The following is a 55,931-nucleotide window of genomic DNA, read 5'->3' as shown; positions in this document are numbered from 1 at the left end:
GTCGCCGGGCACGGTGTTGATCCCGAGCATCTCGAGCCCGGTCTCGTCGAGCGCGGCGCGCACCTCGCGCGCCGGGGTCTCATAGGGAAAATGACACTCCACCGCGCCAAAGCCGTGGCGTTTGGCCGCGCGGATCGCGTCGGGGAGCGCGCGGTCGGTGAACAGGAACCCGAGGTTGGCCGAAAACATCAATCCCACTCCACATCGAAGGTCGTCACCACATCACGGATCTGCGCCTCGCTCAGCATGCGGGGGTTGGCCCCGCGCAGCAACATGGCGAGCTTCGCGGTCTCCTCCAGCTCTTCCATCGCATAAACCGCCGCCTCCAGATCCTTGGCCGCCACCACGGGGCCGTGGTTGGCCAGCACCACCGCGCTCCGCCGCCCCGCCAGCCCGCGCACCGCGTCGCCCATCGCCGGATCGCCGGGGCGATAGTAGGGCAGCAGCTTCACCTTGCCCAAGCGCATGATCGAATAGGCGGTGAGCGGCGGCAGCATGTTGTCGGGGTCGGTCTCCGGCAGCATCGACAGCGCCACCGAATGCGTCGAGTGCAGGTGCACCACCGCCCCCGCCGTCCCCCGCGTCTCGTAAAAGGCCGCGTGCAGCGGCATCTCCTTGGTCGGCTTGTCACCCGAGACCTGCCGCCCGGCCGCGTCGAACTTTGCCAGCCGCGCAGGATCGAGCGCGCCAAAGCTCGCCCCCGTGGGCGAGACTAGTAGCCCGCCATCCTCGCAGCGCGCCGAGATGTTGCCCGAGGCCCCTCCGGTCAATCCGCGCGCGAAGATCGACGCGGCATGCGCACAGATCGCCTCGCGCAGCCTCGTGTCGCTCATGCCCCGCGCCCCAGCAGCGCGTCGGCCTCGGCAAAGAACCCCGGCCCGCCGAAGTTGCCGGATTTCAGCGCCAGCACGAGGTCCGCTCCGGCCCGCAGGCAAGGCACGCCCGGCGCGATCTCCGGCCCGATCTCAAGCGCCCCCGGCGCCAGCGCCTCGACCACAGCACCGGAGGTTTCGCCCCCCGCCGTGATCAGCCGCGTCACGCCGCCCGCGACCAGCGCCCGCGCCGTCTCGGCAAAGAACGCCTCGATCCGGCCCGCCACCGCCTCGCGCCCGAACCGCGCCTGCGCCGCGCGCACCACATCCGGGTCGGCCGAGGAATAGACCAGCGGCAGGCCGTCTTGCGCCAGCGCCCAATCGGTCACCTCTTGGGGTGTCACCTCGCCCGCCATCAACGCCTCGGCCGTGACCTCGCGCCGAGGCCCATCGTGCCGCGCCACCTGCTCGCGCGTGGCGGTCGAACACGAACCCGACAGCACCGCCGCGCGGCCCCCCTGCCCGCGCCATGCCCCCGCAGTTTCCGACAATTGGCCTTGGGCGCGAAAATTCTCGGGCAGGCCCATCGCGATGCCCGAACCGCCGGTGACGAGCCTCAGCCCCGCCGCCGCCGTCCCGAGCGCCATCAGATCCGCGTCGCGGATCGCGTCGCATACGATGAGCCGCGCGTCCGACGCGTCGAGCCGCGCCCGGATCGCCGCGGCGCCTTTGAGCACCACCTCCGAGGGCACGTGTCCGACCGCGCCGCTGACCTGCCGCGCCAGCCAACGCCGCAGATCCGGGTCGGTCATCGGCGTCAGCGGGTGGTTCTCCATGCCGCTCTCGCTCAGAAGCCGATCGGCCACGAAGAGATGCCCCTGATAGACCGTGCGCCCCGCGCCCGGAAATGCCGGGCAGACGATGACCCGATCCGCGCCGAGCCTCTCGGCCAGCGCCTCGGCCACCGGGCCGATGTTGCCCTCGGGCGTCGAATCGAAAGTCGAGCAATACTTGAACAGGATCTGCTCGCAGCCCTGCGCCAGCAGCCAGTCGAGCGCAGCAAGCGAGGCCCGCACCGCCTCCTCCACCGGCACCGAGCGCGATTTGAGCGCGACGACACCGGCCTCGACGCCCGCCTCGGCAGGGCCATCGGGCACGCCGACATATTGCACCGTGCGCATTCCCGCCTTGGTGAGCGTGTTGCCCAGATCGCTCGACCCGGTAAAGTCGTCGCCGATACAGCCCAGCAGCATCACGCCTCTCCCGGCAGCTTGAGACCGGCGGCGCGGGTATAGACCCGTGTGACGGCGGCGTCGTCCTCGGCGCCCCAGCCCGCCTCGACCGCCTGTTCGAACTGGCCCAAAGCCGCGCGGGTGAGCGGCACCGGAAGCCCGGCCCCCGTTGCAATGCCCGACACGATCCCGAGGTCCTTGGGCCAGATCGTCACCGCCGAGCGGGGCGCGTAATCGGCCTCGACCACATGCGGCGCGCGGTTTTCGAACATCCACGAATTGCCCGCCGAGGCGCGGATCACCTCGACCGCGCGGCCAAGATCTAGACCTTGGCTCGCCGCCAAAGCCAGCGCTTCGCCCATCGCGGCGATATGCACGCCGGCGAGAAGCTGGTTCACCGCCTTCATTGCCGATCCGGCGCCCGCGTCTCGGCCCAGATCATGCACCGTCTCGGCCATGGCATCGAGCGCCGGGCGCGCCGCTTTGAGCGCCGCCTCCGTGCCGGAGGCCATGATCGACAGCTTGCCCTGCGCCGCCTTGGCCGCCCCGCCCGAGATCGGCGCGTCGAGGTAATGCAGCCCAAGCGCCTCGGCCCGTGCAGCCATGTCGCGCGCAATGCTCGGGTCCACCGTGGCGCAAGAGAGGATCACGCCCCCCGCCCGCATCGCTGGCGCGCAACCCTCGTCGCCGAACAGCACCGCTTCGGTCTGCGCCGCGTTCAAAACGACGCTGACCACGATATCGCTCTCGGCGGCGGCCTTTGCGGGATGCCCGGCCTCGCCGCCCTCGGCGATCAGCGGATCCGCCGCGCCGTCGCGCAGGTCGCAGCCGATCACCCGGTGCCCCGCCCGCCTGAGCGACAACGCCATGCCAAGACCCATCGATCCCAGACCGATCACCGTGATCACCGCCATGCCCGCTGCCCCCTCCGGATTTTGGTATACCATTTGCTCCCACGGATCGCCCGGCCTGTCAATCGGTGGGCGAAGGGGAAAAAGACAATGGGCGCCGCAACCCTGTCCGGTCACGACGCCCTGCCCGCACCTCGCGCGCGCCTCAACCGCCGAAGCGCTCGCGCAGCAGGTTCTTCTGGACCTTGCCCATCGTATTGCGGGGCAATTCGTCCAGTATCTCGAGGCGGCGCGGCTGCTTGAACCGCGCAAGGCTGCCCTGCAGTGCCGCCATCACCGCATCCCGGTCGATCTCCGCTCCCGGTCGCGGCACCAGAACGCCGACCACGCTCTCGCCGAAATCGGCGTCCTTCACGCCGATCACCGCGCTTTCCAGCACACCGGGCTGCTCGTCGAGCACCAGCTCGATTTCCTTGGGATAGATGTTGTAGCCGCCCGAAATGATCAGATCCTTGTCACGGCCAACGATGCTGACATAGCCGTCCGCGTCGATCCGCCCCAGATCCCCGGTGAGAAAGAACCCGTCCTCGCGCAGCTCCGCCTTGGTCTTCTCGGGCATCTGCCAATAGCCCTTGAACACGTTGGGCCCGCGCACCTCGATCAGCCCGACCTCGCCTTGTGGCACCTCTTCGCCGGTCTCGCGATCGGTGATCTTTAACTCGACCCCCGGCAGCGGAAAGCCCACCGTGCCCGCCCGCCGCTCGCCCTCATAGGGGTTGGAGGTGTTCATGTTGGTCTCGGTCATGCCGTAGCGCTCGAGGATGCGGTGCCCGGTGCGCTTTTCGAACTCGACATGCGTCTCGGCCAGAAGCGGCGCGGAGCCCGAGATGAACAGCCGCATCCCCGCGGTCAGCTGCTTGGTGAACCTCTCCTCGCCCAAGAGCCGCGTGTAGAAGGTCGGCACCCCCATCAATGCCGTGGCTTTCGGCATCAGGTCGATCAGCGCGCCCACGTCGAACTTGGGCAGAAAAATCATTGCCGCCCCCGACACCGCCGTCACGTTGGTCGCAACGAACAGCCCGTGGGTGTGAAAGATCGGCAACGCGTGCAGCAGCACGTCGTCTTGGGTAAAGCGCCAATGCTCGGCCAGCGTCACCGCGTTGGAGATCAGGTTGTCCTGGGTCAGCATCGCCCCCTTGGAGCGTCCCGTGGTGCCCGAGGTATAAAGAAACGCCGCGAGGTCGGAGCCCTCCCGCGCCACGGTCTCGAACCGATCCTCGTGCCGCGCCGCCTGCGCCATCAGCCCGCCGTGCCCATCGGCCCCGAGGGTCAGGATCTGCGCGCCGAGCCGGTCGCACAGCGGCGTCAGCCCCGCCTCTCCGACGGGATCGCAGATCACCATCCGCGCGCCGCTGTCCTCGATGAAATACGACAGCTCGTCGACGGTGTAGGCGGTGTTGAGCGGCAGGAACACGAGGCCCGCCTGCGCGCAGGCCGCATAGAGCGCCAGCGCCTCGGGCGATTTCTCGACCTGTGCGGCGACCCGGTCGCCGGGCTTGAGACCCGCATCGGTAAGCGCGTGGGCAATGCGCGCGGCGCGGCCCAGAAAATCGGCGTGGGTGATCTTCGCGCCGTCGCGCAGCATCAGAAAGGGTGTGTCCTTGCCGTCGTGGCGACCGAACAGCGTGTCGTAAAGCGGGTTGGCCATTCTCATGCCCCTTCCTTGCGGGCCCGCCCGTTGCGACCGAGGAGCGCGCGCACGGCATCTGACGCCGCGACCTCCTGCCGCTTGGCAAAGCCTTCGTGGTTCTGCGTTATCTTGCCCAGATCATAGAGGTAGTTGACCATCGCGCCGCAGCTTTCGGCGCGGCCCTTGGCCGAGATGTCGGCATTGGCGTGGATCGCATGCAGCTGCGCGCCGTTGCCGAGGTGAAACCGCGCCACCGGGTCTAGCGGCATGCCGCCATCGCGCTTGGCCGTCAGCAGATAGGTCGCCGCCGTCTTCCTGAGCGCCTCGTCGTCGAGCCGCGTCGGATCGATCTTTTCCGCGTCCATCCAGCGCCGCAGGCCGGGGATCGGCGACAGCGTTACGAAGGTCTTGAGCCCCGGAAGCTCCGCCGAAAGATCCGCCACCACCTGCTTGATGAGCGAGTTGCCGAACGAGATCCCAGCCAGCCCCTCCTGGCAGTTGGAGATCGAGTAGAACACCGCCGTGTCGGCCAGCGCCGCCTCGCCCTCCTCGCGCCCCTCGGCCAGAAGCCCCTGAACCGAGCCGGGGATGCCGCGCGTCAGCGCCACCTCGACGAAGATCACCGGCTCGTCCGGCATCGCCGGGTGGAAAAACGCGAAACAGCGGCGGTCCGTCGGCTCCACCCTGCGCCGCAGATCCTCCCAGCTGTCGATCGCATGCACCGCCTCATAGGCGATGATCTTCTCGAGGATCTGCGCCGGGCTTTCCCAGCTCACCGGACGCAGCACCAGAAAGCCGCGGTTGAACCAGCTCTGGAACAGGTGGCGAAAATCCTGATCGAGTGCAGCGCGCGGGTCGTCGCGTTTCAAAAGCCGCAGCAGATCCTCGCGCATCGACACCAGCTTGGCCGTAGCGCCCGGCACGCGGTTGAGCCGGCGCACCAACTCCTGACGCGGCGGCTCGGCCGCCTCCAGAAAGGCGCGGTAGGTCTTCGGCCCCGGCTCGACCTCATAGGCGTCGAGAGCGCCGCGCACCGCCTCGGGGTCGATGTCGAGCTTTTCGGCGAGATAGGCAAAGAAGGCGATCTTGCCCGCCGCGTCCTTGGCGGCAAAGCGGTCGAGCAGCTCGCGCGCCGAGGTCAGCCCCGACACCTCGCCCGCGTTCGACAAAAGGTCCGCGATCAATGCCTCGTCCGAGCGATGGTCGGCCTCGCGGCCCGGCTGCCACGGGTAGCGGCGCTCGAGGATCGTCGAGAGAACGTCCGACAGGATGCTCATATCGCCGTCCCCATCACCGCGTCGGGCAGCCATGTCGCCAAGCCCGGAAACAGCGACAGCAGGACGATCGCCGCGATCATGCAGCCGACGAAGGGCATAGAGCCGAACAGCACCTTCTTGAGCGAGATGTCCGGCGCGATGCCGTTGATGACATAGAGGTTGAGGCCGACCGGCGGCGTGATCAGGCCGATCTCCATGTTGATGGTGACGATCACCGCGAACCAGTAGGGATCAAAACCGGCGGCGGTGATGATCGGAAGCAGGATCGGCGCCGACATCAGGATGACGGCCACCGGCGGCAGGAAGAAGCCCGCGACCAGCAGGAACAGGTTGACGATCGCCATCAGCACCCAGCGGTTCACGTCCAGATCGCCGATCCATGCCGCCACCGACTGGGTGATGAACAGCGACGACAGCATGAACGAAAACACCCCCGCCGCGCCGATGATGAACAGGATCATAACGCTCTCGCGGGTGCTGTCGCGCAGGATCGCCCAGAGGGCCTTCGGCTGGACCATCTTGTAGATGATCATCACCACGACGATGCACAAAAGCGCGCCGACGGCGGCCGTCTCCGACGGCGTCGCAATGCCGCCGTAGAGCGCATAGAGCACACCGACGATGATCGCGAGGAAGGGCAGCACGCGCGGCAGGATCTCGAACTTCTGGCGCCAGGAATACTTGATCCCCGAGAGCGCGACGCCAGCCGCACCGCGCCGCCAGGTGTCGAAGATCGCCCAGGCGATGAACAGAAGCGTCAGCAGCAGGCCCGGGATCACACCGGCGAGGAACAGCCGCCCGATCGAGGTCTCGGTTGCGATGCCGTAGACGATCATGGTGACCGAGGGCGGGATCAGGATGCCCAGCGTACCGCCCGCGGCGATGGAGCCCGCCGCCACCTCGTCGGGATAGCCGCGCTTGCGCATCTCGGGGATGCCCATCTTGCCGATTGCGGCGCAGGTGGCGGGGCTTGAGCCCGACATCGCGGCGAAGAGCGCGCAGGCTCCGAGGTTCGACACCAGAAGGCCGCCCGGCACCCGGGTCAGCCAGCGCTCCAGCGCCTCGTAGAGGTCAGGCCCCGCACGGGACGACGAGATCGCGGCGCCCATTATGATGAACATCGGGATCGACAGCAGCGCAAAGCTGTTGAGCTCGCCGAAGAACAGCTCCGGCAGCGCCTCGAGCGAACGCGCGCCGTCGACGAAGAACAAAAAGCCCGTGGCGACGACCAGAAGGCCCGCGCCGACCGAGATGCCTGAGAACAGCACGAGGACAGTGAACAGCGCGACCAGCGCGCCGAGGGTGAGCGGCTCCATCAGTGTCTCCGGTCTTCGGGGGCGACGTCGGGGTTGACGTCGTCATGGCCGGTCGCGACGGCCCAAAGGTCGGCCACGAGCTGCAGTGCGAACAGCGCAAAGCCCAGCGGCACGGCGAGATAGGGGATCCAGAGCTTGATGCCCCAGACGGATTCCGAGCGCCAGTTGCGCTCCCAGGCGAGGTGGAACATCTCCCAGCCATAGCCCAGCATCAGCGCGATCATGAATATGGTGGCAAGCAATACGCCGACGGCCAGCATCTTGCGCGCGCCCGCCGGCAGCATCCCCGGCACCAGATCGACGCCGACATGGCCGCGCAGCTTTTGCACATAGGGCAGGCCGATCAGCGTCGCTCCGATCATCAGGTAGATCACCGCTTCGGTCTGCCAGACCGTCGATTGCCCCATCACCGCGCGCAGAAAGATCATCTGGCAGGTGATCAGCACGGAGGCGAAGATCATGAAGGCGGCCACGACCCCGCACAGGGTCGAGACATGGCCGATCGCACGGATCGCGGCGGGATCGTCCCGCCGGGTCAGCTCGGTCATTGGATGTCCTCGGAGATGAAAATTGGCCCCCGCGCCGTGCACGGGGGCCTATGCGCGGTCACTCGACGGCAAGCGCCTTGTCGAGCAGCTCCTGGCCGTTCGGTGTCTCTTCGACGAACACCTTGAACGCGGTCTCCATCGCCAGCTCGCGCCAGGCGTTGAAGTCCTCTTCGGTCATTTCCGCGATCTCGACGCCGGCCTGCTCGAAGGTCTCTCGCGCCACGTCGTCGCCTTTCTTGCCTTCGGTGAGGTAGTATTCCTCGGCCTTGGCGGCGGCATCGGTGAGGACCTTCTGCTGCTCTTCCGTCAGCTCTTCGAAGGTCGTCTTGTTCATGATCATCGGCTGATACATGAACCAAAGCGCCGTATCGCCCGCGGGCGTATAGCACTTGAGCTGCTCATGGAGCCGGTAGCTCACGAAGCTCTCGGACGAGGTGTTGGCCGCATCGAGCACCCCGGTCTGCAGCGCCGGGTAGATCTCGGACGAGGCCATAGAGGCGATCGAGGCCCCTGCCCCGGCCAGCATTTCCTCGAAGCTCTTGCCTGCCGCGCGAATCGACACGCCCTTCACGTCGTCAGGATTGGTGATGCAGCCCTTGTTCGAGCCGAAGCCCCCGGCGAGATAGCCGTCGACCAGCACCATCACATCGTCTTCGGCCATGGTCTCGCGGATCGCATCGCCGAACTCGGACTTCGACAGACGGTTGCCGTGCTCGAGGTTGCGGATGAGGCCCGGCATGAGCGTGAGGTTATAGGCGGGCTGCTGGCCGCCCGCATAGCTCAGCGGCAGCACCGTCATGTCGAGCTGGCCGCGCGACAGAGGCGTGTACTGCTCGCGCGCCTTGAACAGGGTCTGGTTCGGAAAGATCTGGATTTCCAGATCCACATCGGCGGCCTTCACCTCGTCGGCCACCATCTGCGCGACCTGATGGCGCACGTCGCCCTCGGCCCATTGATGCGACAGGCGCAGCGTCTCGGCCTGTGCAGCCAACGGCGCGAGCAGCGCGGTCGACGCCGCGAGCAGGGTCATCTTGTTCATTCTCGTCCTCCCAAACGACGCGCCGCGATGCTCCCCCACCCGACGCTCCGCCACGCTGCGCGGGATTGTATTTCGAGTCAAGCTTTCGTATACAAGAACTGAGTTTCTGCATATGCAAAGGGATCGGCGCCATGAGCCGCAGCCGCAGCGACCTGATCGCCGAGACCCTCGAGGACGAGATCCTGCGCGGCCGGTTTTCCCCCGGCACCCGGCTCGACGAAACCCGCCTCGCCGAGGAGCACGGCGTCTCGCGCACGCCGCTGCGCGAAGCGTTCCAGAAGCTCGCCGCCGCCGGCCTGATCGAACAGCAGCCGCGCCGTGGCGTCTTCGTGCGCGAGGTCGGCGCGGTCGAGCTTCTCGAGATGTTCGAGGTGATGGCCGAGACCGAGGCCTCCTGCGGTCGTCTCGCGGCGCAGCGGATCACCGACGCGGCGCTGGCCGAGCTCGACGCCGCCAACGACCGCTGCCGCGCCGCCATGGAGGCGGGCGAAAGCGACAGCTACTACCGCGAGAACGAGGTGTTCCATCACCTGATCTACGAACAGTCCGGCAACCGGTTTCTTGCAGCCGAAGCCGGGCGGCTGCACCGCAGGCTCAAGCCGTTCCGCCGGATGCAGTTGCACCTGCGCGGCCGCATGGCGCAATCGATGACCGAACATCTGGAGATCGTGGAGGCCCTGCGCGCGGGCGAGGCCGATCGTTGCGCCGCGTTGCTGCGCACCCATGTCGCCGTGCAGGGCGAGAAGTTCCACCACCTGATGGCCGGGCTGCGCGCCGCGCAATAGGGTCTATTCCGGGGGAAGCTCGGGCAATCCCTCAAACAGCCCCGGCTGCATCTCCTCCCAAAAGCCGAAGATCGCGCGGGCGTTCAACGCGCTCTCCCAGCCGTTGCGGCGAAAGTCCTCGCGCTCCAGCTCGCCGTCAAGCTGGCTCAGCATCAACCGCCGGTCGGCGTCGCGCTGGGTCGGGTTGCGGCGGCGCGCGGCCTCGGCCACCGCGCCGAACCGCGCCACCCGCGCCGCCCGCCGCGCCGCGCGGCTGTCGATCTCGGCCTCTTCTTCGGCTTTTTGCGCCGCGCGCGCTTCGGCGGCGGCGCGCGCCTCGGCCGATGGCTCCGATGCGGGTACGGCTTTAGGCGCGGCCCCCTCCCCCGCCGCGTCCCAGCCCTTGTCGAGCGCCGCGCGCAGGAACCCGACCGGGCTGCGCACGCCTTCCTTGGTCGCGACCCAATCGAGCTTGGCCGTCACGTCCTCGGCCCCGTGCTCGGCGATCCACTGCCGCGCCAGCCGGTCCGACACGCCCTGCCCCCGCAGCCGCTCATAGACCGGCTGCGACCGCACCGCCTGCCCGTCGTCGATGTCGAGCATGGCCAGCTGCGGATTCTCGCGGATCAGGAACCGCAGCTCCGTGACCGAGCGCCCCATGCGCTTGAACTCGGGCTCGATCATGATGTTCGACGACCGGTTCACCTCCTCGACGCTGGGCTTGATGACCTTGGCGTTGAGATGCTTGAAGCTGCGGTAATAGTCGCTGTCATCGACCCCCATCAGGCGGCGGAACACCTCGAGTGGCCACCAGCCGGTCGAGCCGGTGCGCACGAAGCGGTAGCAGTTCTCGTAAAGCGCCAGCCCGTGCCCGGAGGTGAAGCGCCGCTGGATGTCGAGATTGATCAGCGCAAAGACCCGTGGGTCGTGCAGCTTCTCGGCCAAAGCGGGCGAATAGGCATAATCGCAGACCCCGTCGCGCAACCGCGCATGCGCCAGAAGCGCCGAGACCCCCCATTCCTGTCGCCCCTTCTCGTCCAGCATGTCCCACTCGGCCACGGTCTCGGCCAGCCCGCGCAGCGCATCGCGCAAGCTGTCGATGTCGTTCGAGTTGTAGCCGATCATCAGGCACAGGGTGCGCGCGTCGATGCGGTGGACCTGATTGCTCAGAAGCGTGTCATAGGCGTTGAGCAGCAGCACGTTCGACAGCTTGCGCTGCAGCAGCGTCAGCTTGCCACCGATGTGGATCGCGGCGACGCTCTTCTTGACGGTGCCGCGCCTGAGCGCGCCGCTCAGCCCTTCGGTGTCGATCTGCACCGGGGCCCCTGTCCCGCCCGCCTTGCGCGCCGCCCGTGTCGCTTCGCCCGCCATCGTTCTTGCCCCGCACCATGATGCCCCGCCCGGCATCGCCCGCAAGCTGCCAAGTATGGCACCTTCGCGCAAGTCCGATCTGGGTACCTTTCCCGTGACCGTATCCTATCCCGTAAAGGGGTACCTTTGCGTGACACCGGCGCGCGGTGGTCCCGATCCGGCGCGCAACACCCGCCGTCCTGAGTCCCCCGCCTCGAATCATCGGCGCACGGGGAGTCGTTTGGTGACGTTTCCGGCCTGAATAGCCGCGATTTTCGCCCGAAAGCCTCGGTTTCGCGGCAGCGCGATGCCCCTGAGTCTTGGGACCATTGCTCCCGAACTTGGGTACCTTTGACCCCGAACTCGGGTGCCCTTCGTCCCGAAGATGGGTACCCAATGCCCGTTATGCCTCTGTCAGCTAAGTATTTTTCGGACCCAAAGACTCTAAAGTTCCTAAATCATAACAAACACTGCCCGTGCGGTTCGATCATGAATTGGCAAGAAGAAAGCGGCTAGGTTTCGCCGCGAAACCCGTAATGCCACAGCGTCACCGCAAGACGATCCGCTGTATTCCGCTTCTCAAGTTGATGTGCGATGGTTCTCCCGACAACCGCCTGATCGGCGCACATGACAGAAGGTTTCGCATGAACAAGCGCGCGGATACGATCTCACCGCCCTTCCACAACATCGACCCGGCCAAGGCTGCGGCCCGGCTCGGTCCCCGCGTGGATACCACGCGATTCGCCAAGGCCGCCACCTTTTGCGCGCGTGGCCGCGACGACATGGCCCGGCGCGGCTATGCCCCCGACGGCACCAAGACGCTGCGGCGGTTCTCGATCTGGGAGATCACCCGCTACCTGATCCCCGTCGCCGCCGCCCACCTGCGTCGCGTGCTCAAATCTCACCCCGACTTGCCGCAGGGCGAAGGCGAGGCCGGGGCCAAGTGGTTCAGCCTCGACGACGTGCTGAAGCTGCGCCGCCACTTCTCCGAAGAAGGTGCCGCCAACAAGGAATACCGCCCTTGGCGCCCCGAGGGTCTGCCCGCCAAGATCGCCGCCGTCGCCAACTTCAAGGGCGGCTCGGGCAAGACCACGACCTGCGTGCACCTCGCCATGGCCGCCGCCCTCGACGGCTACAAGGTGCTGGTGATCGACCTCGACAGCCAGGCCTCGATGACCTCGCTTTTGGGCGGCAAGGTCGCCGACGAATGGCAAACGGTGTTCCCGCTTCTGGCGCGCGACTATGCCCGCGCGGTGCAGCAGGAAAACCTCGTGCGCGAGGCCGAGGGTCAACCCCCCCTGCCCCTCGATGAGACGCTGACCGAAGCGCTGGAGGTTTCGCCGCGAAACCTGATCCAGTCGACGCATTGGCCCAACATCGACCTGATCGGCGCGCAGCTGAATCTCTACTGGTCCGAGTTCCAGATCCCGGTCTGGCGCATGGGATTGAAGTCTTGGTCGCTCTGGGACGCGCTCAACAACGCGCTGAACGAGGAGGGCCTGCTCGACGAATATGACATCGTCTTCCTCGATACCCCTCCCGCACTTGGGTACCTTACGATCAACTCTCTCTCCGCCGCCGACATCCTACTGGTGCCATTGGGGGCGTCGTTCCTCGAGTTCGACTCGACGGGTCGGTTCTTCGACATGCTCTACTCGACGTTTGCCTCGATCGAGGATGGCGAGAACGCGCAGCGCCGCCGCGCCGGCCTGCCAGAGATGCGGTTCGAATGGGACGTGGTGCGCGCGATCATCACCCGCTACGACGCCGGGCAGCAGACCGATCTGGCCAATGTGATCCAGGCCTATTTCGGCGACTTCATGACCCCCTACCGGCAAGAGTTCACCGCGCTGGTCGGTCAGGCCGGAGAGCAGATCAACGGCATCTACGAGGCCGATTACCGCGACTTCAATCGCGAGACTTATCTGCGCGGGCGCGAGGCGTTCGATCGGACCTATGCCGAATTCAAGGAGCTGCTGCTGGGCAGCTGGTACCGCGACATGATGGAAGAGCAGGAGGAAAACGATGGCCCGACGCAGGACGCTTGAAGCCCCCGACGCACGCGCGCTCGCCGAGATCGAAGCCGGTTTCGCGGCGAAACCGGCCAGCGGCCCGGCGGCCCTCCATGCGCCCATAGCGCAGGTCGCCTCCGAGGCCGCGCAGGGCCGCGACGCCCGCCCCGCGACCGACCGCGCCACGGAGGCGCGCACCACCGCCGAGGCTGCCTCATGGCGTGACGCGCGCGCCGAGGGACGGGTGATCGAGACGCTGCCGCTGGAACGGATTCAGGTGAACCACCTGACCCGGGACCGTGTCGAGACCGATGCCGAGGCGATGGAAGAGCTCGTCGCCTCGATCCGCGCCAATGGCCAGCGCCTGCCAATCGAGGTGATGGATCTGGGCGAGGGGCGCTACGGCCTTGTTTCGGGCTGGCGGCGGGTGCGGGCGCTGGCGCTCATCGGGACCGAGGACGGCACGCCGCCGGTGGCCCGCGCCATCGTACGCCCCGCGGTCGAGGCCGGGGCCGCCTATGCGGCGATGGTCGAGGAGAACGAGGTCCGCGCGCAGCTTACCCCTTATGAGCGCGGGCGCATCGCCGCCGTGGCCGCGCATCTGGGGGCGTTTCCTTCGATGGAGGCCGCGGTCGATGCGATCTTTGCCGCCGCGTCCAAGGCCAAACGGTCCAAGATCCGCTCCTTCGCCACGGTGCATTACGAGCTGGGCGACCTGCTGACGCATGGGCGCGACCTGACCGAGGCGGCCGGTCTGCGGCTGGCGGCGGCGATCCGGGGTGGTTTCGCGGCGAAACTGCGCGATGTGCTGGAGCAAGGCGCGCCGGATGACGCGGCGCAGGAATGGGTGCTGCTCGAAGCGGTGTTGGACCGGATGGAGGAGACCCCCAAACCCGCGGCGCGGGGCGGCCGCCCGCGCCGCGAGACCCCGCCGCCGCTGGCCGAGGCCGTGCTGCCCAACGGCGCGCGCGCGGTGGTGCGCAGCGACGGAGCCAAGCTGGTGTTGACGCTGGACGGGCAGGGGGGGCTGAGCGAAAGCGCGCGGCGGGCGCTGGCCGAACGGCTGCTGGCGGCGCTGTCCGAGGGCTGAGGGCTTCCTTAGGACTGAAGCGGAAGTCGCTGAAATCGCAGGTCTTCGCCGCGTGACCGAACGGAAAAGGCGGTGTCGTTCGGTTCGGGCCGAAATCTGTGGAGGATCGGCACCAGTCGCAAACAAAAAAAGCGGGGCACGAGGCCCCGCTTTTCAGATCGTCGGATCCGTCGCTCAGGCGAGAGCGAGGTTCACGGCCGATTCGCGGCCATCACGGCCGGACTCGATGTCGTAGGACACCTTCTGGTCGTCGGCGAGACCGTTCAGGCCCGAACGCTCAACGGCAGAGATGTGGACGAAAACGTCCTTGCCGCCGGTGTCGGGCGCGATGAAGCCGAAGCCTTTGGTGGTGTTGAACCATTTCACGGTGCCAGTGGCCATATCCGTGTCTCCTGTCTAGTACACTGCCCGCGACATGCGGGTAGCCCGGCGTTGCAGTCTGGATCGATCAACTGAGCCGGATGAACGGAGACAGTAGGGTCGAAAAAGCGAACGTCAGCCCCCCGAATATGGGGCATCGCGCTTCGATTGCAAGTCTGGATCGGCCAACCTGTCGCCGAGGCCGCCGCGTTCGGCGGCCCCGCTGTGGCGGATCACATGTAGATGGTGCCGCCGAAAATCTTGCGCACCATTTCGGCGCGGGTGGTGCCGAGCGCTTCGAGATCGGCGTCGCTCATCTCGTTGAGGCGCTGGACCTGCTTCATGCGCGGACCGGCTTCGGCCATGGCAACGAGCGTGCGACCGATAAAGGCGAAGGGAGCGACCACGAGGCCGAGAAGACGGGAGGGAGCGGTGGTGGACTGCGCCATGTCACTGGACTTTCTGTGTTTTGCCGTGTTGGACCAGATATGCGCCTCACCTGGCCCGGCGACAACCGACGATGCGGTCTGGCCGGGTTGCACTCAGTGCAAGGCCGGGGGCTGCGGGTTCAGCCGTCGCACAATGCCTCGGCCGCCGCACGGCCCGACATGAGCGCCGCCTCGAGGGTGTCGGGCAGGGGGCCGGAGAGCCAGTCCCCGGCAAGCGCGAGGTTGGCATAGGGGCGAAGCTCTGGCCGCGCCTGCCGGGCGGCGGGCGAGGCATCGGCGGTGGCGCCGCGGGCGCGGATCAGCCGGGAGGCGAGGGGCGGCGCGTCGGTGCCTGCCGCCTGCGCCACCTCGCGCCAGATCCGCGCCTCGGGATCGGCCTCGCCGTTCAGGCAGCTCTCGGCGGCGGAGACGGTGACAGAGAGCACGTCGCCGCGGCGAAACACCCAGTGCGACAGGCCCGACACCAGACCCAGCACCGGCGGCATGGCGGCCGCCACCTCAGGTGCTACGCGGAAATGCGCGTTGAGGATGCTTTGGCCCGCGCCCGGCATCGGCTGGTCGAGCAGCTTCGCCAGTGCCTCGGGCGGGAGGGCGAGGATCGCCGCGTCATCGGGTCCGAGCGCCACTTCGGTTGAGGCGAAGCGCAGCGCCGTGACCCGGCCGCCCCGTGTAGCGAGGCCGGTGAGCGGCTGGCGATAGGCGGGGTGGACGCCGCGCCCGGCCAGAAGCGCCAGCGCCGGATCAACGAGCGTGGCCCCAAGCCCGTGCGGCATGGTGACCGGACGGCTTGCCGCACCACCGCGCAGCAGCGTGCGGCGCAGCACCTCGGCCAGCGGGGCCGCGGCGGCGCTCTCGGGCGGGGCGTTGAGCACGGCGAGGCTCAAGGGTTCCCAGACCCGGTGCCACGCCGCGCCGCGTCCGGGGACGGCTTGGGCGACGGTGGCGCGCGGCCCCGCGCGCAAGAGGCGCAGCGTGTCGGCGGCCAGGGACAGGGCGGTGCCGGGCGGCACGCGCAGCCCGCCCCGCGCCAGATCGCGCAGGCCCGAGGGCAGGCGAAGCCGCCAGCGTTCTCCCTGCGCGAGATCGAGGAACGGCAATTCGGCATGAGGGGCGATGTCGAGCAGCGCCTCGGTGCCGATGCGCGCGCAATGGGCGAGAACCTCGGCGTTGCCCGACAGCACGAGGTGGTTGCCGTTGTCGATCACCCGGTCCAGCCGCGCGTCGTGAAAGCTCCAGGCCCGGCCACCGGCGCGGTTCACCGCCTCGTGCAGCACGACCTCGGTGCCGGGTCGTTCGGACAGGCGCATTGCGGCGGCGAGGCCCGCAAGCCCGGCCCCCACGACATGGACGCGCCTCACCGCGCGGCGCCGCTCAGCGCCACGCAGGCCAGACCGTCGACGAGCTTGCGCCAGCGCGCGCGGGGCGCAGGCGCGCGGTGCGCGTCGGTTTCGATCTGGCGTAGCATCCTCTCGTAGGGGCCCATCATCAAAAGCGCCGGCGCGATGCGCAGCCGCGAATGCGCGCCGATCTCGCGCGCGGCCTCGCCGTAGGCGGCGCGGGCGCGGCGGGCGAGGCGGCGGCGTGCCTCCGGCAGGCCGGGGGCATGGGCGATGGTGTCGGGGCAGGGCGCGATGCCGGTTTCGGCCAGAAGTTCGGCAGGCAGGTAGATCCGGCCCAAGCCCGCGTCCTCCTCGACGTCGCGCAGGATGTTGGTGAGTTGCAGCGCCTCGGCCAGAGACAGGGCGAAGCGGCGCGACGCCTCGCCGCGCCAGGCGCCGAAGACATGCATCGACAAGATGCCCACCGCGCCCGCGACGCGGCGCACATAGGCGTCGAGCCTGGCCGCATCGGGCGCCACCATGCCATCGAGATCCATGCGCATGCCCTCGAGCACCAGCGCGAATTCGTCGAGCGGCAGGTCGTAGGCGCGCGCGGCATGGGCGATCTCGCGGCCCACCGGGGTCTGCGCGCGGCCCTCTCGGACAAGCGCAAGCTCGGCCTCCCACGCGTCGAGGCCCGCGCGTTTCTCGGCCTCGGGGCCGGGGGTGTCGACCACGTCGTCGACGACGCGGCAAAACGCATAGACCGCGAGGATCGCGCGGCGGCGCGGCGCGGGCAGCACCCGCATTCCCGCGCGAAAGCTGCTGCCGGAGCCCGAGACGATCTCGGTCACGCCCATCTGCATCGCGTCGCTCATGCGGCGCGGGCCGGGACGATGAGGGCGAGGCCGCCGCGCAGCCCGGCGCGCCACCAGTCGGCGCGGGCCGGGCGGATGCGGGTTGCGAGCGGATCGGCCTTTGCGAGGCGGACGTGCAGCGCGCGGGCCAGCGTCTCGATCACCCGGATCTCCGCGCGCAGGCGGCGCGCGCGTACGAGGCCGGGCAGGGTGGCGGCCCGGTCGAGCAGCGGCACGCAGGCGGCGAGCGCGCGATCGACCACCGCCCGAAGCTCGGGCGTCAGCGTCGCGCCGCCCAGATCGCCCACGTCGGCCCCCGCCTCGCGCATCCAGTCGAGCGGCAGGTAGACCCGCCCCAGATCGCGCCAGTCCTCGCCCAGATCCTGCAGGTGGTTGAGCACCTGAAGCACGGTGCACAGCGCGTCCGACGCGGCATGGGTCTGTGGCCCCTCGCCGTGCAGGTCGAGCAGGAAGCGCCCGACCGGGTTGGCCGAGGCCTCGCAATAGCGCGTGAGATCGGGCCAGCTGTCGCAAGCGCGCGCGGCCACGTCAGCCCGAAAGGCGGTGAGCATGGCGATGGCGTGGGCTTCGGCCCCGCCGTGACCACAGCCCCTGAGAGCGGTGCGCAGCGCGTGGCCGCGCGGATCGCCTGCGTCATCCGCGCGCAGCCCGGTTTCGATCGCGTCGAGCCGGGCGAGCTTGGCTTCGGCGCGCAGGCCCGGGTCGTCGGCGATGTCGTCGGCGGCACGGACCACGGCGTAGAAGGTGCGTACCGGCGCACGCAATCGCGCGGGCAGCAGCAGCGAGCCCACGGGAAAGTTCTCGGCCTTGGCACCACGCGCCCGGCGCGGCGGGGCAGGGGGGGGGGCGGCGGGTCGTGGCCGGATCGCTTCGATTTTTTGCATGTCCTCGCCCATCCGCGCCCTAATTGGTTCAACGCCCTCCCGTGGGCAGTTACCGAGAGAATGACACAGATGGTAGATACGCAGCACCCCTTGGCAATCCATTCCGTTCAGGCAGGCCGCGCATCGGTCTGCCGCAACCGGCGGGGGGATTGATCGTGGACGGGGGCGCAGAGATTTCCGGCGCGATGGACGCCATGCGGCAGGCCACCGCCAAGAAGGTGTTGGTGATCGGCGCGGGGCCGGGGGGGCTTGCGACCGCGATGCTTTTGCGCGCGGCGGGGGCCGAGGTCACGCTTTTGGAAAAGGAAGACCGGCCCGGCGGGCGCACCGGCGCGATCCGAAAGGATGGCTATACCTTCGACATCGGCCCGACCTTCTTTCTCTACCCCGAGATCCCGCGCGAGATCTTTGCCGCCTGCGGCTATGACTTTGACAAGGAGGTCGAGCTGATCCGCCTCGATCCGATGTACCGGCTGCAGTTCGATGACGGGCGGATGATCGACGCGACGGCGGATGTCGACCGGCTGACCGAGCAGGTGGCGCGGATCGACGCGGCGGATGCGAAGAACGTGAAGGGCTATCTCGAAGAGAACCGCGCCAAGTTCGAGGCGTTTCGCCCGATCCTGCAGCGGCCCTTTGCCAGCCTACGCGATCTGGCGCAGCCCGACATGCTGCGCGCGCTGCCGAAATTTCGGCCCTGGTCGACGGTGGACGGCGAATTGCATCGCTGGTTTCGCAATCCCGACGTGCGGGTGGCCTTCTCGTTCCAATCGAAATACCTCGGCATGTCGCCGTTCAAATGCCCGTCGCTCTTCACCATCATCGCCCATGTCGAATACGGTTTTGGCGTCTGGCACCCCAAGGGTGGCTGCAACGCGATCACCGCAGCCATGGCGCGGGTGGCGGGCCGCATGGGGGTCGATATCCGCCTGTCCGAGCCGGTCGAGCGGCTCAAGCTCGACGGGCGGCGCGCGGTGGGCGCGGTGACGGCCAAGGGCGATCATGACGCCGACGCGGTGGTGATGAACGCCGATTTCGCCCATGCGATGACCTCGCTCGTGCCGGATGCTGCGCGAAGGCGCTGGACCGACAAGCGCATCAAGTCCAAGAGCTACTCCTGCTCCACCTTCATGCTCTATCTCGGGATCGAGGGCGAGCTGCCGGATATGAGCCACCACACCATCGCGTTTTCGGGCGATTACCAGCGCAACGTGGCCGAGATCGATGCGGGCAAGGCGCCGGTGGAGCCGACGATCTACGTACAAAACGCGAGCCGCACCGATGACAGCCTGGCGCCTCAGGGGCATTCGGCGCTCTACGTGCTGGCCCCCGTGGGCAACCTCACCGGGGGCGAGGATTGGTCCGCACTTGCGCCTGCCTACCGCGAAAAGATCCTCGATCGGGTGTCGAAGCTCGCGGGGCGCGACATTCGGCCCATGATCCGCACCGAGATCATGTTCACGCCCGAGGACTGGCGCTCAAAGCTCGCGGTTTACAATGGCGCGACCTTCAACCTTGCGCATAATCTCGGCCAGATGCTGCACTACCGGCCCCGCAACCGGTTCGAGGATATCGACGGGGTCTATCTTACCGGCGGTGGCACGCATCCCGGCTCGGGCCTGCCGACGATCTTCGAGAGCGCGCGCATCGCGGCCAAGCTCTGCGCCGAGGATCTCGACCTGCCGGGCAACGAAGATCTGACGACGGAACTGCCGATGGAGGCTGCGGAATGAGCGTGACGGGGATCATCGGCGGCGGGCTTGGCGGTCTGGCCGCGGCCTGCACGTTGGCGGCGCGCGGCCACAAGGTGGTGCTGTTCGAGAAGAACGACTGGCTCGGCGGCAAGGCGGCGGTGCTGGAGGAACAGGGCTTTCGCTTCGATATGGGGCCGACCATCCTGACCATGCCGCGGGTGCTGGAGCGGATATTCGGTGAGGCGGGGCGCGATCTGCATCAGGAACTGGACCTGCGACGGCTCGACCCGCAGTGGCGGTGCTTTTACGACGACAAGACCGTGCTCGACCTGCGCGACGACCCCAAGCTGGCCGCCCAGGAGATCGGCAAGCTGTCGCCAGACGACCGCGCGGGCTTTGAGAGGTTCATGGAGGTGGCCAAGCGATTGTCCGATGTTTCGGACAAGTTCTTCTTCTGGAAATCGGTCGAGGATCTGCGCGACACGATGGATCTCAAGGCGAACATGAGCCTCGAGACGCTGTCGGACGTGCTGGCGCTTCGGATGCACCGCACCGTCGCGGGGCAGATCAAGCGCGACGTGAAAGATCGCCGCGTGACGCAGATGCTGGAGCATTTCATCCAGTATGTCGGCTCCTCGCCGCTGGCCTCTCCGGCGGTGCTCTGCGGCATCGCGCAGATGCAGCAGGGCGAGGGCGTGTGGTATCCGATGGGCGGGACGCGGGCCGTGCCGCTGGCGCTGAGCCGTCTGGCCGAAAGCCTCGGGGTCGAGATCCGCACCGGCACCGGGGTGGATCGGATCGAGGTCGAGAAGGGCCGCGCGCGGGCCATTATCACCGACACCGGCGAGCGGGTCGCCTGCGACCGCGTGGTGTCGAACATGGACAGCGTGCGCACCTATGCCGAGCTGGTCGGTGGCGCCGAAGGCCGCGCCTTTGCCAAGACGCGCAAGCGCGAGGCGGCTTGTTCGGGGGTGGTGCTCTATCTAGGGCTCGATCGGGGCTACGAGCATTTGGCGCATCACAACTTCGTCTTTTCGCGCGACCCCGAGGAGGAGTTCGCGGCGATCTACGACGAGGGCGAGCCCGCGCCCGATCCGACCGCCTATCTCGCGGCGCCTGCGCGCACCGAAGCCGGCGTGGCGCCCGAAGGCGGCGAGGCGCTCTATGTGCTGGTGCACACGCCCTATCTGCGGCCCCATCACGACTGGAAAACGATGCTGCCGGGCTACCGCGAGGTGATCATGGACAAGCTCAAGCGCACCGCCGGGCTTGGGGACATCGAGGAGCGGATCGTGGTCGAGCGTTCGCTCACCCCGCAGGACATCCATGAGCGTTACAAGGTGCTCGACGGCGCGATCTACGGGCTGGCGAGCCATGGCAAGGTCTTGGGCGCGTTCAAGCCGGGCAACCGGTCGCGGCAGGTCGAGGGGCTGTATCTCGCGGGCGGCTCGGCGCATCCGGGGCCGGGGATGCCGATGGCGCTGATGTCGGGCTGGATCGCCGCCGATGCGGCCGACCGGGATGCGGGTGGCAGGGCCAGGGACGGGGCGCGGGATGTCGCGGCGGAGTGACGACCCCGTAGCGCTGCGCTCGGAAGGGATGGTCCGATTCTTTTCGGGGGTGATGCGGCGTCAGCTCGGGGGCAGCTTTCGCGCGGTGCGGATCGCGCGGCCCGGCCTGCCGGATCTGCCGCCCGACCGGCCCGTGATGGTCTATTGCAACCACCCGTCGTGGTGGGACCCGGCGGTGGCCATCGCACTGCACGACCGGCTGTTTCCGACCCGCGCGGGCTTTGGCCCGATCGAGGCGGCGATGTTGGAAAAATACCCGTTCATGGCGCGGATCGGGCTCTTTGGCGTGACGCCCGACCGGCGCGGGGCAGCGGCGTTTCTGCGCACGGCGGGCGTGCTTCTGGCCCGGCCCGACCGGGTGATCTGGATCACCGCACAGGGCCACTTTGCCGATCCGCGCGCGCGGCCCCTCGATCTGCGCCCAGGTGCCGCGCATCTTCTGGCCCGCGCGCCGGGGCTGATCGCGGTGCCGCTGGCGCTCGAATACCCGTTCTGGTCGGAAAAACGCCCCGAGGCGTTGCTGCGGTTCGGCGCGCCGGTCGAGACGCGCGCGGGTGAGGCGACCGCCGATCTCGCGGTGCGGATGGAGGCGGCGCTGACCGGGTGCTGCGACGATCTGGCGGCGCTGTCGATGGCGCGCGATGGGGCCGCGTTCGAGACGGTGATCGGCGGCGCGCGCGGCACAGGCGGGGTTTACGGGGTGTGGCAGCGGGGGCGGGCGATGATCTCGGGGCGGCGGTTCGCGCCCGATCATGCGCCTGATCAGGAGGCCGAGCGATGATCCTCGCGCTGTCGATCCTCGGGCTGGCGCTGGCCGTGCTCTTTGCGGTCATGTGTCTTGTCAATCTGTCGGTGCTGCGCGCGCCGGAGGCGGGCGGCGGCGCGGCGGTGTCGATCCTGATCCCGGCGCGCGACGAGGCGGGCAACATTGGGGCCGCGCTCGACGCCGCATTGGGGCAGGCGGGGGTGACGGTCGAGGTTGTCGTGCTCGATGACGGATCGACCGACGGCACCGACCGGATCGTGGCGGCGCGGGCCGAGGCCGATCCGCGGCTGCGGCTCATGCGCGGCGCGGTGCTGCCCAAGGGATGGATCGGCAAGACCCACGCCTGCTGGCAGCTCTCCAAGGCGGCGCGGCACCCGGTGCTGCTGTTCGTCGATGCCGATGTGCGGCTGGCCCCCGACGCGGCCGCGCGGCTTTCGGGCGAGATGACCCGGCTCGATCTCGACGTGCTGAGCGGGTTTCCGGGGCAGGTGACGCCGACATGGGCCGAGGCGATCGTGATCCCGCAGATCTTCACCACGCTTCTAGGCTATCTGCCGCTGCCGATGGCTCGCGCCCGGCCCGATCCGGCCTTCGGCGCGGGCTGCGGACAGCTCATGGCGGTGCGGCGCGCGGCCTATGACGCCATGGGCGGGCACGCGACTTTTGCGGATCGGATGCACGATGGGCTGGAGCTGCCGCGCCGGGTGCGCGCGGCGGGGGGGCGCAGCGATCTGTGCGATGCGACGGATCTGGCCGCCTGCCGCATGTACGACACGCCCGCCGGGATCTGGCACGGGTTTTCCAAGAACGCGACCGAGGGCATGGCGACGCCGCGCGCGCTGCCGGTCTGGACGCTCTTGCTGTTCGGCGGGCATGTCCTGCCGTTCCTGACGCTGATCGCGGCGCTGGCCCTTCATGCGCCCGTGTCGGCGGCGCTCTCGGCGCTGGCCTGCGCGCTGGTCTTGGGCGCGCGCGTCGTCATGGCGCGGCGGTTGCGGCACCCGTGGCTGTCGGTCGTGGCCCATCCTTTGGGCGTCATGGTGGTGCTGGCGATCCAGTGGAGCGCGCTCATCGGGGCGCGGCGCGGGCGGCGGGCGGTCTGGCGCGGGCGCGATTACGGCATGAACTAGGGCCTAGCGGATCAGCGATTTCAGGATGCGGTCGATGTTGCGCCCATAGGGCGGGCGGACGAGACGGGCCAGCGAGGGCCGCGCCGTCAGCACCGAGCGGGGCCGGGTGAAGGCGCGAAACCCCTCTGCGCCGTGATAGGCCCCCATGCCGGAGGCCCCGGCGCCGCCAAAGGGCAACTGCTGAACGCCTACATGGATCACCGCCTCGTTGATCACGGCGCCGCCCGAGGGCATCGCCGCGACCTCGGCCCGGGCGGCGTCGAGATCGCGGCCATAGACATAGAGCGCAAGCGGGCAGGGGCGGGCGTTGACGAAGGCGCGGGCGGTCTCGGGCGTGTCATAGGGCAGGATCGGCAGGATCGGCCCGAAGATCTCCTCGCGCATCAAGGCGTGATCGGGGGCCGGGTCGATCACCGCGAAAGCCCCCATGCGCGGCGCGGCGGGCGCGCGCGCCATGAGCGGCACGGCGTCGAGCCCGTCGAGCAGCCCGGTGAGGCGGTCGTGATCCGCGGGGCGGGCGATGGCGGCGTAGTCGGGGCCTTCGGGATCGGGATAGAGCGCGGCGGTGGCGGTCTTGAGCGCGGTGACCAAGCGCGGCAGCATCTCGCGCGGGACCAGCGCGTAATCGGGCGCGACGCAGGTCTGGCCCGCGTTGAGAAGCTTGGCCGCCATGATCGAGCTTGCGGCGGCCTCGAGATCGGCGTCGGGCCGCAGGATCGCCGGGGATTTGCCGCCCAGCTCCAGCACCACCGGCACGAGGTTCTCGGCTGCCGCCGCCATGACCCGGCGGCCCGTCGCGGTGGAGCCGGTGAAGAACAGCCCGTCGAGCGGGCGCGCGGCCAGATCGCGCGCCACCTGCGTGTCGCCGGTCACGACGCGGGCGCGGTCGGGCACCGCGCGCGCGACGATCCGGGCCACGACCTCGGCGGTGCGCGGCGTGTGCTCGGAGGGGTGGACGATCGCCCGGTTGCCGCCCGCCAGAGCCGCGACCAGCGGCACCAGCGTCAGCTGGGCCGGGTAGTTCCACGGCCCGATGATGCCGACGAGGCCCAGCGGCACGCGCGTGACCCGCGCGGTCGAGGGCCACAGATGCACGGGCAGGGCGACACGCTCGGGGCGCATCCAGCGGCGCAGCCCGCCCGCGGCGTGGCGCGCGGCACCGATCACCATCGCCACCTCGGTGAGCAGGGTCTCGTGGCGTGGCCGCCCGCCGAAATCGGCGTCGATGGCCTGCGCGATTTCCTCGGCGGCATCGCGCACGGCGCCTTCGAGCGCCTTGAGATGGGCGCGGCGCTCGGCGCGCGAGGGGGCGGGTTGCACCCCGGCCAGATCGGCGAAGGCGCGATCAAGCGCTGCGGTGTCGGCGGCGGCGTCCTTCATGGGCGGGTCTTTCTGCGCGGCGGAGCCTTGAGGCCAGCGTGCGGGCCATTATGGGGGGCAAACAGGCGTCCGGTCCAGTCGCCGTAGATCACCCGGTTGCGGGCCAGAAACCGCACCAGCAGGCCCGACAGCGGCAGCCGCGTGCCGCGCCACAGCCGCCGCTGCGCCGCGATGGCCCCGTAGGTGGCGCCCGCGATGTTGGCGGCGATGTCGCCCATGGTGTCGGGCAGGCCAGAGCGCTGCGCGTTGGTGCCGAACAGCGCGTCGATGCCGAATTCGAACATCTCCCACGCCGCGCCGACGAGGGCGGCAAAGCCGACGCCGAGCAGCCCGAGGATCCACGGCGCGGTGCGCGGGGCGGCCCCCGCCGTGGGCAGCAGGGCCAGCGCCACGCCAACCAGCGCCAGCACCGCCGAGGCCAGCGCGTGCAGCGCCGTGTCCCACAAGGCGACGTCGCGGTAGAAGCCGCCCGCCTCGCCAAGCCCGAAGGCGCAGAGACAGTAGACGAGAATACCGGTGGCGAGCCCGCGCGGCATCACGATGCCCGAGACGCGCGTATAGAGCGGCAGCAGCCCCGCCAGCACCATCGCCCCCACGGCACCGAGCGCCGCCACCGCGAACCCGGCCAGCAGCGCCCAGACCGCGAAGAGCATCGCCCCGCCCCAGATCGCGGCCCGCGCGATCCGGGCCGGTTCTGGTGAGGGGGTGCTCGTGATGCGGTTCATGGTCGGTCCTTCGGGCGGCGGCCCCCCTGATCTAGGGCGCGCGCGCGATGGCCCAAGGGCGAGAGGGATTGACCGGGGCCAACCGGGGCCGTGGCGGATCTTCGGCCTAGCTGCGCGCGATGTTGGTGATGTCGACGATGGTGACCACGACGCCGCCGATCGCATGGTTGCCATCGCGGTAGGGGGCGAGACGGATCAGGTAGTGCTTGTCATCCTCGCCGGTCGTGACCCGGTATTCCGAGCCGGTCCCGGTGTCGAACACCGCGCGCACCTGCGCTTCGAGATCGGGGTTGTGCAGGCGGCTGGCCAGTTCGGTCAGGGGGCGGCCGATGTCGGTGTCGCGCAGGCTGAAGAAGGCCGAGGCCGCCGGGGTGTAGTTGCGGATCACCAGAGCGCCGTCGAGAAAGATCGTCGCGATCTCGGTGGCGGCATAGAGGTTCTGCAGATCGGCGTTGGCGCGGTCCAGATCCTCGACCGAGACGGTCAGCTCGGCGTTGATGGTGGTCAGCTCCTCGTTCAACGATTGCATTTCCTCTTTCGAGGCCTCCAGCTCCTCGTTGGCGGATTGCGCCTCCTCGTTGACCGAGACCAGCTCCTCGTTCGAGGATTTCAGCTCTTCGAGCGCCGTCTCGTATTCCTCGATCGTCGATTGCAGCCGCTCGCGCAGGTCGCGCATCTCGCGCTCGACCGCATCGCGCCCATCGTCGGGGGCGGCGGCCTGGATCTGGTCGAGCAGCGGCTGCGCCTCGGTCAGGTCCTTGAACAGGACGAGATACATCTGCTCACTCCAGTCGGGCACGTCGAGCGGTTCGACCCGCAGCTCCACCACCATGCCGTCGTGGCCGTCGCGGTCCATCACCAGCACCTGCCGCGTGGCGGGGCGGCGGCTTTCGAACACCTGCCTGAGCGCGGCGCGCAGATCGATGCGCAGTTCGCGCCGGGCCAGTTCGAGGATCTGGTGGCTCGGCGCGCCGCGCGGCGCTTCGAGATAGCTGCCGGTGTTGTTCGAAAAGAACACGATCTCGCCTTCGGCGGTGATCGCCACATGCGCCGGGGCATGCCGCTCGAGCACCTGCGCCTCGACGACCTGACGCAGATGCCGACCACCGGCGTCGAGGCCGCGCCGTTCTTCGGCGCGGACGCGGGTGCGCGTGGCGGTGCCCTCGACCGCCATCGGCAGCCGCCGCGGGACGCTGCCGTGGCCGCGGCTTTGGAAGATGCGTCGCTTCTTGTCGATGGCGCCGAACAGATGCGCGTGACGGCTGACGCCCTCGGAGGTGCCGAGAAACAGGTAGCCGCCGGGGCGCAGCGCGTAGTGGAAGGTCGGGATCACCTGATCCTGGAGCGCCGTGCCCATGTAGATCAGCAGGTTGCGGCACGAGACCAGATCCATCCGCGAGAACGGCGGATCGCCGGTGACGCTGTGCGGCGAGAAGATGCACATCTCGCGCACCTCCTTGCTGATGACCTCGCAGGCGCCGTCCGCGCGAAAGAAGCGCCGCCGCCGTTCGGGGCTCAGCCTTTCGAGCAGAGCGGCGGGATAGCGTCCGGCCCGCGCCACCATCAGCGCCTGTTCGTCGATGTCGGTGGCGAAGATCTGCACACGCGGGCGCTGGGTCATCGCGTCCATGTGCTCGCGCAGCAGTATGCCCAGCGAATAGACCTCCTCGCCCGTGGCGCAGCCCGGCACCCAGAGCCGGATCGTGTCGCCCGCCCCGCGTCCCTCGAACAGCGCCGGAAGCACCTGCGTGCGCAGCGCCTCGAAGGCTTCGGGGTCGCGCAGGAAGCTGGTGACGTTGATCAGCAGATCCTGAAACAGCGCCTGCGCCTCGTTCGGGTTCCGTTGCAGCAGATCGAGATAGGCCTCGACGTCGGTGGTCTCGACCACCTTCATGCGCCGGGTCACGCGCCGCATGAAGGTCTTGTTCTTGTAGCCCGCGAAATCATGCCCGGTCTGGGCCCGCAGCAACTCCGAGATCTCGGTCTGGAACCGCAACGCCTGCGCGCTGTCGGCCAGTGCGTCGGCGGGGAGGGCCAGGCCTTGGGCGATCTGGGCCAGGCGGGCGGGCATTTGTTCGACCGGCTCGACGAAATCGACCAGCCCGCTGGCCACAGCGTTGTCGGGCATCTCGGGGTTGCGGGGGTTGGAGCCGTCATGCGCCTGCGCCAGCGTCATGCCGCCGCCCTGCTTGATCGCGCGGACCCCGAGCGTGCCGTCGGAATCGCCGCCCGACAGCACGATGCCGACCGCGGCCTCGCCCCGGTCGCGCGCCAGCGAGGCGAAGAACGCGTCGATCGGCTTGCGCTCGCGGTGCAGAGGGTCGTCGGGGCGCAGCCGCAGCCGCCCGGCTTCGACGGTCAGGACGCGGCCCTCGGGCATGACATAGACGTTGTCGGGAGACAGCTCTTGGCCGTCGGTCGCGACATGGACCGGCAGCTCGGTGTAATGACCGATGATCTCGTGCAGCAGGCTGCGACGGTCGGGATTGAGATGGGTGACGATGACGATCGCCATGCCGCAATCGGCCGGCAACGCCTTGAAGAAGCCTTCGAGCGCCGGAATGCCCCCGGCCGAGGCCCCGAGGCCCACCACGAGGAAGTCGTCTGTTGTCATGACACGGTTCCGTTGACCATGGCGGACGCCCCGGTGTCCATGGCAGACCCTCGCTGGCCGCCTTGCACGCCATTCGACGCCCTCCGCGCCACCCTACCCCTGCGCGGGTCGGGCATCGAGTCGAATGATGCAGGGCAAGAAACGGCCCGTCGCCGCCGTTGCGCGGCGCTTCATCCCACACAGGGATGCATTCTGCTGCTATCATGGCCGTAAACCGCGCCTCGCGGTTCCCCCGGCCGGAGCGAGCAAGACCATGCTGCACGACCCCGCCTGCACCAATGCGCTGCTGCACGGGCTGCGCCCGATCTGGCCCGAGGGCCTGCAACAGGCGCTGGAGTTCACCGAACTGCCCGCGAAGCTGATGCTGGAGCGCCGGGGTCGGCCATGCACGCATGCCTATTTTCCCGCCTCGGGCATCGCGTCGCTGGTGGCGCGCGAATGCGACGAGCTGACGCTCGAGGTGGGGCTGGTGGGTCGCGAGGGGATGATCGGGGTGGGGTTGATCCTTGGCGACGCGCCGAGCCTGACCGACGCGGTGGTGCTGGTGCCGGGGGTGGGCTGGCGGATCGAGGCGGAGGCGTTTCGCGCGGCGATGGTGGATGCTGGGTTTCACGCGCGGATGCTGCTCTATCTGCGGGCGACGATGGCGCAGATCACCCATAACGCGCTGGCCCATGCGCGCTGTCGTCTCGACCTGCGGCTCGCGCGGTGGCTGCTGATGTGCCACGACCGGATCTCGAGCAACGAGATCGCGCTGACGCATGGCGCCATCGCGCTGTTGCTCGGGGTGCGCCGCGCCGGGGTGACGGTGGGGCTGCACGAGCTTGAGGGGCACGGGCTGATCCGCTCGACCCGGGGCCGCATCGTGATCCGCGACCGGGCCGGGCTGCGCCGCATGGTGGGCGACCTCTATGGGGGCCCCGAGGCCGAATACTGCCGGCTTCTGGGCCGCCCGGTGACGGCATGCCGCTCGGGGGGCGCGAACGGCGGCGGGATCGCGCCGGGGTGACACCGCGAAGCGTTCGATCCAGCCGGACCGGGCCGCATGATCCGGCGGAAGGTCGCGCAAGGGGGCGTTGGCAGCTGCGCGGGGCGGCCGCGCTCTCATTTTGGGCGAAATGTTCTCGATTGTGTACAACCTGAAGGATGCCATGCAACATGCTGTATGTCTTGCACGATTTGCCGCAGTTCGGGCGTTCGAACTTCCATGGACCGCCGCTCATACGTATCCCGCTTTCCTTGCGTCACTTCTTCCCTTCGTCTGCCCGAAAGAAGGCAGGGCGGATCTCGGATCGTGGATCGAAGGGGGTCGCCGCGACACCGTGTTGTAGTTGGCGCGGATCTTGGTCACATATCCGCCAATGACGGGCCGTCGCACCCGGCGGCGCAGCGATGGGCTGCGTCGGGCAGGGCGACAGAACTCCCGCCGCGCAACCGACCAGACCGAGGAACCCACCGCCATGTCCGAGCCCCAGACCGTCGCTGCCGAACTGGTGCGCGCCATCGAGGAGCATGCGCCCCGTCCCGCCATGTCGGACGAGGCGGGCGGTCTGACCTATGGGGAGCTGGGCCGGTTCGTCGAGCGGATCGGCGGGCCGATGCAAGACGCGCCTGCGGTGGGCATCTTCGGCGCGCCGGGTCTCGTCATGGGGGCGAGTGCGGTGGCCTGCGTGATCCACGGGCGGCCCTTCGTGCATCTCGACCCGGCGATGCCGCAGACGGTGCTGCACAACATCCTGTCGGAATTGGGCGTCACGCTGGTCGTCACCTGCCAGAGCGTGGCCCCGGGTCTGCTGCCGGAGGCGTGCGACAGGCTGGACGCGCGCGCGCTTCTGGAGGGGATCGAAGAGGCCCCGCGCGCGGCGCTCCGCGCTGCTCCGGTGGCGCCGGGGGATGCGATCTATCTCGTGGCGACCTCCGGCACGACGGGGCGGCCCAAGTGCATCCCCGTGACGCAGGACGCGGCCTATCTGTCCTATGACTGGCGTGACGAATTCACGCCCTATGCGCCGGGGATGCGCATCGGCATCTACATCTTCGCGATCTGGGAAATGTTCCGGCCGCTGCGCCGCGGCGCCGAGCTGTGGTTTCCCGATCCCAACACGCTAATGGCACCGCGCGGGCTGGCCGGGTTCCTGATCCGGCACGAGATCGACGAGATGCTGTTCACCCCATCCTTCTACGACACCTTCCTCGGCACGATCGACCGCGACACCGCCGCCGCCCTGCCGCTGCGCCGGGTCGTGCTCAATGGCGAGGTGGTGAGCGACGCGCTGATTGCCGCCTCGCGCGACAAGCTGCCCGGGGCCGAGCTTTGGAACCTCTACAGCATCTGCGAGACGCATGACGTGTGCATGTCGCGGCTGACCGCGCCGTCGGGCGACGGGCCGGTCTCGGTGGGTGTGCCGATGCAGCATTTGCGCGCCGTGATTCTCGATGAGACCGACCTGCCCTGTGCGCCGGGCACGCCGGGACAGCTGCATTTCGAAGGGCCGCGCATGCTCGGCCCCGGCTACGTCAACCGCCCCGAGGAGACGGCGCTGCGGTTTCGCGAGCTGACCATCGAGGGGCGCGAGACGCGGCTTTACGACACCGGCGATCAGGCTTGGGTCGACGCGGACGGGGCGCTGCACATCATCGGCCGCGTGGCGCATATGCTCAAGCTGCGCGGGTTCTCGATCCAGACGCGCGAGCTGACCGATAGTCTGCGCGAGCGGCTGGAGTTTGCGCAGGCCGTGCCTTGGGTGGGTGAGGTCGGCACGCGTGGGCAGGCGCTGATCTTCTACTATGCCGCCGATGCGGAACAGGCGCGCGCCAACGCCGATCGCTGGGGCATCGCGCCCGGCGCCAACCCCATGCCCGCCGCGCTGGCCGCCGAACTGCGCGCGGTGCTGCCCGCCTATTGCGTGCCCGCCTATCTGGTGCAGCTCGACGCCATCCCGCTGCATCCGGTGTCGGGTAAGGCCAACTTGCGGGCGCTGCCGCCGGTGACCGAGGCGGTCGCGCAGACCGAAGGTACCGGAGCCACGACCGAGGACGCGGTGATCGCCGCCGCCGCGCGCGCCATGGGCTGCACGCCCGACCGCATCGATCCCAGCCTGAGCTTTCACGATCAGGGCGGCGACTCGCTGATGTGCGTGAACCTGATCCTCGAGCTGGAGCGGGTCTACGACAAGCCGGTCGATTTCGAGCTGGCGATGAACGTGCCGCTGCACCGGCTCGACGCGCTGCTCTCGGGGCAGGGCGGGGTCGAGGCCTCGGCCGAGGCCTTTGCGCGGCCCGGCATTTTGCTGACCGGGGCGACCGGGTTTCTGGGCGGGCACGTGCTGGCGCGGGCGGCGCGCGATCTGGCCGCGGGGCAGGTCGTCTATTGCCTCGTGCGCGACAAGCGGCGCGACGCGCGCGAACGGCTCGACGACGTGGCGCGCCGTCACGGCGTCGCGGCCGACCGCTATGTCATGGTGCCGGGCACGCTGGATGCGCCGCGCTTCGGCCTCGACGGGGCGGCGCATGACGCGCTGGCCGGGGCGGTGACATCGGTGGTGCATTGCGCGGCCATGGTGAACATGGCTGTGGGGCAGGACGAGATGCGCGACTGGTCGGCGCGCGGCATCGACGCGGTGCTGGGTTTTTGCCGGGCCGCCGGGGCGGATCTGCGGTTTTCCTCGTCGAGCGCCGTGTTTCCCGACCGGGGCGGGCCTTGGCCCGAGGCCCCGGCGCAACTCTGGGAGGGCTGCACCGGTTACGGCGCGGCCAAGATCGCGGCGGAGGCGGCGATCACGGCGTCGGGCGTGCCCGCCGCGATCCTGCGGCTCCCCTCGCTTTACGATCTCGAGGCCCCGAACCCGCGCGACATCTGCGAGATCATCCTTGCCGCGTCGCTGCGCGCCGGGGCGGTGCCTGCGGGGCTGTGCTTTCCGATGACGGATGTGACGGCGGCGGCCGCGCTGCTGTTGGGCCCGGTCACGGGGCCAGGCGCGCCGGTCTACAACCTGATCGCTCAGAACCGCGTCTCCCTGCAAGGATCAATGTCCGAGTCCGACTGGCTCTCCGCCGTCGATCTGCCGCCCGGCATCGCACGGGTGATCGCGCAGTATCCCGACACGCTCCGCGTCGACGCGGCGTTCGACGCATCGGCGGCCCGCGCGGCCTGGGTGCGGGTGTCGGAGGCCCCGTTCGAGGCGATCTGCGACGCGCCAACGCTGCTGGCGCGCCGCCGCGCCGCCTACCAGAGCGAGCCCGCGTTGACCTGAACGTCTTCCATGGTGATCGCGCGCCCGGCGTCGCTCACCAGAAACGCGGCCAGCTCGGCGATCTCCTCGGGCTGGACCAGCTGGTGTTGCGGGTTCGAGGCGGCGTAGTCCGCCCGGACCTCGTCGCGCGATTTGCCGGTGGTTTCGATGTCGGCGTCGATGAAGGATTTCAGCATCTCGGTCTCCACCCATGTCGGGCTGATCGACACGCAGGTGATGCCATGCGCCGCGCCTTCGAGGCTGACGCAGCGGCCCAGCCCCAAAAGCCCCGCCTTGGACGCGCAATAGGCCGCGTTGTTGGCCATGCCGTGATGCGCCGCGACCGAGGCGAGGTTGACGATGCGGCCGAAACCGGCAGCCTTCATATGCGGCATCACCGCGCGGATCATCCGGAAGGTGCCCGACAGGTTGGTGTCGATCTGGTCGTCCCAGACCTCGTCGGGGTGGTCGATCACCGCCGCCTCGGAATAGACGCCCGCGGTGTTGATCAGGATGTCGACACCGCCGCGCCGCGCCACCACCTCGTCCACGAAACCGTTTACGCTCTGGCTCGAGCGCACGTCGAGCGCCGCGACATGCGCCGCGATGCCCTCCGCCCCGAGGATGTCGCGCACGATGCCCGCATCGCCGCCCCGGCGCGCGCCGATGGTCACGTCGACGCCGTCTCGGATCAGCCGACGCGCGATGGCCAAGCCCATCCCCGAAAGCCCGCCTGTCACGATCGCCGTTCTGGTGCCTTGAGTCATCTCGTTCCTCGCCTGTGTCTGCACTGCGCGGCCTGCCTACGCCGATTCCAGCGTGGTTGCATCGCGAAACATGGAGGCCCGGTCGGCAGGCCGGGGCTTGAGCCTACGATCACCACGCCGCTTGGGATCGCGCAAAAGGCGTGGTCTCCCGGAACACGGCACGCGCCGGGGTGTTCTTGCCAGAACCGACCTCTCAGGCCCCAGACCCGCATGACCCACGATCCCGCCCGTCGCCTGTCCGAACCGCAAGACGCACCGCACTCCGAGCCAGCGGCCCTGCGGGCATGGTCCGAAACGATCATATTGGAGGATTTCGGCGACGCGGTGCATGTATTGAAGCGGTCGGGCCTGCTGACTCTGTCCGATTGGTCCGCCGAGGCCCGCGCCCTGCGGCAGGTGGCTGCGCGCAACCTGTCACTGGGCCGGTTGTTCGAGGGCCATGTGAACGCGCGGCTTCTTATCATGACCTATGCCGAACCCGAGCTGCGGGACAGCTGGCTTGGCGCGATGAACGACGGCTGTCTATTCGGCGTCTGGGGCGCGGATGGGGCAGAGCCGGTGAGCGCCGAAGGCGACACGCTGCGCGGGGCCAAGCGGTTCGCGTCGGGGCTGGGGCATGTCGACCGGGCCATCGTGACCGCCGCCACACCCGAAGGGCAGCAGTTGTTCGTGGTTCGGGCAGACGAGGCCGCGCGGCACGATCCGGCGATCTGGGACATGTCCGGCATGCGCGAAAGCCGCTCCGGCGGCTTTGATTGCAGCGCGTTGACAGGTCGCAGGCTCGGCCCGCCCGGCGTCTATGTGCAAGAGCCGCACTTCGTTGGGGGCACCTGGCGGATCGCGGCCGTGACGCTCGGCGGCATCGCGGCGCTTCTGGAGCGGGCCGCCGCCGCGCTGCAAGCGCGCGGGCAGGCCGAGGCCGAGACGCATCTGCTGCGGCTGTCCCCGGTGGCGGGCCGGGTGCTGGCGGCATGGCCCGCCATCCTGAGGGCCGGAGAGATGGCCTCGGGGCCGAAAGGGGCCGAAGACCCCGAGGCAGCGGCGGTGCGCTCGGTCGCGGCCCGCCTGCTGACCGAAGAGATCGGGCAGGACGCGATCGTGGCGGTGGAGAGATCGGTCGGCCTGTCGATGTTCGCCGAAGCGGACCCGGTGGGGCGCATGGCCCGCGATCTGGCCTGCTACATGCGCCAGGCCGCGCGCGATGCCTTCTCGGTCAAGGTCGGGCGGGCGCTCTTGACGGGCGACAGACCTCTCGGGACATGGCTCGATGAGTGACCGGGTCCGCCGCGCCAGCCTGCACGATCTCTCGGAGGATCGACCGATCGTCGTTCTTGCGCCGCATCCGGACGATGAATCGCTGGGCTGCGGCGCGTTGCTGGCCGCGGCCTTTGCCGGGCCCGGCGCCCGGGTCGTCTGCATGACCGATGGCGGAGCCTCGCATCGCAACTCGCGCGACTGGCCGCGCGCGCGGCTTGCCGCCTTGCGCGCAAACGAGCTTGAGGCGGCCATCCTTGCGCTTGGCGGCACGGCGGGCTGCATCACCCGGTTGGGCCTGCCGGACGCGGAGATGCTGGAATTGGGGCCACGCTACGACGAGATCGCCCAAGAGATCGCGCAGGTGGCGCAGGCCGCCGATGCGCGCGTTCTCATCGCGCCTGCGCCGACGGACCCGCATTGCGATCACGAGGCCACCGCCGAGATCGCGGGGCTGGTCGCGGCGCGGACGGGGATGCGGCTGTTGTTCTATCCGGTCTGGTCGGCGTGGCACGACCCGGCCTACCGCGATCGGCTGCCATACCTGGTTGAGCATCGCTTTGACACCAGCGCCGCGCGCGCCGCCAAGAGCCGCGCCATCGCCGCGCATCGAAGCCAGCATGGTGAGGTCGTGACCGACGATCCAGACGGGTTCGTCCTGCCCGAGGCCTTTCTCGCGGCGTTTGGAAGCGGTGACGAAATATTCTTCGAGAGCCCAATATGAGCGCCGTGTCGCCCGAGCGGCTGGATCGGATCTATGCCGTGGGCGATGACCCGTGGTCGTTCCGGACCAGCGCCTATGAACAGTCCAAGTTTCGCGCGACCTGCGATGCGCTGCCGCGCCGGGCCTACCGATCGGCGCTCGAGCTGGGGTGCGGAAATGGCGAGCTGGCGCGCCATGTCGCGCCCTTGTGCGATGCCTATACAGGGGTCGACGCGGTCGAGACGGCCCTTGTGGCGGCGCGGCGGGCGGTGCCGCAGGGCCGCTTTCACCGGCTCTATCTGCCCGCGGCCCTGCCGGATGGCGCGCATGATCTGATCCTGCTGTCCGAGGTGCTCTATTTCCTCGATCCCGCCGGGCTGTCCGATCTCGCGCGGCAGATCGACCAAGGTTGGCCCCTTGCCGATCTGGTCTGCGTCACATGGCTGGGTCCGAGCGGCAACGCGCTCGAAGGCCAAGAGGCGCTCGATTTCTTCAAGGCCGCCTCGGCGCGCGACATTCGGCGGGTCGCGATGACGGATCGCTACCGGATCGACGTGGCGGAGGGCACGTCGTGAGGCCGGTCCGCGAGGTCTTTGCCCCGCATGCGGTGGCCCGCGCCACCGCGGCGGTGATCATCCCGGCCCGCAACGAGGCCGAGCGCATCGGGGCCTGTCTCGACGCGCTGGCCCAACAGGAGGGGCGGGAAAGCTGCGCGATCCATGTCTGCGTCAACAACACGACCGACGACACCGCCGACATCGTCCGGGCACGGGCCGAGCGACACGGTCTGGCGCTGGTGTTGAGCGATCTGGTCCTGCCGCGCGGCGGTGTCGGGCGGGCCCGCCGGTTGGGACATCTCCTTGCCATGCGGTTCAGCCCACAGGCGCAGAGCCTGCTGTCGACAGACGCCGATTGCGTGGTGATGCCGGGGTGGCTTGCCGCGATGCGGCGGGCGTTGCGGCGGCATCCGGCGGTTCTGGGGCGGATCGAGGGGCTCGACGATCTGCCGCCGGAGCTGATGGAGGTGGTGCGCAGCCGGGGCCAGCTCGAGGACAGCTATCTGCGCCTCTCCATGGAGTTCGCGCGGCTGGTGTCGGGTGACAGCGCGGAGGCGATCGGTCTCAACACCGCGGGCGGGGCCAATCTGGGGCTGCGGCGCGAGGTGTACCGTGCCGTGCACGGGTTTCGCCCGCTGCGCTGTGGCGAAGACCGCGACCTGATCGACCGGGTCATCGGGTCCGGATACCGTCCGGGCCGGATCGACGACGCGGTGGTGCGCGCCTCGATGCGCCCGGAGGGCCGCGCGCCGGGTGGCATGGCGGACAAGATCGCGGCGCGTCTCGAAGAACGCGCCTGCACGTTCGATACAGCGCTTGTCGAAGTGAGCGCGATGCTGTCGGACCCTGTGCAGCTTGGCGCGCGACGCGCTGGCCTGACGGCGGCCGAAGCGGCGCGTGACCTGCCGATCCTCAAATCTCATGTCGATGCGCTCAGGGGCATGGACTGTCCCATTGAGCGTCGCAGGTATCTGTCGCGGATGAGCGGGCAGAGCGTGATGTGACCCGCGCATGAGCCTGCCGCCGGAGGCGCGGCAGGGTATGCGAGACCGGCCTTTGGGTGAGGTCGCAGTGCGGCCTGCTACCTTCACGAAGCCGTGGTGGCCGCGCGATGGGTATCCCCCGTGGGATCGTAATTTGGTATGGATGAAAGAGAGATCGCAGGACGGTCTGACCCTTTGCGAGGCGCGAAGGCGGGGCCGTCAACCGGCGATACAGGAGGGACCGACATGTTTTCGGATCGACCCACCCGACGCGAGGTTGTCATCGGCGGCACGACCCTTGTCGCCGCAGCTTTGGCGACCGGCGCCTCGGGGCTTTTCATGCCTGCCCGCGCGCAGGGCCTCGCACCGACGCCGAGCATGCGCGGCGGCGCGAACAACTATCGTCCGGGCGCGCCGATCGTCGAGCGCATCGGCGGTGGCGGGTTCTGGATGTCGGGCACGGTGCGCCGCGCGGGCGATGGTGCGCCGCTGCAGGGCGTGCGCATCCAGATCTGGGCCCACACCACCGAGGGGCACGAGCGCGACCCGCAGAGCCACGGCGCCACCCTGACCGACGCCAATGGCGTGTTCCGGCTCGAGATGCCGCAGATCGTGCCCGCCTTCGGACAACCGCATGGGCATCTTGCCTATGACGACGCCGCCTTCGAGACCGTGTTCCTGCGCCCGGTGATGCCGAGCGCGAAGGACACCAGCCTCAGCACGCACTTCGTGCTCCAGCCGGTCTGAGCGGCCCGAAGGGTCTGGCCGTCTTGCGCGCCATCCTGATCTGGGGGGCCTTGGCGACGGCCGCGGCCGTGCCGATCGCCGTGGCCGCGATGAGCCCGCTGCTCGCATGGCGGGGTCCGGTCTATATCGGGGCCGGTCTCGCGGGGGTGCTCGCCTTGGTGCTGGTGCTGGTCCAGCCTCTCTTGATCGGAGGATACCTTCCTGGTCTGCCTGCGTTGCGCGGACGGCGGGTGCATCGCTGGATCGGCGGGGCGCTGGTCCTCATGGTCGCGGCCCATGTCGTGGGGCTGTGGATCACCAGCCCGCCCGACGTTATCGACGCGCTCCTTTTCGTGTCGCCGACACCCTTCTCGGCTTGGGGCGTCGTGGCCATGTGGGCCGTCTTCGCCTCGGCGATGCTGGCGGCGTTGCGACGGCAACGGCGATTGCGTCCCAAACACTGGCGTCTCGGCCATACCACGCTCGCGGTGGTGATCGTGCTGGGCAGTGTCATTCATGCGCTGCTGATCGAGGGAACGATGGGCATGGCATCGAAAGCGGCGCTTTGCGCGCTGGTGCTGGCGGCGACGGTCAGGGTCCTGATCGATTTGCGCATATGGGTGTTGTGGACACGGTGGCGGCTGTGAGGTTCGGGCGGTGCGCCCGGCGTAGGCGCGCCGGGCCGATCGCCGGGATGATGCGAAGCGGCCCGCGTGGGTTTTCGGGCCGCAACCGGTCCCGGCGTCAGGGGCGCGGGGGGGCCATGACCCTGCTTCGCCGCACCGACGCCGGACGAGGGCGGCGCCCCTTGGAGCGCCCCGGGGGCGGCCGCGTGGCGGCACCCGCCGGGGCCCTTGATCGAAACCCCGGCTGCGCTCAGAGCAGGCTCTGCCGCGTCGCTTGATCCAGCGTCCGATCGAGAATGCGGCCCATTCGCGCGACGATCTCGTCGACGTCGCTCTCGGTCACGATCATTGGCGGGCAAAGCGCCAGCGTGTCGCCCACGTTGCGGCAGATCAGGCCTTCTTCATGGCCGATCTCGAAGGCCATGAGCCCCACCTTGCCGATGGGGTCGAAGGGCCGCTTGGTCGCCTTGTCGGCCACCAGTTCAAGACCCGCGATCAGGCCCGCGCCCCGCACTTCGCCCACCAGCGGAAGATCGGCATAGGCGCGGAGCCCGTCTTGCATCCGCGCGCCCATGCGGGCAGCGTTGCCGATCAGGTCGCGCTCCTCGATGATCTTGAGGTTCTCGAGCCCCACGGCGGTCGCCACCGGATGCCCCGAGGCGGTGAAGCCATGGCCGAAGGTGCCGATGCGCGCGGTGTTGTCGGCGATGGCGTCGTAGACCTTTTCCGAGAACACGATCGCGGCCAGCGGCATGTAGGAGGAGGTGAGCTGCTTGGAGGTCACCATGATGTCGGGCGTGAAGCCGTAATGGACGCAGCCGAAGGACGAGCCCAGCCGCCCGAAGCCGCAGATCACCTCGTCGGAGACCAGCAGGATGTCATGCTTGCGGCACAGCGCCTCGATGCCAGGCCAATAGCCTTCGGGCGGCGGCATGACGCCGCCCGCGGCCATCAGCGGCTCACCGATGAAGGCGGCGATGGTCTCGGGGCCTTCGCGCTCGATCACCTCCTCGGTCTCCTTCAGGAGCCGCGCGGTGAAGTCGGCCTCGCTCTCGCCCTCGTTCCCGAAGCGGTAGTGATGCGGGCAGGTCAGATGCGTCACCGGGATCGCCGGCAGGTCGAAATCCATGTGGTTGTAGGGCAGCCCGGTGAGCGAGCCCGAGGCCACGGTGATGCCGTGATAGCCCTTGGTGCGGGCGAGGAACTTCTTCTTTTCGGGCCGCCCCAGCGCGTTGTTCAGGAACCAGACCATCTTCACGACGGTGTCGTTGGCTTCCGACCCCGAGGAGGTGAAGAACACCCGGTCGAGTCCCTCCGGCGTCATCTCGACGAGCTTTTCGGCCAGCCGGATCGAGGGCTCGTGCGCCTTGTGCGCAAAGCTGTGGTAGTAGGGCAGCGCCTGCATCTGTTTGTGCGCGGCCTCGACGAGCCGCGGTTCGGAAAAGCCGACGCCCACCGACCACAGCCCCGACAGCCCCTCGATGTACTGCTTGCCCGCCTCGTCATAGACGTGGATCCCCTCGCCGCGCGAGATCACCAGCGGCCCGCGTTCCTCGTGGCGGCGGGCGTTGGTGTAGGGATGCAGCGCCGTGGAGATATCGGCCTGCGCCAGCGAGTTCGAAAGCTTGGTCATCAGCGGGCTCCGTATGGGGGTGTTGGAAAAGCGGCTATCGGGGCCGAGCCTCGCGCAGGCGCGGCCCCCTGTCGAGTGGGGGCGCGCGGTCAGATCCGGCCCACGCTGCGGGGCACGGCGCCCTTGCCCTTTGCCAGCAGGCACAGCCAGTCATGCGCCACGGTGGCGGCGGCGATGGCGGTGATCTCGGCGTGGTCATAGGGCGGCGACACCTCGACGATGTCCATGCCGACGAGGTTCAGCCCGCCCAAGCCCCGCACGAACTCCAGCGCCTGCCATGAGGCCAGCCCGCCCGCGACCGGCGTGCCGGTGCCCGGCGCGAAGGCCGGATCGAGCCCGTCGATGTCAAAGCTGAGGTAGACCGGCGCGTCGCCCGCACGGTCGCGCACCACCTCGAGCGCGGCGTCGATGCCGTTGCGGTGCAGCCAGGGCGCCGTGAGGATCTCGAAGCCGTGGTCGTCATCGTTGAAGGTCCGCAGGCCGACTTGCGTGGAGCGGGCCACGTCGATCACGCCCTCGGCGGCGGCGCGGGCGAACATGGTGCCGTGATCCATGCGCGTGCCGTCATCCTCCCAAGTGTCGCAATGCGCGTCGAACTGCACCAGCGCGATGGGGCCGTGCTGCTTCGCATGCGCCTTCAGCAGTGGGTAGGAAATCGAATGATCGCCGCCCAATGTCAGCATCCTTGCGCCCGAGGCGAGGATCGCATCGGCATGGGCCTCGATCGCGGGGGCGACGCTCTGCGGGTGGTGCGGATCCATCATGCAATCGCCCCAATCGGTGACGGCGAGCGTCTCGAAGGGGTCGAAGCCGAAGGGAAAGGCCTTGAGCTCGGCCAGCTGGGTCGAGGCGGCGCGGATCGCCGCCGGGCCAAAGCGGCAGCCGGGGCGGTTGGTGACGCTCGCATCAAAAGGCACGCCGGAAACGACGACATCGACGCCCGCCAGATCGCGGCTGTAGCGGCGGCGCAGGAAGCTCAGCGCGCCGCCATAGGTCATCTCGGGCCAGCGGCCCATCGTGTCGTCGCGCAAGAAGGCCTGATCACCTTGCCGCATGTCTGTTGCTCCTCGTGATGTGCAGCGCCGCGATGGTCACGGCGATCGAAACGATGACGATGATCAGCGTGGCCAGCGCGTTGACGTCCGGGCTGACGCCGAGCCGGACCTTGGAAAAGATCACCATCGGCAATGTCGAGGCGCCGGGGCCGGACACGAAGCTCGCGATCACCAGATCGTCGAGGCTGAGCGTGAAGGCCAGAAGCCAGCCCGAGACCAGCGCAGGCGCGATCACCGGCAGTGTCACGTCGAAGAAGACCCGAAGCGGCCGCGCGCCCAGATCGAGCGCCGCCTCCTCCAGATCCATCTCCATCGAGACCAGCCGCGACTGGATCACCACCGCGACGAAGGCGGCGCCGAAGGTGGCGTGCGCGATGGTGATGGTCAGCAATCCGCGCCCGCCGGGCCAGCCGATCAGCCCCTCCATCGACACGAATAGGAGCAACAGCGACAGGCCGACGATCACCTCGGGCATCACCAAGGGTGCCGAGACCATGACGCCAAGCGCCATGCGCCCGCGAAACCGCCCGAAGCGCACCAGCGCGAAGGCCGCCAGCGTGCCGATGACCAGCGCCAGAGAGGCGCTCGCCACGGCGATCTTCAGGCTGAGCCACGCCGCTTCGAGGATCTGCGTGTCGCGAAACAGCTCGCCATACCATTTCAGCGAAAACCCGCTCCAGACCGTGACGAGACGGCTTTCGTTGAAGCTGAACACGATCAGCGACAGGATCGGCGCATAGAGAAAGACGAAGCCCAGCACCGCGATGGTGGTCATGACGGGGAATTTCTGTCGCATCATCCCTCCTCGCGCGCCTGCGCGCGGCGCAAGAGCAGGATCGGACCGATCAGCACCAAGAGCATCACCACCGCCACCGCCGAGGCGACGGGCCAGTCGCGGTTCGAGAAGAACTCGTCCCATAGCACCCGGCCGATCATCAGCGTGTCGGGACCGCCCAAGAGCGCCGGGATCACGAATTCGCCCACCGCCGGGATGAAGACCAGCATGCAGCCCGCGACGATGCCCCCCGCCGATTGCGGCAGGGTGACGGTGAGAAAGGTGGTGAGAGGCCGTGCGCCCAGATCGGCGGCGGCTTCGAGATGGCTGCGATCGAGCCGCGACAGGTTGGCGTAGAGCGGCAGGATCATGAAGGGCAGGTAGGTGTAGGTGATGCCGATATAGACCGCGAAATCGGTCTGGATGAGCTGCAAGGGCGCATCGGTGATCCCCAGCGCCATCAGCGCGTTGTTAATGATGCCGTTCGATTTCAGAAAGCCGATCCACGCATAGACGCGCAGCAAAAACGAGGTCCAGAAGGGCAGCACCACCAGCATCAGCAGGATGTTGCGCCGCTCGGGGCGGGCCATGGCGATGACATAGGCCATCGGGTAGCCGATCAGCAGGGTGAACAGCGTCGAGATCGCCGCGATCTTGAGCGACTCCAGATAGGCCGCGAGGTAGAGCCCGTCGCTCAGCAAGAACAGGTAGTTGCCGAAGTTCAGCACGATGTTGAGCGCGCCGTCCGCCCATTCGGCCAAGGGCAGGTAGGGCGGCATGGCGATCGCCAGCTCCGACAGCGAGATCTTGGCCACGACGAGGAAGGGCAGGGCGAAGAACAGCCCGAGCCAGAGCATCGGCACCGCGACGACAAGCGCCCGACCCGACCATGCGCGACCCAGACGCCTGAGCCCGCTCATGCGCCCAGCACGAAGCCCGCGGCCCCGGTCCATTGCAGATGCACCGTCTCGCCCACGCGGGGCACGTCGGCGTCGGTGCGGGTGGTGTTCGAGCGGGTGACGCGCAGCCGTGCCCCGCTGTCGAGCCGGGCCTGGAAGATCGTGAGATTGCCCATGTAGGCGACCTCCTCGACCCGCCCCGTCACCGTGTTCTCAAAGCCGGGCCGCGCCTCGCGCGTCATGACGATCTTTTCGGGGCGCAGCGCCAGCGCCACCTTTTCGCCGGCACCGGCCTCAAAACCGCTCTCGACCGTGACCTCGGCGCCGAGGTCGGGGCAGCCGATCCGCAGATGCGCGCCCTCGCGCCCGATTACCCGGCCCTCGATGCAGTTCACCGAGCCGATGAAATTGGCGACGAAGCGGCTGTGCGGATGCTCGTAGATTTCGTGCGGCGTGCCGATCTGCACGATCTCGCCCGCGTTCATCACCCCGATCCGGCTCGACAGCGTCATTGCCTCTTCCTGGTCGTGGGTGACGACGACGAAGGTGATGCCGACCTCTTCCTGGATCTTCTTCAGCTCGAATTGCGTCTCCTCGCGCAGCTTGCGATCGAGCGCGCCCAAGGGCTCGTCGAGCAGCAGGAGCTTGGGCCGCTTGACCAGCGCGCGGGCCAGCGCCACGCGCTGGCGCTGGCCGCCCGAGAGCTGGTCGGGCTTGCGGCGGGCGAATTGCGTCATCTGCACGAGGGCAAGGATATCTGCCACGCGGGCCGCGATCTCGGCGCGCGGCAGGCCGTCGCGCTTGAGCCCGTAGGCGATGTTCTTCTCGACGCTCATGTGCGGGAACAGCGCATAGGACTGGAACATCATATTGGTGGGCCGCTCGAAGGGCGCGCGCCCGGCCTGATCCTCGCCGTCGATCAGCACCCGCCCGGCGCTCGGCGTCTCGAAGCCCGCGAGCATCCGCAAAAGCGTGGACTTGCCGCAGCCCGAGCCGCCGAGCAGGCAGAACAACTCGCCGCGATAAATGTCGAGCGAGACGTCCCGCACCGCCTCGAAGCCGCCGAAGCTCTTGCTCACCCCTTCGAGGCGCAAAAACGGCGTCGCCTCGGGGTCGGTCCATGGCGGCGCGGCGCGGGTGGGGGCGCTCATAGGCTCGGTCATCGGCGGATCTCCACGTCGGGATCGGCCGGGCCCCGCAGCATGGGGCCCGGTCGCGCAAGCGGTCAGCGCCCGGTCTTGATCTCGGTCCAGGCCCGCGTCAGCGTGCGGTCGAACCGCGCGCCGTGCGGCTTGAGCGAGAACAGCTTGGCGCGGGTCTCGTCGGGCGGGTAGATGCCCAGATCCTCGCGCACCTCGGCGTCGACATGCTCGGTCGCCGCCGTGTTGGGGTTGGCGAAATAGACGTAGTTGGTGATCGCCGCCGAGACCTCGGGCTCGAGGATGTGGTCGATGAACTGCAGCGCCGCTTCGGGGTTGGGCGCATCCGCCGGGATCGCCAGCATGTCGAAGCCGACCTGCGCGCCCTCGCGCGGGATGGCATAGGCGATCTCGACGCCCTGATCGGCCTCGGCCGCGCGGTCGCGCGCCTGCAGCAGGTCGCCCGAGTAGCCGACGCTCACGCAGACCTCGCCATTGGCGAGATCGTTGATGTATTGCGAAGAGTGGAAGTAGCGCACATGCGGTCGGATCGAGAGCAGAAGTTCCTTGGCCTGCTCCAGATCGCCCGCGTCCTCGCTGTTGGGGTCGAGCCCGAGGTAATTCAGCGCCGGCGCGACGATTTCCGAGGGGCTGTCGAGCAGGGTGATGCCGCAATCGGCGAGCTTGGCGGCGGTCTCGGGGTCGAACACCATGTCCCACGAGCCGATCTTGTCGGCCTCGATCCGCTCGGCGACCTTGTTCACATCATAGCCGATGCCGGTGGTGAACATCATGTAGGGCACGCCGTAGGTGTTGTCCGGGTCGTTCACCGCCACGACCTTGAGGATCTCGGGGTCGAGATTGCCGTAGTTCGACAGCGCGTCCTTGTCGATCTCGGCAAAGACGCCCGCCTGCGCCTGACGCGCCATGAACTCGATCGAGGGCACGACCACGTCGTAGCCGGTCGAACCGGTGAGCATCTTGGCCTCGAGCACCTCGTTGCTGTCGAAGACGTCGTAATTGACCTCGATGCCGGTCTTCTCCTCGAAGCTCGAGATCGTGTCCTCGGCCACATAGTCCGACCAGTTGTAGACGTTGAGCTCGCTTTGCGCGGCCAGCGGCGTGGCGAAGGCGGCGAGCGCCCCCGCGGTCCAGATCAGTTTCGTCATGGCCTTCCCTCCGAAGCTTGGTTGTTCGTCGTCGTCAGATCCCCAGCCTGTCGCGCAGCCCGTAGTACCAGCTGCCCATCACCGAGTAGGGCACGCGCAGCGCCCGCCCGCCGGGAAAGGGGATCCACGGCAGCCCCGCGAAGACGTCGAAGCGCGACGCGTCGCCGTGGATCGCTTCGGCCAGAATGCGCCCGAAGGTGTGCGATCCGGTGACGCCGTGGCCCGAATAGCCATGTGCGAAATAGGTGTTGGCGCCGATCCGGCCCATCTGCGGCACCCGGCTGAAGGACAGCGCGAAGTTGCCCGACCAGGCGTAGTCGATCTTCGCCGATTTCAGCTGCGGGAAGACCTTGTCCATGTTGCGTTTGAGCTTGGCCTTGATGTCCTTGGGATCGGAGCCGCCATAGACCGTGCCGCCACCGAACAGCATCCGCTTGTCGGCAGACAGGCGGTAGTAGTCGAGGATGTAGCGCACGTCCTCGACGCATTCGTCGCGGGGCAGAAGCTCGGCGGCCAGCGCGTCCGAGAGCGGCTCGGTCGCCATCACTTGGGTCGAGACCGGCATGACGCGGGGTGCAAGCTCGGGCACGACATGGCCCAGATAGGCGTTGCCGCACAGCACGAGGCGGTCGCAGGTGATCGAGCCCTTCTCGGTGCGGACCACGGGCCGCGCGGCGTGGGTGTCGACCGAAACCACGGGCGACATCTCGTGGATCACGCCGCCGTTCGCCTCCACCGCCGCCGCCTCGCCAAGCGCGAGGTTGAGCGGATGTATATGCCCACCGGTGGTGTCGAGCAGCCCGCCTTCGTAGAAGTTCGAGCCGATGTGATCGCGCAAGGCGGCCTTGTCGAGCATCACCTGATTGTCGATGCCGAAAGACCGCCAATGCTTCTGGCGCGCCTCCAGCTCGCGCATATGCGCGGGCGTGATGGCGGTGAAGATGTTGCCCTGTTTCAGGTCGCACTGGATGTCATAGCGCGCGACCCGCTCGCGGATGATCTCGCCGCCCTCCTGCACCAGCGACGCCACGAAGCTCGCGGTGTCGCGACCATAGCGCCGCTCGATCGTCGTGAGGGAGGCGTTCAGCCCGTTGACGATCTGTCCGCCGTTGCGCCCAGAGGCGCCCCAGCCGACGCGCGCACCTTCGAGCATGGTGACCCGGTGGCCTTTCTCCGCGAGATGCAGCGCCGTCGATAGCCCGCTGTAACCTGCGCCGACGACGCAGATTTCGGTGTCATGATCGCCTTTGAGCGCGGGACGCTCGGGCGCGGGGTTGGCGGAAGCCGCGTAGTAGGAGCCGGTATGGGTCCCGTCGCCGGCGTAGGATGCGGCCATCAGACGATCTCCAGATAGCTGTGGAACTCAAGCTCGGTGACATGGCGGTTGAAGCGCGCCTGCTCCTGCTTCTTGGCCTCGACGAACATGCGCTGCAGCCGCTTGGAATAGATCTCGGACACGAGCGGGCCGTTCTGGAAGGTGCGGATCGCGGTGGCCCAGTCGAGCGGCAGGTGCGGCAGATCGAGGCTGTAGGCATCGCCGGTGATCGGCGGCGGCGGGGTCAGCTCGCGCTCGATCCCCAAGAGCGCGCCGCCAAGCACGCTCGCCAGCACGAGGTAGGGGTTGGCGTCGGCGCCCGCGACGCGGTGCTCGATCCGGCGCGCGCGGCTTTCGCCGCCCGGAATGCGGATCGCCGCGGTGCGGTTCTCGTATCCCCATGCGACGTTCGAGGGCGCATGGGCGCCGGGCAACAGGCGGCGGAAGCTGTTCTCGTGCGGCGCGAAGGTGAGTGCGTTCTGTTGGATCGTCTCCAGAAGCCCCGCCACCGCGTTGAGCATCATCGGCGTGCCGTCCTCGCCACCGTTGTCGAAGAGATTGCGCCCTTCGTCATTGATCAGCGACATGTGCACGTGAAAGCCCGACCCGGCGCGGTCGCCGTAAGGCTTGGCCATGAAGGTCGCGCCGAAGCCGTGCTGGCGCGCGAGGCCGCGCACCAGACGCTTGAACAGGATCGCATCGTCGGCGGCGCGCAGCGGGTCGGCGAGATGGCGCATGTTGATCTCGAACTGCCCCGCGCCGTTCTCGGAGATGGCGCTGTCGGCCGGGATGCCCTGGCTCAGACAGGCGGCGTAGATGTCGTTGAGAAAGGCGTCGAAATGCTCCAGCTCGTCAAGGCACAGCGCCCCGTCCGACATCAGCCGCTTGCCGGTGATCGGCGAGCAGGGCGGGGCCGGCAGATCGCCCGTGGGATCGAAGAGGTAGAACTCCAGCTCGGTCGCCACCACCGGCGTCAGCCCATGCGCCTTGAAGCGGTCCACCACGTTGGCCAGCGCCCGGCGCGGATCGCCCAAGAACGGCGCGCCGCCCTCTTCGGTCATCCACAGCGGGATCAGCGCGGTCGGCTTGCGGGTCCAGCTCATCGGCATGGCGCCGCGCCCGGTGGGCATGCAGATGCCGTCGGCGTCACCGGTCTCGAACACCATGGCGCCGCCCTCGATGTCCTCGCCCCAGATGTCGAGCCCAACGATCGACAGCGGCATCCGCACCGATCCCTGCATCACCTTGTCGAGCTGATCCGCCGGCATCCGCTTGCCGCGCAGCACGCCGTTGAGATCGCACACGCAGCTGAAGATGTTCTCCAGCTCGGTGAGGGTCTCTTCGGAAAGGGAGCGGTCCAGACTCATACTCATCGCGCAATATACTTTTCTATATTTTGTGATATCATTTTTAGGAAAGACATCATTCGATCCTTGTGTCAATCACGGTCTAACGAGTCCTGAAGTCATCCGAGATGCCGATGTTCGACCTCCCCGAGATCCCGCGACACCCGTCGATGACCACGCAGGAGTATGTCTATGCGCGGCTGCGCAACGCGATCATGGTCGGGGTGGTGCAACCGGAGAGCACGCTGACGATCCGGGGCCTGGCCGACTATCTCGATCTGTCGCCCACGCCGGTGCGCGAGGCCTTGCGGCGGTTGAGTTCGGAGCGTGCCATCGAGCTTTTGGGCAACCGGAGGATCTCGATCCCGGTGATGACCGCCGCGCGGTTCGATGAGATCGTGCGCCTGCGCATGACTCTTGAATGCCATGCCGCGCGCCGGGCTTTGCCCTTTGTTTCCGAGGTCTTGATCGACCAAATGCGCCTGATCGACGACCGCATGGACGATTATGTCCAAAGCCGTGACATGAACGCGCTGACCATCTCGAACCATGAGTTCCACCAAGTGCTCTACACGGCCAATCCGCACCAGACGGTGATGCCGGTGATCGAAAGCGTCTGGCTCCAGCTCGGCCCGTTCCAGCGGCAGATGATCCGCGAGTTGGAGCAATTCTACCTGATCGACCGGCACAAGGAAATTCTGGCCGCCCTGCGGCAGCGCGACGGCGCGGCCCTTACCGAGGCAATCGAGGCGGATATCGAGGACGGGATCGGTCGCGTCGGGCACGAGGTCTTGCGCGCGCGGCAACCCGGGCTGCAGCCGCTGAACGGACAGCTTGGAATGTGATATCATTTCTAAATTAGTGATATGATTTTTGCGCGCGACGACGTTTGGTCTCTCGTGTGGGCACGCCGCCTCGTATCTCGGCGCTCCAAGGTCGAGCCATTGATCAATGGCCGGCGTTGCCTTGCTTTGATCGTGATGGGCTTCGACGCCTGCGGCTCGGTCGATGACCTCGGATGCCCATCTGGCGGTCGGGGTCTTTCGCGGCGATGCGCTCCCCGAAAGCCTTGAAGCATCGCATCTTGGCTTCGACGCGACTGCGGAGTTGGTAGCCGGTCCAGCGTTTCCAGAAGGCTCGACCGAAGTAGTTCGTCGCTTGGAGGATATCGTACCGGCCGTTCTTCGTGTGGCGGGAGCCACGTCATCTCCCGGTCCAGCCAGATCGAAAGAGTGCGACGCTTGCGCAGCGCGGCGTTGTGGGCGGGCCAGTTCGTCGTGCGGTAGCGGGCAGGTATGGGCCACGTCATACCGCCCATCCAAGCGGCCGATCCGCTGAGGAAACCGTCAGGCGGCGAGGTCTGCAACAACGCCCATCGTACTTCGAAGGCTTGGGAACGGACAGGCGACATTGGCCGAAACAGGGGGCAAAGGTCCTCCTCTGCTACAGCCCCAGCCGCCGTGCCGCGACAACTTCAAAGCGCCACGAGAAAGATAGCTGCCAAGAACAAGGTTTCGGCGGCGATCAGGGCGATGGCGGCCCCGCCGACCTGCAAAACTGTGGCCAGCGAGGTTCTCATACCCACTGCCGCGATCGCGATCAGCAGCGCCCAGCCCGAGGCGTCCGCCAGTAGATCTGCCAACACGGCCGGGACGAGACCCAAGGAGTTCATCCCGGCCAGTGCCAGGAAACCCAGCACGAAGCCCGGGATAAGCGGCGGTCTGCGACCCTCGGCGCTGTCACCCAGACCGCGGGCGCGGATTGCCAACGAGAACAGGAGCACCACCGGCGCAAGAAGGCTGACCCGGATCAGTTTGACCAGCGTTGCGGTTTCGCCCGCCTCGGGGGAGATGGAGAAGCCGGCGCCGACCACCTGCGCCACGTCATGAATCGTTGCGCCGAGAAACACGCCAGTGGTGTGGGTGTCGAAGCCGAACCAACCAGTTAGAAGCGGGTAGGCAATCATCGCGACGGTCGAAAGCACGGTGACGCCGAGCACGGTGAAGCTCAGATCCGTCTCGGATTGCTCGTCGCGTGGCAGCACGGCTGCGATGGCTATGGCCGCCGAGGCGCCGCAGATCGCCACCGCGCCCCCGGTCAGCAGCCCGAAGCGCCAGCCCTTGCCGAGCGCGCGGCCTGCGAGGAATCCGAAGAGGATCGTCCCGGCCACAGCCGCCACGATCAGCCCGATCAGCCCCGCGCCGAGATCGAGCAGCAGTTCCACCGAGATCCGTGCGCCCAAGAGTGCCACGCCGAGGCGCAGCACTTGCCGCGCGGTGAAGCCGATGCCCTCGACGCAGCGCCCTTCGAGCGACAGGAATTGCAGCGCCATGCCCAAGAGCAGCGCCATCAGCATCGCCGGTGCGCCGTAGTGCTCGGAGATGAATTGGGCCGCCACGGCGACCACGGCGGCGACGGTGAAGCCGGGCAGCAGCGCAGGCAGGCGCAGCACCGGCGCGCGCAGCCGGGCTGGCGCGATCGCGTCAATGAACATCGGGGATTTCCTTGGCTATGACGGCGCCCCGGTCAGGCCGGGGCGCCGGGGGAGGTCTCAGCCCGCGGCCTTGGCGGCGGCGCCGGCCTCGGTCACGGCGTAGCGGGTCAGGCGGATATCAGCGGCGCGGGCATGGCCCTCCATCCCCTCGACGCGGCTGATCCGGGCGGTGGCGCCGCCGAGCTGACGCGAAGCGGCGCGGTCGGCGCGCTGCCAGGTCACCGTCTTCATGAATTTGTGCACCGAGAGGCCGCCGGTATAGCGCGCCGCCCCCGAGGTCGGCAGCACGTGGTTCGGACCCGAGGCCTTGTCGCCATAGGCTACGGTGGTCTCTTCGCCGAGGAACAGCGAGCCATAGGCGCGCAGCCGGTTCAGCCACCAATCGAGATCGGCGGCCTGTACGTGCAGATGTTCGGGCGCGTAGTCATCGGCGACCCGCGCCATCGCCTCGCGGTCGTCGCAGAGCATCACCTCGGCAAAATCGGCCCAGGCGGCGCGGGCGCTCGAGGCGTTGGGTTCGGGCAGGGCGTCGATCAGGCCGGGCACGATCTGCATCACCTTCTCGGCGAGGCCGCGATCGGTGGTGGCGAGCCAGACCGGTGAGTTCCAGCCATGCTCGGCCTGGCTCACGAGGTCGATGGCGACGATCTCAGCGTCGGCGGTCTCGTCGGCCAGCACCATGCTGTCGGTCGGGCCCGCGAACATGTCGATGCCGATCTCGCCGAACAGGATGCGCTTGGCCTCGGCCACGTATTGGTTGCCGGGGCCGACGAGGATGTCGGCGCGCGGCAGGCCGTAGAGCCCGTCGGCCATCGCCGCGACGCCCTGCACGCCGCCGAGGTTGAGGATCGCGTCGGCGCCGCACAGATCCATGGCGTAGAGGATCGCCGCCGGGATGCCCTCGCCGGGGCGGGTCGGCGAACAGGCGGTGATGTGGCCGACCCCCGCGACCTTGGCGGTGGTGATCGTCATCAGCGCCGAGGCGATGTGGCTGTAGCGGCCGCCGGGCACGTAGCAGCCCGCCGCCGAAACCGGGATCTGGCGCTGCCCGGCGATCAGGCCGGGCAGGATCTCGACCTCGCAATCCTGCACCGTCCGCATCTGCGCCTCGGCAAAGCGGCGGATGTTGGCATGGGCGAAGCGGATGTCCTCCTTGAGGCTTTCGGGCAGCTTGGCGGCGGCGGCGCGGCGGGTGTCTTGGTCGACCAGGACTGGGCCGTCCCAGTGGTCGAGGTCGCGGGCATAGGCCTCGACCCGGGCCTCGCCGCCCGACTTGATCTCGGCCAGCATGGCGCTGACGGCGGCACGGGTGTCGGCCTGATCGCTCTCGGCGTGGCGCTTGGCGGATTTGAGATAAGTCACGGTCATGTCGGGTCTCACATCTTGCCTTTCCAAGGGATGACCTTGCGCTCGATCCAGCGCATCAGCAGGTCGAAGGCATAGGCGATCGCGGCGATCACGATGATCCCCATGATGACGGTAGGGGTCTGCAGGAACTGGCTGGCCGACAGCACCATGTAACCGAGGCCCTTGGTCGCGGCGACCATCTCGGCGGCGACCAGCGTGGTCCAGCCGAAGCCGACGCCGATGCGCATCGCGGTCAGGATCTCGGGCAGGGCCGAGGGCAGGATCACGTGGCGCAGCACCTGCCAGCGCGAGGCCCCGAAGCTGTAGGCGGCGTGGATCTGCTCGATCGCGGCGGATCGCACGCCGGCGCGGGCGCCGAGTGCCACGGGCGCGAAGACCGACAGGAAGATCAGCAGCACCTTGGAGGTCTCGCCGATGCCGAACCAGATAATCATCAAGGGCAGGTAGGCCAGCGGCGGGATCGGCCGGTAGAACTCGATCGGCGGATCGAACAGCCCGCGCATCACCGGGCTCATCCCCATGGCGAGGCCGAGCGGGATGCCCACGGCGCAGGCCAGCAGGAAAGCGCCGAAGACGCGGGCGGTCGAGACCGCGACATGTTCGAGCAAGGAGGTGTTGGTGAAACCGTTCTGCCAGACGTCGATGAACTTGGCAAAGATCGCCTGCGGGCTCGGGACAAAGAGCGGCTTGACCAGCCCCAGCGCGGTGACGGCCCACCAGACGAAGAGCAAAAACAGGATCGACGCCACCGAGAGCCATTTCGTATCGCCCTGTCCGGGCACGCCGTAGGTTTCTCCGGGCTTGGTGGGGCGGCTGCGCGCGAGCCAGGCGAAGACGCCGCTGCGCGGGTTGATGCGCGCCTTTTCGGCGACGCTTGGGCGGTGCTTGACGGTCTCGATCATGCCGCTTCCTCCTCGTCGGCGAAGATGATGCCGAGCACCTCCTCGCGCAGTTGGATGAATTCGGGGGAGGCCTTGACCTTCCGCGCCGGTTCGCCTGCCAGCACGCGGCGCGAGAAGGGCAGGTCGAAGCGGTGCGAGATGCGGCCCGGACGGGGCGACATCACGATCAGCTTGGTCCCCATGAACAGCGCCTCCTCGACGCTGTGGGTGATGAAGAAAACGGATTTGCCGGTGTCGTTCCAGATCCTGAGGATCAGCTCCTGCGCCTTTTCGCGGGTCAGCGCGTCGAGCGCGCCCAGAGGCTCGTCCATCAGTAGAACCTTGGGGTCGCAGGTCAGGGCGCGGGCGATACCGACGCGCTGCTGCATGCCGCCCGAAAGCCGGTAGACCGGGGATTTCTGGAACCCGTCGAGGCCCAGAAGCTTCACGTATTCTTCGGCGATGGCGAGCCGCTTGGCCTCGGCCACGCCTTGCATCTTGAGACCGAAGGCCACGTTCTCGATCACATTGAGCCAAGGCAGCAGCGCGTGTTTCTGGAACACAACCGAGCGGTCGGCGCCGGGGCCGGTGACCGGCTGGCCGTCAAGCAGGATCTCGCCTGAGCTGGGGGAGAGAAAGCCCGCGATCAGGTTCAGAAGCGTGGATTTGCCACAGCCGGAGGCGCCGAGCGCCACCATGAAATCGCCCTCGGCGATGGCAAGGTCGATGCCGCGCAGCGCCTCGACCGGGGGGCGGCCCTCGGCTGCGGGAAACACCACGGAGGCGGATTTGATGTTCAGTCCCATTGGACCACTCCTCGTCGGGATCTGGGGGCCTTGGCCCCGCGCGGGGGCCAAGGCGCGTGGTCTTACTGCGTCGCGGCGGTGCCGATCTCGGTGTTCACGAAGCCCGAGTAATCCTCGGCCACCTGGTCGATGCGGCCCGCATCGGCGAGGAACTGCGCGGTGGCGCGCATCGTCTCGCCCGCGCCGCCGAGCCATGTCTCGCCGAGCTGCTCGGAGAGGGGCACGAAGGTGAAGCCTTCGAGGATCGTGGGGATCTGCTCGGCCTCGGCACCGGTTTCGACGGCGATGGTCTTTACCGGATCGCTCTCGGCGGTCCAGGCGGCGGGATCGGCGAGATAGGCGGCGTTGGCCTCGTCCATGGTCTTGGCGAAGGCGGTCACGGCCTCGGCGTTCTCGTCGGCGAATTCGGCGTTCACCACCCAGCCGTCGAAGGTCGGAAAGCCCCATTCGGCGGTTTCGTCGGCGCCGACGAGCAGGGTGCCGGTCTCCAGGATCTGGCTTTGCACCGGTTGCCAGATAAAGGCCGCGTCGATCGCGCCCTGCTCCCATGCGGCGGCGATCTGGTCGGGCGGCATGTTGAGCAAGGTGACCTCGGCGGCGTCGATCCCGGCGTGATCGAGCGCGCCCATCAGCGAGAAATGCGCGGTCGAACCTACGGGCACCGCGAGCCGCTTGCCCGCCAGATCCTCGAGGGCCTCGATTTCGGCGCCGTCGCGCACGATCAGGCTTTCGGCGGTGCCGATCACCTGCGCCAGCATGAACATCTCAAGCTCCACGCCCTGGCTTGTCGCGATGGCGAGCGGGGAAGAGCCGAGCTCGGCGAGCTTGATGTCGCCCGAGGCCATGGCCGCGATCACCTCGGAGCCCGAGCCGAACTTGCGCCACTCGATGTCCCAGCCAGTGGCCGCGTCAAACTTGCCCTCGGCGCGGGCGACCTGCATCGGCGTCGGGTTGCCGAAATGGCCTATGGTCACGGTCTCGGCCAGTGCCGATCCGGCGGTGAGAAAGGTGGTGAGCGCAAGCGCTACGCGTATGGTCGTCCGTGTCATTTCATATTCCTCTGTCGGTTGGGATGCACCGACGCTGTCCCGCGCCGTTCTGCATGGGGTGTCAGGCGGCGGTGCCGGCCTGGTTGCGCGCGCCGAAGGCGGCGTCGCGGATGCCCTCGACCAGAAGGTCGAGCGTGTCGATGCCCTCCGCCTCGGGCGCGAGCGACCCGGCGATGAGCGAGAACTCGGTGCAGGCGACGAACTGCAGCGCGGCTCCGCGCCCGGCGAGATCGGCCGAGGCCGCGCGCAGCGTCGCCCGGCTGTCTGCGTCCGGACCACGCGCCTTGATCGCACGGATCGCGGCGAGCAGCGCGTCCTCGTCCTGCGGATGCAAAAGGGTGAGCCCGGCCTCGGCGCAGGCGCGGTCGAAGATCCCGATCTTGCGCAGGGCGGGCGAGCCCAGCAGGCCGACCTTGCCACCGGGGCCGACCAGCCGTGCCGCATGGCCGACCGAGAGCGCGATCATGTCGATGAACGGGACCGAAGCGGCGGCACGGATCTGGGGCGCGTAGTGATGCGCGGTGTTGCAGGGCATGGCGAGCGCGGTGGCGCCGCCCGCCTCGAGCCGGCGCGCCATCTCGGCCAGCACCGGGCCGGGATCCTCGCCGCGCCCCTCGATCAGCCGGGCGATGCGCGAGGGCACCTGCGGGTTCATGTCGACGAGAAGCGGCACGTGATCGGCGTCGTCGCGGGCCGGGGTGGCGGCGATCAGCCGCTGCATCAAGAGCACCGTCGCCTCGGGGCCCATACCGCCCAATATGCCGATCCGTTTCGGGGTCATGCCGCGCCCTCCGGGCTGCGCAGCGCCGCGAGGGCCGCGTCAAGGTGATGGGCGATCGCGTCGCAATCGGCCGGCTTGAAGGTGAGCGGCAGCCGCATGTCGAACAGGGTCGAGAGGATCGCATCGGTGCGGGGCAGGGCCTGCGCGCGCAGGTAGCGCCAGCTGCCATGGTTCGAGGTGAAGCCCACCGGCTCGGAAGCGCCGAACCATTTCAGCTCGACCCCGCGCGCCGCCGCCTCGGCGACCAGCTGCCGCGCCGCCTCTGCCCCCAGCCCCGGCAGCCGGAACTGGATCGAGGAGCCGACATAGAACTCGGGCTCGGGCCGGTGGGGCAGCGCCACGGCGGGTAGGGCGGAAAGGCGCTCGGCCATCCGGTCGTGCAGCGCGTTCCAGCGGGCGATCGCGTCGTCGAGCCGGTCGAGCTGCGGCAGCAGGATCGCGGCGCGCAGATTGTCCATCCGCGCCGACATGTTCGGCGTCTCCAGCCGGATCTTTTCGAACACTTCTCTAGCGGGCGCCGCGCCGTGGCGCTCGTAGAGCATGTAGGAGCCCGACATGATGATCGCGCGGGCCATCAGCTCCGGATCGTCGGTGGTGAGGAAACCGCCCTCGCCGGAATTCATGTGCTTGTAGGTCTGGGTGCTGAAGCAGCCCATCGGGCCGAAATTGCCGGAGCGGCGGCCGTTCCATTTCGCGCCCATGGTATGGGCGCAATCCTCGATCACGGTCAGACCGCAGTCTTCGGCGACCTGCATCAGCCGGTCCATGTCGCACAGGTGGCCGCGCATGTTTGACAACAGGAGGTGCCGCGCGCCCGAGGCGCGGGCCTTGGCGGCGAGGTCGTCCAAGTCGATCACCAGATCCTCGGTGATCTCGACCAGCACCGCCTCGGCCCCGATGGCGGCGACGGCGCCGGGCACGGGGGCGAGGGTGAAGGCGTTGGTCAGCACGCGGTCGCCGGGGCGCACGCCGCAGGCGCGCAGCGCGATCTGCATCGCCTGCCCGCCGGAGGCCAGCGCCAGGCAGTAGCGCGCGCCCTGCCATTCGGCATAGGCCGCCTCGAGCCGGGCGGTGAGCGAGACCTCGCCCGGCGCGGTGTTGTAGCGGTGCAGCCGCCCGGTGCGGAGCAGCTCCAGCGCTGCCGAGATGCCCTCCTCCGGGATCGGCTCCTGCTGGGTGAAGCTACCGGTGAAACGCATCTCGGCCATCTCTCACTCCGCCGCCAGTTTGTCGCCGGGCGCGCGGTCGAGCACCGCGTCGTAGCCGAACAGTGCCGCCGCCCCGCCGGTGTGCAGGAACACCACCCGCTCGCCCATCTTGAAGCGCCCCTTGCGGATGAGGTCGATCAGGCCGGCCCCGCCCTTGCCGGAATAGACCGGGTCGAGAAGGATGCCTTCGAGCTCCGCAAACATACGGATTGCCTCGATCGTGTCCTCGCGCGGGATGCCGTAGCCGGGGCCGACATAGTCACAGTTGGCCACCACATCCTCGCGTGCGACAACGTCCGGGCAGCCGAGCTTTTCGGCGGTCAGGCGGGCGAGCTTGTAGACGTTCTCTTCCTGCTTTTCGCGCGGTGCGCGCACGCCGATGCCCAAAAGCGGGATCTGCGCGTTGATCGCCTT

51 protein-coding genes and 1 pseudogene (2 of these 52 cut by a window edge) are annotated in these 55,931 nt (G+C 68.4%); 16 read left to right on the top strand and 36 right to left on the bottom strand.

Annotated elements, in window-relative coordinates; all coding sequences use genetic code 11:
- From AADJ02_RS10775 to dctP, 9 genes are all read right to left on the bottom strand, one after another.
- Window positions 1–192 carry the start of a TIM barrel protein gene (locus AADJ02_RS10775; RefSeq protein ID WP_341213009.1) on the bottom strand. 600 nt of this gene lie to the left of the window's left edge, so only the first 192 of its 792 coding nucleotides appear in the window; the start codon lies at window positions 190–192; its stop codon lies off the left edge, out of view.
- Window positions 189–833 (bottom strand): aldolase, encoded by a 645-nt coding sequence (locus AADJ02_RS10770; protein ID WP_341213008.1) that lies wholly within the window; start codon window positions 831–833, stop codon window positions 189–191. The genes AADJ02_RS10775 and AADJ02_RS10770 overlap by 4 nt, the downstream gene beginning before the upstream one ends.
- Window positions 830–2,065: a 3-oxo-tetronate kinase gene (gene otnK, locus AADJ02_RS10765; protein ID WP_341213007.1), complete on the bottom strand. Its 1,236-nt coding sequence runs from the start codon at window positions 2,063–2,065 to the stop codon at window positions 830–832. Before otnK ends, AADJ02_RS10770 begins: the two co-directional genes overlap by 4 nt.
- Window positions 2,065–2,958, bottom strand: coding sequence for an L-threonate dehydrogenase (gene ltnD / locus AADJ02_RS10760; protein WP_341213006.1), 894 nt, complete (start codon window positions 2,956–2,958; stop codon window positions 2,065–2,067). The genes otnK and ltnD overlap by 1 nt, the downstream gene beginning before the upstream one ends.
- A 142-nt stretch (window positions 2,959–3,100) precedes the next feature.
- Window positions 3,101–4,603, bottom strand: a complete 1,503-nt coding sequence (locus tag AADJ02_RS10755; protein ID WP_341213005.1) for a malonyl-CoA synthase — start codon at window positions 4,601–4,603, stop codon at window positions 3,101–3,103.
- Window positions 4,604–4,605: 2 nt separating this feature from the next.
- Complete coding sequence (locus tag AADJ02_RS10750) at window positions 4,606–5,862, bottom strand: malonyl-CoA decarboxylase (RefSeq protein WP_341213004.1); 1,257 nt, start codon at window positions 5,860–5,862, stop codon at window positions 4,606–4,608.
- Window positions 5,859–7,178: a TRAP transporter large permease gene (locus AADJ02_RS10745; RefSeq protein ID WP_341213003.1), complete on the bottom strand. Its 1,320-nt coding sequence runs from the start codon at window positions 7,176–7,178 to the stop codon at window positions 5,859–5,861. The genes AADJ02_RS10750 and AADJ02_RS10745 overlap by 4 nt, the downstream gene beginning before the upstream one ends.
- Window positions 7,178–7,726, bottom strand: coding sequence for a TRAP transporter small permease (locus AADJ02_RS10740; RefSeq protein ID WP_341213002.1), 549 nt, complete (start codon window positions 7,724–7,726; stop codon window positions 7,178–7,180). Before AADJ02_RS10740 ends, AADJ02_RS10745 begins: the two co-directional genes overlap by 1 nt.
- Window positions 7,727–7,784: 58 nt before the next feature.
- Window positions 7,785–8,765: a TRAP transporter substrate-binding protein DctP gene (dctP, locus tag AADJ02_RS10735; protein ID WP_341213001.1), complete on the bottom strand. Its 981-nt coding sequence runs from the start codon at window positions 8,763–8,765 to the stop codon at window positions 7,785–7,787.
- A gap of 131 nt (window positions 8,766–8,896) precedes the next feature.
- On the opposite strand from dctP, the gene AADJ02_RS10730 reads away from it, so the two are divergent.
- Complete coding sequence (locus AADJ02_RS10730; protein ID WP_341213000.1) at window positions 8,897–9,550, top strand: GntR family transcriptional regulator; 654 nt, start codon at window positions 8,897–8,899, stop codon at window positions 9,548–9,550.
- Between the two features lie 3 nt (window positions 9,551–9,553).
- On the opposite strand, the gene AADJ02_RS10725 is transcribed toward AADJ02_RS10730, so the two are convergent.
- Window positions 9,554–10,900 (bottom strand): replication initiation protein, encoded by a 1,347-nt coding sequence (locus AADJ02_RS10725; RefSeq protein WP_341212999.1) that lies wholly within the window; start codon window positions 10,898–10,900, stop codon window positions 9,554–9,556.
- 623 nt (window positions 10,901–11,523) lie between these two features.
- On the opposite strand from AADJ02_RS10725, the gene AADJ02_RS10720 reads away from it, so the two are divergent.
- Window positions 11,524–12,927: an AAA family ATPase gene (locus tag AADJ02_RS10720; RefSeq protein WP_341212998.1), complete on the top strand. Its 1,404-nt coding sequence runs from the start codon at window positions 11,524–11,526 to the stop codon at window positions 12,925–12,927.
- Complete coding sequence (locus tag AADJ02_RS10715) at window positions 12,905–13,981, top strand: ParB N-terminal domain-containing protein (protein ID WP_341212997.1); 1,077 nt, start codon at window positions 12,905–12,907, stop codon at window positions 13,979–13,981. The genes AADJ02_RS10720 and AADJ02_RS10715 overlap by 23 nt, the downstream gene beginning before the upstream one ends.
- Before the next feature lie 174 nt (window positions 13,982–14,155).
- Here the strand turns inward: AADJ02_RS10715 and AADJ02_RS10710 are convergent, their stop codons facing one another.
- From AADJ02_RS10710 to AADJ02_RS10690, 5 genes are all read right to left on the bottom strand, one after another.
- Window positions 14,156–14,362 (bottom strand): cold-shock protein, encoded by a 207-nt coding sequence (locus AADJ02_RS10710; protein ID WP_253332806.1) that lies wholly within the window; start codon window positions 14,360–14,362, stop codon window positions 14,156–14,158.
- Between the two features lie 212 nt (window positions 14,363–14,574).
- Window positions 14,575–14,790 carry a DUF1127 domain-containing protein gene (locus tag AADJ02_RS10705; protein WP_341212996.1) on the bottom strand — a complete coding sequence of 72 codons (216 nt, stop codon included), beginning with the start codon at window positions 14,788–14,790 and terminating at the stop codon, window positions 14,575–14,577.
- 119 nt (window positions 14,791–14,909) lie between these two features.
- On the bottom strand, window positions 14,910–16,148 hold the full coding sequence (locus AADJ02_RS10700; protein WP_341212995.1) for an FAD-dependent oxidoreductase: 1,239 nt from the start codon (window positions 16,146–16,148) through the stop codon (window positions 14,910–14,912).
- Window positions 16,145–16,987 carry a squalene/phytoene synthase family protein gene (locus tag AADJ02_RS10695; RefSeq protein ID WP_341212994.1) on the bottom strand — a complete coding sequence of 281 codons (843 nt, stop codon included), beginning with the start codon at window positions 16,985–16,987 and terminating at the stop codon, window positions 16,145–16,147. The genes AADJ02_RS10700 and AADJ02_RS10695 overlap by 4 nt, the downstream gene beginning before the upstream one ends.
- The gene (locus AADJ02_RS10690) at window positions 16,984–17,871 is read right to left on the bottom strand and encodes a squalene/phytoene synthase family protein (RefSeq protein WP_341212993.1); all 888 of its coding nucleotides are present in this window, start codon (window positions 17,869–17,871) and stop codon (window positions 16,984–16,986) included. Before AADJ02_RS10690 ends, AADJ02_RS10695 begins: the two co-directional genes overlap by 4 nt.
- Before the next feature lie 155 nt (window positions 17,872–18,026).
- Here AADJ02_RS10690 and crtI (AADJ02_RS10685) point away from each other — a divergent pair, with 155 nt between their 5' ends.
- The 4 genes from crtI (AADJ02_RS10685) to AADJ02_RS10670 are packed head-to-tail and all read left to right on the top strand — an operon-like array spanning window position 18,027 to window position 23,032.
- Window positions 18,027–19,604, top strand: coding sequence for a phytoene desaturase family protein (crtI, locus tag AADJ02_RS10685; protein WP_341212992.1), 1,578 nt, complete (start codon window positions 18,027–18,029; stop codon window positions 19,602–19,604).
- Window positions 19,601–21,136, top strand: a complete 1,536-nt coding sequence (gene crtI, locus AADJ02_RS10680) for a phytoene desaturase family protein (RefSeq protein ID WP_341212991.1) — start codon at window positions 19,601–19,603, stop codon at window positions 21,134–21,136. The genes crtI (AADJ02_RS10685) and crtI (AADJ02_RS10680) overlap by 4 nt, the downstream gene beginning before the upstream one ends.
- 28 nt (window positions 21,137–21,164) lie before the next feature.
- Window positions 21,165–21,917, top strand: a complete 753-nt coding sequence (locus tag AADJ02_RS10675) for a lysophospholipid acyltransferase family protein (RefSeq protein WP_341212990.1) — start codon at window positions 21,165–21,167, stop codon at window positions 21,915–21,917.
- Window positions 21,914–23,032, top strand: a complete 1,119-nt coding sequence (locus AADJ02_RS10670; protein WP_341212989.1) for a glycosyltransferase family 2 protein — start codon at window positions 21,914–21,916, stop codon at window positions 23,030–23,032. Before AADJ02_RS10675 ends, AADJ02_RS10670 begins: the two co-directional genes overlap by 4 nt.
- Window positions 23,033–23,035: 3 nt before the next feature.
- Here the strand turns inward: AADJ02_RS10670 and AADJ02_RS10665 are convergent, their stop codons facing one another.
- The 3 genes from AADJ02_RS10665 to AADJ02_RS10655 form a co-directional block, all read right to left on the bottom strand.
- On the bottom strand, window positions 23,036–24,412 hold the full coding sequence (locus AADJ02_RS10665; RefSeq protein ID WP_341212988.1) for an aldehyde dehydrogenase family protein: 1,377 nt from the start codon (window positions 24,410–24,412) through the stop codon (window positions 23,036–23,038).
- On the bottom strand, window positions 24,409–25,137 hold the full coding sequence (locus tag AADJ02_RS10660) for a hypothetical protein (protein ID WP_341212987.1): 729 nt from the start codon (window positions 25,135–25,137) through the stop codon (window positions 24,409–24,411). Before AADJ02_RS10660 ends, AADJ02_RS10665 begins: the two co-directional genes overlap by 4 nt.
- 106 nt (window positions 25,138–25,243) lie before the next feature.
- On the bottom strand, window positions 25,244–27,751 hold the full coding sequence (locus AADJ02_RS10655; protein ID WP_341212986.1) for a chemotaxis protein CheB: 2,508 nt from the start codon (window positions 27,749–27,751) through the stop codon (window positions 25,244–25,246).
- Between the two features lie 253 nt (window positions 27,752–28,004).
- On the opposite strand from AADJ02_RS10655, the gene AADJ02_RS10650 reads away from it, so the two are divergent.
- Together AADJ02_RS10650 and AADJ02_RS10645 are read left to right on the top strand one after the other, a co-directional pair.
- Entirely contained in the window at window positions 28,005–28,760 is a 756-nt protein-coding gene (locus tag AADJ02_RS10650) for a Crp/Fnr family transcriptional regulator (RefSeq protein WP_341212985.1), read from the top strand.
- Between the two features lie 451 nt (window positions 28,761–29,211).
- Window positions 29,212–32,004, top strand: a complete 2,793-nt coding sequence (locus AADJ02_RS10645; RefSeq protein WP_341212984.1) for an AMP-binding protein — start codon at window positions 29,212–29,214, stop codon at window positions 32,002–32,004.
- On the opposite strand, the gene AADJ02_RS10640 is transcribed toward AADJ02_RS10645, so the two are convergent.
- Window positions 31,977–32,750, bottom strand: coding sequence for an SDR family NAD(P)-dependent oxidoreductase (locus tag AADJ02_RS10640; RefSeq protein WP_341212983.1), 774 nt, complete (start codon window positions 32,748–32,750; stop codon window positions 31,977–31,979). The genes AADJ02_RS10645 and AADJ02_RS10640 overlap by 28 nt on opposite strands.
- 210 nt (window positions 32,751–32,960) lie before the next feature.
- Between AADJ02_RS10640 and AADJ02_RS10635 the strand changes: the two genes are divergently transcribed.
- The 6 genes from AADJ02_RS10635 to AADJ02_RS10610 all read left to right on the top strand — a co-directional run bounded on the left by AADJ02_RS10635 (window position 32,961) and on the right by AADJ02_RS10610 (window position 37,620).
- The gene (locus AADJ02_RS10635) at window positions 32,961–34,025 is read left to right on the top strand and encodes an acyl-CoA dehydrogenase (protein WP_341212982.1); all 1,065 of its coding nucleotides are present in this window, start codon (window positions 32,961–32,963) and stop codon (window positions 34,023–34,025) included.
- Entirely contained in the window at window positions 34,018–34,728 is a 711-nt protein-coding gene (locus AADJ02_RS10630; protein WP_341212981.1) for a PIG-L family deacetylase, read from the top strand. The genes AADJ02_RS10635 and AADJ02_RS10630 overlap by 8 nt, the downstream gene beginning before the upstream one ends.
- Complete coding sequence (locus AADJ02_RS10625) at window positions 34,725–35,282, top strand: SAM-dependent methyltransferase (protein ID WP_341212980.1); 558 nt, start codon at window positions 34,725–34,727, stop codon at window positions 35,280–35,282. Before AADJ02_RS10630 ends, AADJ02_RS10625 begins: the two co-directional genes overlap by 4 nt.
- Window positions 35,279–36,268 carry a glycosyltransferase gene (locus AADJ02_RS10620; protein WP_341212979.1) on the top strand — a complete coding sequence of 330 codons (990 nt, stop codon included), beginning with the start codon at window positions 35,279–35,281 and terminating at the stop codon, window positions 36,266–36,268. Before AADJ02_RS10625 ends, AADJ02_RS10620 begins: the two co-directional genes overlap by 4 nt.
- A gap of 225 nt (window positions 36,269–36,493) precedes the next feature.
- A complete protein-coding gene (locus AADJ02_RS10615) occupies window positions 36,494–36,994 on the top strand; it encodes a twin-arginine translocation pathway signal (RefSeq protein ID WP_341212978.1) in 501 nt (166 codons plus the stop codon).
- Between the two features lie 23 nt (window positions 36,995–37,017).
- Window positions 37,018–37,620: a ferric reductase-like transmembrane domain-containing protein gene (locus AADJ02_RS10610; RefSeq protein ID WP_341212977.1), complete on the top strand. Its 603-nt coding sequence runs from the start codon at window positions 37,018–37,020 to the stop codon at window positions 37,618–37,620.
- A gap of 229 nt (window positions 37,621–37,849) precedes the next feature.
- Here the strand turns inward: AADJ02_RS10610 and AADJ02_RS10605 are convergent, their stop codons facing one another.
- The 8 genes from AADJ02_RS10605 to AADJ02_RS10570 form a co-directional block, all read right to left on the bottom strand.
- The gene (locus AADJ02_RS10605; protein ID WP_341212976.1) at window positions 37,850–39,232 is read right to left on the bottom strand and encodes an aspartate aminotransferase family protein; all 1,383 of its coding nucleotides are present in this window, start codon (window positions 39,230–39,232) and stop codon (window positions 37,850–37,852) included.
- 89 nt (window positions 39,233–39,321) lie between these two features.
- Window positions 39,322–40,287 (bottom strand): agmatinase, encoded by a 966-nt coding sequence (gene speB / locus AADJ02_RS10600; protein WP_341212975.1) that lies wholly within the window; start codon window positions 40,285–40,287, stop codon window positions 39,322–39,324.
- A complete protein-coding gene (locus AADJ02_RS10595; RefSeq protein WP_341212974.1) occupies window positions 40,274–41,083 on the bottom strand; it encodes an ABC transporter permease subunit in 810 nt (269 codons plus the stop codon). Before AADJ02_RS10595 ends, speB begins: the two co-directional genes overlap by 14 nt.
- Window positions 41,083–41,982, bottom strand: coding sequence for an ABC transporter permease subunit (locus AADJ02_RS10590; RefSeq protein ID WP_341212973.1), 900 nt, complete (start codon window positions 41,980–41,982; stop codon window positions 41,083–41,085). Before AADJ02_RS10590 ends, AADJ02_RS10595 begins: the two co-directional genes overlap by 1 nt.
- Window positions 41,979–43,124 (bottom strand): ABC transporter ATP-binding protein, encoded by a 1,146-nt coding sequence (locus AADJ02_RS10585; protein WP_341212972.1) that lies wholly within the window; start codon window positions 43,122–43,124, stop codon window positions 41,979–41,981. The genes AADJ02_RS10590 and AADJ02_RS10585 overlap by 4 nt, the downstream gene beginning before the upstream one ends.
- Before the next feature lie 62 nt (window positions 43,125–43,186).
- The gene (locus tag AADJ02_RS10580) at window positions 43,187–44,269 is read right to left on the bottom strand and encodes a polyamine ABC transporter substrate-binding protein (RefSeq protein WP_341212971.1); all 1,083 of its coding nucleotides are present in this window, start codon (window positions 44,267–44,269) and stop codon (window positions 43,187–43,189) included.
- A 34-nt stretch (window positions 44,270–44,303) separates the two neighbouring features.
- Window positions 44,304–45,605 (bottom strand): FAD-binding oxidoreductase, encoded by a 1,302-nt coding sequence (locus AADJ02_RS10575; protein WP_341212970.1) that lies wholly within the window; start codon window positions 45,603–45,605, stop codon window positions 44,304–44,306.
- Window positions 45,605–46,951, bottom strand: a complete 1,347-nt coding sequence (locus tag AADJ02_RS10570; protein WP_341213079.1) for a glutamine synthetase family protein — start codon at window positions 46,949–46,951, stop codon at window positions 45,605–45,607. Before AADJ02_RS10570 ends, AADJ02_RS10575 begins: the two co-directional genes overlap by 1 nt.
- A gap of 107 nt (window positions 46,952–47,058) precedes the next feature.
- Here AADJ02_RS10570 and AADJ02_RS10565 point away from each other — a divergent pair, with 107 nt between their 5' ends.
- On the top strand, window positions 47,059–47,775 hold the full coding sequence (locus AADJ02_RS10565) for a GntR family transcriptional regulator (protein ID WP_341212969.1): 717 nt from the start codon (window positions 47,059–47,061) through the stop codon (window positions 47,773–47,775).
- 181 nt (window positions 47,776–47,956) lie between these two features.
- Here AADJ02_RS10565 and AADJ02_RS10560 read toward each other — a convergent pair.
- The 9 genes and pseudogenes from AADJ02_RS10560 to AADJ02_RS10520 form a co-directional block, all read right to left on the bottom strand.
- Window positions 47,957–48,106 (bottom strand): annotated as a pseudogene (locus tag AADJ02_RS10560) (IS5/IS1182 family transposase); the annotation flags it as partial.
- A gap of 298 nt (window positions 48,107–48,404) precedes the next feature.
- Entirely contained in the window at window positions 48,405–49,424 is a 1,020-nt protein-coding gene (locus tag AADJ02_RS10555; RefSeq protein ID WP_341212968.1) for a putative sulfate exporter family transporter, read from the bottom strand.
- Between the two features lie 57 nt (window positions 49,425–49,481).
- Window positions 49,482–50,792: a histidinol dehydrogenase gene (gene hisD / locus AADJ02_RS10550; RefSeq protein ID WP_341212967.1), complete on the bottom strand. Its 1,311-nt coding sequence runs from the start codon at window positions 50,790–50,792 to the stop codon at window positions 49,482–49,484.
- An 8-nt stretch (window positions 50,793–50,800) separates the two neighbouring features.
- A complete protein-coding gene (locus tag AADJ02_RS10545; RefSeq protein ID WP_341212966.1) occupies window positions 50,801–51,694 on the bottom strand; it encodes an ABC transporter permease subunit in 894 nt (297 codons plus the stop codon).
- Window positions 51,691–52,479: an ATP-binding cassette domain-containing protein gene (locus tag AADJ02_RS10540; protein WP_341212965.1), complete on the bottom strand. Its 789-nt coding sequence runs from the start codon at window positions 52,477–52,479 to the stop codon at window positions 51,691–51,693. Before AADJ02_RS10540 ends, AADJ02_RS10545 begins: the two co-directional genes overlap by 4 nt.
- Before the next feature lie 62 nt (window positions 52,480–52,541).
- The gene (tauA, locus tag AADJ02_RS10535; protein ID WP_341212964.1) at window positions 52,542–53,528 is read right to left on the bottom strand and encodes a taurine ABC transporter substrate-binding protein; all 987 of its coding nucleotides are present in this window, start codon (window positions 53,526–53,528) and stop codon (window positions 52,542–52,544) included.
- 61 nt (window positions 53,529–53,589) lie between these two features.
- The gene (locus tag AADJ02_RS10530) at window positions 53,590–54,309 is read right to left on the bottom strand and encodes an amino acid racemase (RefSeq protein ID WP_341212963.1); all 720 of its coding nucleotides are present in this window, start codon (window positions 54,307–54,309) and stop codon (window positions 53,590–53,592) included.
- On the bottom strand, window positions 54,306–55,517 hold the full coding sequence (locus tag AADJ02_RS10525; protein ID WP_341212962.1) for an aminotransferase class I/II-fold pyridoxal phosphate-dependent enzyme: 1,212 nt from the start codon (window positions 55,515–55,517) through the stop codon (window positions 54,306–54,308). Before AADJ02_RS10525 ends, AADJ02_RS10530 begins: the two co-directional genes overlap by 4 nt.
- A 3-nt stretch (window positions 55,518–55,520) precedes the next feature.
- Window positions 55,521–55,931: the 3' end of a D-cysteine desulfhydrase gene (locus AADJ02_RS10520; protein ID WP_341212961.1), read on the bottom strand. The gene runs 615 nt beyond the window's last position; 411 of the gene's 1,026 nt are visible here — the last part of the coding sequence; the start codon falls outside the window, past its right edge; it ends in the stop codon at window positions 55,521–55,523.

It is taken from the genome of uncultured Limimaricola sp. (genome assembly GCF_964022235.1).
Taxonomy (GTDB): domain Bacteria; phylum Pseudomonadota; class Alphaproteobacteria; order Rhodobacterales; family Rhodobacteraceae; genus Limimaricola.
Note: the sequence above shows the minus strand (reverse complement) of the source record. Positions and strands in the feature narration are given on the sequence as shown.

Excerpts from the sequence above, each read along its gene's own strand:
- AADJ02_RS10590 (WP_341212973.1), bottom strand. The coding sequence starts at position 41,982 with ATGAGCGGGCTCAGGCGTCTGGGTCGCGCATGGTCGGGTCGGGCGCTT.
- AADJ02_RS10565 (WP_341212969.1), top strand. The coding sequence starts at position 47,059 with ATGCCGATGTTCGACCTCCCCGAGATCCCGCGACACCCGTCGATGACC.
- AADJ02_RS10570 (WP_341213079.1), bottom strand. The coding sequence starts at position 46,951 with ATGAGTCTGGACCGCTCCCTTTCCGAAGAGACCCTCACCGAGCTGGAG.
- AADJ02_RS10690 (WP_341212993.1), bottom strand. The coding sequence starts at position 17,871 with ATGCAAAAAATCGAAGCGATCCGGCCACGACCCGCCGCCCCCCCCCCT.
- AADJ02_RS10615 (WP_341212978.1), top strand. The coding sequence starts at position 36,494 with ATGTTTTCGGATCGACCCACCCGACGCGAGGTTGTCATCGGCGGCACG.
- AADJ02_RS10720 (WP_341212998.1), top strand. The coding sequence starts at position 11,524 with ATGAACAAGCGCGCGGATACGATCTCACCGCCCTTCCACAACATCGAC.
- AADJ02_RS10630 (WP_341212981.1), top strand. The coding sequence starts at position 34,018 with ATGAGTGACCGGGTCCGCCGCGCCAGCCTGCACGATCTCTCGGAGGAT.
- ltnD (WP_341213006.1), bottom strand. The coding sequence starts at position 2,958 with ATGGCGGTGATCACGGTGATCGGTCTGGGATCGATGGGTCTTGGCATG.
- AADJ02_RS10640 (WP_341212983.1), bottom strand. The coding sequence starts at position 32,750 with ATGACTCAAGGCACCAGAACGGCGATCGTGACAGGCGGGCTTTCGGGG.
- speB (WP_341212975.1), bottom strand. The coding sequence starts at position 40,287 with ATGCGGCAAGGTGATCAGGCCTTCTTGCGCGACGACACGATGGGCCGC.
- AADJ02_RS10625 (WP_341212980.1), top strand. The coding sequence starts at position 34,725 with ATGAGCGCCGTGTCGCCCGAGCGGCTGGATCGGATCTATGCCGTGGGC.
- AADJ02_RS10745 (WP_341213003.1), bottom strand. The coding sequence starts at position 7,178 with ATGGAGCCGCTCACCCTCGGCGCGCTGGTCGCGCTGTTCACTGTCCTC.
- AADJ02_RS10540 (WP_341212965.1), bottom strand. The coding sequence starts at position 52,479 with ATGGGACTGAACATCAAATCCGCCTCCGTGGTGTTTCCCGCAGCCGAG.
- AADJ02_RS10740 (WP_341213002.1), bottom strand. The coding sequence starts at position 7,726 with ATGACCGAGCTGACCCGGCGGGACGATCCCGCCGCGATCCGTGCGATC.
- AADJ02_RS10675 (WP_341212990.1), top strand. The coding sequence starts at position 21,165 with ATGGTCCGATTCTTTTCGGGGGTGATGCGGCGTCAGCTCGGGGGCAGC.
- crtI (WP_341212991.1), top strand. The coding sequence starts at position 19,601 with ATGAGCGTGACGGGGATCATCGGCGGCGGGCTTGGCGGTCTGGCCGCG.
- tauA (WP_341212964.1), bottom strand. The coding sequence starts at position 53,528 with ATGACACGGACGACCATACGCGTAGCGCTTGCGCTCACCACCTTTCTC.
- AADJ02_RS10530 (WP_341212963.1), bottom strand. The coding sequence starts at position 54,309 with ATGACCCCGAAACGGATCGGCATATTGGGCGGTATGGGCCCCGAGGCG.
- AADJ02_RS10580 (WP_341212971.1), bottom strand. The coding sequence starts at position 44,269 with ATGACGAAACTGATCTGGACCGCGGGGGCGCTCGCCGCCTTCGCCACG.
- AADJ02_RS10525 (WP_341212962.1), bottom strand. The coding sequence starts at position 55,517 with ATGGCCGAGATGCGTTTCACCGGTAGCTTCACCCAGCAGGAGCCGATC.
- AADJ02_RS10705 (WP_341212996.1), bottom strand. The coding sequence starts at position 14,790 with ATGGCGCAGTCCACCACCGCTCCCTCCCGTCTTCTCGGCCTCGTGGTC.
- AADJ02_RS10695 (WP_341212994.1), bottom strand. The coding sequence starts at position 16,987 with ATGAGCGACGCGATGCAGATGGGCGTGACCGAGATCGTCTCGGGCTCC.
- AADJ02_RS10655 (WP_341212986.1), bottom strand. The coding sequence starts at position 27,751 with ATGACAACAGACGACTTCCTCGTGGTGGGCCTCGGGGCCTCGGCCGGG.
- AADJ02_RS10725 (WP_341212999.1), bottom strand. The coding sequence starts at position 10,900 with ATGGCGGGCGAAGCGACACGGGCGGCGCGCAAGGCGGGCGGGACAGGG.
- AADJ02_RS10750 (WP_341213004.1), bottom strand. The coding sequence starts at position 5,862 with ATGAGCATCCTGTCGGACGTTCTCTCGACGATCCTCGAGCGCCGCTAC.
- AADJ02_RS10595 (WP_341212974.1), bottom strand. The coding sequence starts at position 41,083 with ATGCGACAGAAATTCCCCGTCATGACCACCATCGCGGTGCTGGGCTTC.
- hisD (WP_341212967.1), bottom strand. The coding sequence starts at position 50,792 with ATGACCGTGACTTATCTCAAATCCGCCAAGCGCCACGCCGAGAGCGAT.
- AADJ02_RS10575 (WP_341212970.1), bottom strand. The coding sequence starts at position 45,605 with ATGGCCGCATCCTACGCCGGCGACGGGACCCATACCGGCTCCTACTAC.
- AADJ02_RS10660 (WP_341212987.1), bottom strand. The coding sequence starts at position 25,137 with ATGAACCGCATCACGAGCACCCCCTCACCAGAACCGGCCCGGATCGCG.
- AADJ02_RS10755 (WP_341213005.1), bottom strand. The coding sequence starts at position 4,603 with ATGGCCAACCCGCTTTACGACACGCTGTTCGGTCGCCACGACGGCAAG.
- otnK (WP_341213007.1), bottom strand. The coding sequence starts at position 2,065 with ATGCTGCTGGGCTGTATCGGCGACGACTTTACCGGGTCGAGCGATCTG.
- AADJ02_RS10650 (WP_341212985.1), top strand. The coding sequence starts at position 28,005 with ATGCTGCACGACCCCGCCTGCACCAATGCGCTGCTGCACGGGCTGCGC.
- AADJ02_RS10670 (WP_341212989.1), top strand. The coding sequence starts at position 21,914 with ATGATCCTCGCGCTGTCGATCCTCGGGCTGGCGCTGGCCGTGCTCTTT.
- AADJ02_RS10710 (WP_253332806.1), bottom strand. The coding sequence starts at position 14,362 with ATGGCCACTGGCACCGTGAAATGGTTCAACACCACCAAAGGCTTCGGC.
- AADJ02_RS10545 (WP_341212966.1), bottom strand. The coding sequence starts at position 51,694 with ATGATCGAGACCGTCAAGCACCGCCCAAGCGTCGCCGAAAAGGCGCGC.
- AADJ02_RS10605 (WP_341212976.1), bottom strand. The coding sequence starts at position 39,232 with ATGACCAAGCTTTCGAACTCGCTGGCGCAGGCCGATATCTCCACGGCG.
- AADJ02_RS10585 (WP_341212972.1), bottom strand. The coding sequence starts at position 43,124 with ATGACCGAGCCTATGAGCGCCCCCACCCGCGCCGCGCCGCCATGGACC.
- AADJ02_RS10665 (WP_341212988.1), bottom strand. The coding sequence starts at position 24,412 with ATGAAGGACGCCGCCGCCGACACCGCAGCGCTTGATCGCGCCTTCGCC.
- AADJ02_RS10635 (WP_341212982.1), top strand. The coding sequence starts at position 32,961 with ATGACCCACGATCCCGCCCGTCGCCTGTCCGAACCGCAAGACGCACCG.
- AADJ02_RS10730 (WP_341213000.1), top strand. The coding sequence starts at position 8,897 with ATGAGCCGCAGCCGCAGCGACCTGATCGCCGAGACCCTCGAGGACGAG.
- dctP (WP_341213001.1), bottom strand. The coding sequence starts at position 8,765 with ATGAACAAGATGACCCTGCTCGCGGCGTCGACCGCGCTGCTCGCGCCG.
- AADJ02_RS10555 (WP_341212968.1), bottom strand. The coding sequence starts at position 49,424 with ATGTTCATTGACGCGATCGCGCCAGCCCGGCTGCGCGCGCCGGTGCTG.
- AADJ02_RS10715 (WP_341212997.1), top strand. The coding sequence starts at position 12,905 with ATGGCCCGACGCAGGACGCTTGAAGCCCCCGACGCACGCGCGCTCGCC.
- AADJ02_RS10645 (WP_341212984.1), top strand. The coding sequence starts at position 29,212 with ATGTCCGAGCCCCAGACCGTCGCTGCCGAACTGGTGCGCGCCATCGAG.
- AADJ02_RS10770 (WP_341213008.1), bottom strand. The coding sequence starts at position 833 with ATGAGCGACACGAGGCTGCGCGAGGCGATCTGTGCGCATGCCGCGTCG.